At 49.7% G+C, this 57,671-nt stretch carries 43 protein-coding genes (1 of these 43 running past the window's edge); 26 read left to right on the top strand and 17 right to left on the bottom strand.

Annotation, left to right across the window (positions count from 1 at the left end; translation table 11 throughout):
- The 12 genes from B9Y77_RS14605 to B9Y77_RS14550 all read left to right on the top strand — a co-directional run.
- Positions 1–189, top strand: partial view of a hypothetical protein gene (locus B9Y77_RS14605; RefSeq protein WP_085492183.1) — the final stretch only. The gene continues 411 nt to the left of window position 1, outside the view; 189 of the gene's 600 nt are visible here — the last part of the coding sequence; the start codon falls outside the window, past its left edge; it ends in the stop codon at positions 187–189.
- Between the two features lie 78 nt (positions 190–267).
- A complete protein-coding gene (locus B9Y77_RS14600) occupies positions 268–732 on the top strand; it encodes a hypothetical protein (protein ID WP_085492182.1) in 465 nt (154 codons plus the stop codon).
- A 35-nt stretch (positions 733–767) separates the two neighbouring features.
- Positions 768–1,436 (top strand): (d)CMP kinase, encoded by a 669-nt coding sequence (gene cmk / locus B9Y77_RS14595; RefSeq protein ID WP_085492181.1) that lies wholly within the window; start codon positions 768–770, stop codon positions 1,434–1,436.
- Positions 1,437–1,472: 36 nt separating this feature from the next.
- Positions 1,473–3,245: a 30S ribosomal protein S1 gene (locus B9Y77_RS14590; RefSeq protein WP_085492180.1), complete on the top strand. Its 1,773-nt coding sequence runs from the start codon at positions 1,473–1,475 to the stop codon at positions 3,243–3,245.
- An 82-nt stretch (positions 3,246–3,327) separates the two neighbouring features.
- A complete protein-coding gene (locus B9Y77_RS14585) occupies positions 3,328–4,425 on the top strand; it encodes an acyltransferase family protein (RefSeq protein ID WP_085492179.1) in 1,098 nt (365 codons plus the stop codon).
- Between the two features lie 44 nt (positions 4,426–4,469).
- The gene (locus tag B9Y77_RS14580; protein ID WP_085492178.1) at positions 4,470–5,828 is read left to right on the top strand and encodes a bifunctional phosphopantothenoylcysteine decarboxylase/phosphopantothenate synthase; all 1,359 of its coding nucleotides are present in this window, start codon (positions 4,470–4,472) and stop codon (positions 5,826–5,828) included.
- Positions 5,829–5,837: 9 nt separating this feature from the next.
- The gene (locus B9Y77_RS14575; protein ID WP_085492177.1) at positions 5,838–6,794 is read left to right on the top strand and encodes a uracil-DNA glycosylase family protein; all 957 of its coding nucleotides are present in this window, start codon (positions 5,838–5,840) and stop codon (positions 6,792–6,794) included.
- Positions 6,795–6,951: 157 nt separating this feature from the next.
- On the top strand, positions 6,952–8,379 hold the full coding sequence (gene dnaB / locus B9Y77_RS14570) for a replicative DNA helicase (RefSeq protein WP_085492176.1): 1,428 nt from the start codon (positions 6,952–6,954) through the stop codon (positions 8,377–8,379).
- A 9-nt stretch (positions 8,380–8,388) separates the two neighbouring features.
- On the top strand, positions 8,389–9,171 hold the full coding sequence (locus B9Y77_RS14565) for an MlaE family ABC transporter permease (protein ID WP_085492175.1): 783 nt from the start codon (positions 8,389–8,391) through the stop codon (positions 9,169–9,171).
- A gap of 8 nt (positions 9,172–9,179) precedes the next feature.
- The gene (locus B9Y77_RS14560; RefSeq protein ID WP_014545511.1) at positions 9,180–9,974 is read left to right on the top strand and encodes an ABC transporter ATP-binding protein; all 795 of its coding nucleotides are present in this window, start codon (positions 9,180–9,182) and stop codon (positions 9,972–9,974) included.
- A 58-nt stretch (positions 9,975–10,032) separates the two neighbouring features.
- On the top strand, positions 10,033–11,238 hold the full coding sequence (locus tag B9Y77_RS14555) for a hypothetical protein (protein ID WP_254900062.1): 1,206 nt from the start codon (positions 10,033–10,035) through the stop codon (positions 11,236–11,238).
- A gap of 154 nt (positions 11,239–11,392) precedes the next feature.
- A complete protein-coding gene (locus B9Y77_RS14550; RefSeq protein WP_085492173.1) occupies positions 11,393–12,643 on the top strand; it encodes a hypothetical protein in 1,251 nt (416 codons plus the stop codon).
- Positions 12,644–12,790: 147 nt separating this feature from the next.
- On the opposite strand, the gene B9Y77_RS14545 is transcribed toward B9Y77_RS14550, so the two are convergent.
- Positions 12,791–14,227, bottom strand: coding sequence for an alanine/glycine:cation symporter family protein (locus B9Y77_RS14545; protein ID WP_085492172.1), 1,437 nt, complete (start codon positions 14,225–14,227; stop codon positions 12,791–12,793).
- A 43-nt stretch (positions 14,228–14,270) separates the two neighbouring features.
- A complete protein-coding gene (fabV, locus tag B9Y77_RS14540) occupies positions 14,271–15,488 on the bottom strand; it encodes an enoyl-ACP reductase FabV (protein WP_085492171.1) in 1,218 nt (405 codons plus the stop codon).
- A 245-nt stretch (positions 15,489–15,733) separates the two neighbouring features.
- Between fabV and gltX the strand changes: the two genes are divergently transcribed.
- From gltX to queA, 4 genes are read left to right on the top strand one after another with little or no spacing between them, the layout of a single operon-like run.
- Positions 15,734–17,194, top strand: coding sequence for a glutamate--tRNA ligase (gltX, locus tag B9Y77_RS14535; protein WP_085492170.1), 1,461 nt, complete (start codon positions 15,734–15,736; stop codon positions 17,192–17,194).
- A gap of 13 nt (positions 17,195–17,207) precedes the next feature.
- The gene (locus B9Y77_RS14530) at positions 17,208–18,455 is read left to right on the top strand and encodes a BON domain-containing protein (RefSeq protein ID WP_085492169.1); all 1,248 of its coding nucleotides are present in this window, start codon (positions 17,208–17,210) and stop codon (positions 18,453–18,455) included.
- A gap of 18 nt (positions 18,456–18,473) precedes the next feature.
- The gene (locus tag B9Y77_RS14525) at positions 18,474–19,457 is read left to right on the top strand and encodes a helix-turn-helix transcriptional regulator (protein WP_073443078.1); all 984 of its coding nucleotides are present in this window, start codon (positions 18,474–18,476) and stop codon (positions 19,455–19,457) included.
- A 2-nt stretch (positions 19,458–19,459) separates the two neighbouring features.
- Positions 19,460–20,506 carry a tRNA preQ1(34) S-adenosylmethionine ribosyltransferase-isomerase QueA gene (gene queA, locus B9Y77_RS14520; protein WP_085492168.1) on the top strand — a complete coding sequence of 349 codons (1,047 nt, stop codon included), beginning with the start codon at positions 19,460–19,462 and terminating at the stop codon, positions 20,504–20,506.
- A 4-nt stretch (positions 20,507–20,510) separates the two neighbouring features.
- Here queA and B9Y77_RS14515 read toward each other — a convergent pair whose 3' ends face one another.
- The 8 genes from B9Y77_RS14515 to B9Y77_RS14480 form a co-directional block, all read right to left on the bottom strand.
- Positions 20,511–21,038, bottom strand: a complete 528-nt coding sequence (locus B9Y77_RS14515; RefSeq protein WP_073443074.1) for a hypothetical protein — start codon at positions 21,036–21,038, stop codon at positions 20,511–20,513.
- Entirely contained in the window at positions 21,035–21,556 is a 522-nt protein-coding gene (hpt, locus tag B9Y77_RS14510) for a hypoxanthine phosphoribosyltransferase (protein WP_085492167.1), read from the bottom strand. Before hpt ends, B9Y77_RS14515 begins: the two co-directional genes overlap by 4 nt.
- The gene (locus B9Y77_RS14505; protein ID WP_085492166.1) at positions 21,556–23,976 is read right to left on the bottom strand and encodes a DUF3536 domain-containing protein; all 2,421 of its coding nucleotides are present in this window, start codon (positions 23,974–23,976) and stop codon (positions 21,556–21,558) included. The genes hpt and B9Y77_RS14505 overlap by 1 nt, the downstream gene beginning before the upstream one ends.
- A 65-nt stretch (positions 23,977–24,041) precedes the next feature.
- A complete protein-coding gene (locus tag B9Y77_RS14500; RefSeq protein ID WP_085492165.1) occupies positions 24,042–25,922 on the bottom strand; it encodes a glycosyl hydrolase in 1,881 nt (626 codons plus the stop codon).
- A 139-nt stretch (positions 25,923–26,061) separates the two neighbouring features.
- Positions 26,062–27,867, bottom strand: a complete 1,806-nt coding sequence (locus tag B9Y77_RS14495; protein WP_085492164.1) for a glycosyl hydrolase — start codon at positions 27,865–27,867, stop codon at positions 26,062–26,064.
- 252 nt (positions 27,868–28,119) lie between these two features.
- The gene (locus tag B9Y77_RS14490) at positions 28,120–30,006 is read right to left on the bottom strand and encodes a T9SS type A sorting domain-containing protein (protein ID WP_085492163.1); all 1,887 of its coding nucleotides are present in this window, start codon (positions 30,004–30,006) and stop codon (positions 28,120–28,122) included.
- Between the two features lie 314 nt (positions 30,007–30,320).
- Positions 30,321–32,642 (bottom strand): glycosyl hydrolase, encoded by a 2,322-nt coding sequence (locus B9Y77_RS14485; protein ID WP_085492162.1) that lies wholly within the window; start codon positions 32,640–32,642, stop codon positions 30,321–30,323.
- Between the two features lie 122 nt (positions 32,643–32,764).
- Positions 32,765–33,763 carry an aldose 1-epimerase gene (locus B9Y77_RS14480; protein ID WP_073443050.1) on the bottom strand — a complete coding sequence of 333 codons (999 nt, stop codon included), beginning with the start codon at positions 33,761–33,763 and terminating at the stop codon, positions 32,765–32,767.
- 176 nt (positions 33,764–33,939) lie between these two features.
- Here B9Y77_RS14480 and mnmE point away from each other — a divergent pair, with 176 nt between their 5' ends.
- The 4 genes from mnmE to B9Y77_RS14460 all read left to right on the top strand — a co-directional run bounded on the left by mnmE (position 33,940) and on the right by B9Y77_RS14460 (position 40,078).
- On the top strand, positions 33,940–35,316 hold the full coding sequence (gene mnmE / locus B9Y77_RS14475) for a tRNA uridine-5-carboxymethylaminomethyl(34) synthesis GTPase MnmE (RefSeq protein ID WP_085492161.1): 1,377 nt from the start codon (positions 33,940–33,942) through the stop codon (positions 35,314–35,316).
- Positions 35,306–36,160: a GRP family sugar transporter gene (locus B9Y77_RS14470; protein WP_244536678.1), complete on the top strand. Its 855-nt coding sequence runs from the start codon at positions 35,306–35,308 to the stop codon at positions 36,158–36,160. The genes mnmE and B9Y77_RS14470 overlap by 11 nt, the downstream gene beginning before the upstream one ends.
- 137 nt (positions 36,161–36,297) lie before the next feature.
- On the top strand, positions 36,298–38,496 hold the full coding sequence (locus B9Y77_RS14465) for a M6 family metalloprotease domain-containing protein (RefSeq protein ID WP_244536677.1): 2,199 nt from the start codon (positions 36,298–36,300) through the stop codon (positions 38,494–38,496).
- Positions 38,497–38,608: 112 nt separating this feature from the next.
- Positions 38,609–40,078 carry a M16 family metallopeptidase gene (locus B9Y77_RS14460; protein WP_085492160.1) on the top strand — a complete coding sequence of 490 codons (1,470 nt, stop codon included), beginning with the start codon at positions 38,609–38,611 and terminating at the stop codon, positions 40,076–40,078.
- Between the two features lie 91 nt (positions 40,079–40,169).
- On the opposite strand, the gene B9Y77_RS14455 is transcribed toward B9Y77_RS14460, so the two are convergent.
- The 4 genes from B9Y77_RS14455 to pelA all read right to left on the bottom strand — a co-directional run bounded on the left by B9Y77_RS14455 (position 40,170) and on the right by pelA (position 45,270).
- Positions 40,170–40,373, bottom strand: coding sequence for a hypothetical protein (locus B9Y77_RS14455; RefSeq protein WP_085492159.1), 204 nt, complete (start codon positions 40,371–40,373; stop codon positions 40,170–40,172).
- A gap of 140 nt (positions 40,374–40,513) precedes the next feature.
- Entirely contained in the window at positions 40,514–41,425 is a 912-nt protein-coding gene (locus B9Y77_RS14450) for a hypothetical protein (protein WP_085492158.1), read from the bottom strand.
- A 19-nt stretch (positions 41,426–41,444) separates the two neighbouring features.
- Positions 41,445–43,544 (bottom strand): pectinesterase family protein, encoded by a 2,100-nt coding sequence (locus tag B9Y77_RS14445; RefSeq protein ID WP_085492157.1) that lies wholly within the window; start codon positions 43,542–43,544, stop codon positions 41,445–41,447.
- Between the two features lies 1 nt (position 43,545).
- Entirely contained in the window at positions 43,546–45,270 is a 1,725-nt protein-coding gene (gene pelA / locus B9Y77_RS14440; protein WP_085492156.1) for a pectate lyase, read from the bottom strand.
- A 447-nt stretch (positions 45,271–45,717) separates the two neighbouring features.
- Between pelA and B9Y77_RS14435 the strand changes: the two genes are divergently transcribed.
- Genes B9Y77_RS14435 through B9Y77_RS14425 form a run of 3 tightly spaced genes read left to right on the top strand, consistent with a single transcriptional unit; the run spans position 45,718 to position 50,389 of the window.
- Entirely contained in the window at positions 45,718–46,539 is an 822-nt protein-coding gene (locus B9Y77_RS14435) for a TIGR02147 family protein (RefSeq protein ID WP_085492155.1), read from the top strand.
- A gap of 1 nt (position 46,540) precedes the next feature.
- A complete protein-coding gene (locus tag B9Y77_RS14430; protein ID WP_085492154.1) occupies positions 46,541–48,103 on the top strand; it encodes a hypothetical protein in 1,563 nt (520 codons plus the stop codon).
- Between the two features lie 57 nt (positions 48,104–48,160).
- Positions 48,161–50,389: an NADP-dependent isocitrate dehydrogenase gene (locus B9Y77_RS14425; protein ID WP_085492153.1), complete on the top strand. Its 2,229-nt coding sequence runs from the start codon at positions 48,161–48,163 to the stop codon at positions 50,387–50,389.
- 110 nt (positions 50,390–50,499) lie between these two features.
- Here the strand turns inward: B9Y77_RS14425 and B9Y77_RS14420 are convergent, their stop codons facing one another.
- Positions 50,500–52,278: an ATP-dependent nuclease gene (locus tag B9Y77_RS14420; RefSeq protein WP_085492152.1), complete on the bottom strand. Its 1,779-nt coding sequence runs from the start codon at positions 52,276–52,278 to the stop codon at positions 50,500–50,502.
- 372 nt (positions 52,279–52,650) lie between these two features.
- Between B9Y77_RS14420 and B9Y77_RS14415 the strand changes: the two genes are divergently transcribed.
- On the top strand, positions 52,651–53,673 hold the full coding sequence (locus B9Y77_RS14415; protein ID WP_254900061.1) for a hypothetical protein: 1,023 nt from the start codon (positions 52,651–52,653) through the stop codon (positions 53,671–53,673).
- Entirely contained in the window at positions 53,673–54,425 is a 753-nt protein-coding gene (gene truA / locus B9Y77_RS14410) for a tRNA pseudouridine(38-40) synthase TruA (RefSeq protein WP_085492150.1), read from the top strand. Before B9Y77_RS14415 ends, truA begins: the two co-directional genes overlap by 1 nt.
- A gap of 97 nt (positions 54,426–54,522) precedes the next feature.
- Here the strand turns inward: truA and B9Y77_RS14405 are convergent, their stop codons facing one another.
- Both B9Y77_RS14405 and B9Y77_RS14400 read right to left on the bottom strand, forming a co-directional pair.
- A complete protein-coding gene (locus B9Y77_RS14405; RefSeq protein ID WP_085492149.1) occupies positions 54,523–55,251 on the bottom strand; it encodes a pyridoxine 5'-phosphate synthase in 729 nt (242 codons plus the stop codon).
- 8 nt (positions 55,252–55,259) lie between these two features.
- Positions 55,260–56,378 carry a divergent polysaccharide deacetylase family protein gene (locus B9Y77_RS14400; RefSeq protein ID WP_085492148.1) on the bottom strand — a complete coding sequence of 373 codons (1,119 nt, stop codon included), beginning with the start codon at positions 56,376–56,378 and terminating at the stop codon, positions 55,260–55,262.
- A gap of 30 nt (positions 56,379–56,408) precedes the next feature.
- On the opposite strand from B9Y77_RS14400, the gene miaA reads away from it, so the two are divergent.
- Positions 56,409–57,308: a tRNA (adenosine(37)-N6)-dimethylallyltransferase MiaA gene (gene miaA / locus B9Y77_RS14395; protein ID WP_085492244.1), complete on the top strand. Its 900-nt coding sequence runs from the start codon at positions 56,409–56,411 to the stop codon at positions 57,306–57,308.
- Positions 57,309–57,671: the final 363 nt, after the last annotated feature.

The raw sequence follows: 57,671 nt of genomic DNA, 5'->3' as shown, positions 1-57,671 counted from the left end.
GAAGAAGGTCAGAAGATTCTTCAGGAAGAAGAAGCTACGGCTCACCAGGAACAGCAGGTTGAAGTTCTCACGAACCGCCTCACGGACGATGAAAAGCGCAAGTATGGCAGCACGGGTGAACTCCTTGCTCCGGAATCCACTCGTGAAGATGGTACTTCTGCTGAGTCCTATAACGGTGACTACAAGTAATTTTTCTTTTGGGTGATTCTTTTTTGTAGATTATATTCCCTCGACATCTTGTCGGGGGATTTTTTGTAGGAGCATGTGATGAATAGTCTTTTTGCTTTGATTCGGAATGTTGCTGGGCTGGGGCTTGCTGCTTTGGCTGTTTCTGCCTGCACCGATGGGTGGAGCGTTGGTCCCGATGACGGTGGTTCCTCTTTCAGCAGGCGATTCCACTATTATTATGAAGTGGACTGCCGTTATGATGCTTTTGATCAGCCATACGACTGCTCGGATACCTATTCCATGTCACCTTCCATGAGTGTTGACCTGCGGATTACACACGATGGCTATGCTACCCTTTGCGTCGATGATAATTGCTCCTACTATAACCCGCGCGATTACGATGTCGGTTACAATCATGGAACGCGCTATTACGATTTTGAGGGGAACTATACCCGCATGGTTGTCTATGCCGATGGCTCCGAAGTCGTCTTCATCAACTCTAACAAAAACGAAGCCTACTATTATTACTACGATAACCCGGACTATTACGATTATTACTATTGATTTATTGGCGCAATTTTCTATTTTTGTCCCCACTCATGAGTAATTCGGAAAATTTTGTTATCGCCCTTGATGGGGGCTCTGGCACAGGCAAGAGTACTACCGCAAAGATTATTGCAAAAAAATTGGGCATTACCTACCTCGACACTGGTGCGATGTACCGCGCCGTGACACTTGCCGCTCTCGATGCCGGTCTTTCCGCTGAAGAAGGCAAGGCTATGGACGAATTGCTCTCTAACCTCACACTCGGGTTTGATTCCGAAAACCGCATCCTCGTTAACGGTGTCTGCCGCGAATCTGAAATCCGTGGCATGCGCGTATCGAGCAACGTGAGCATCTACTGCGCCCTCCCGTCTGTCCGCGCCGCAATGACCAAGCAGCAGCGCGAAATTGGCAAGAAGCAGAGCTGCATTCTGGATGGTCGCGATATCGGAACGGTCGTTTTCCCCGATGCGAAGTACAAGTTTTTCATGGTGACGGACGTGAAGGTCCGCGCCGAACGCCGCTACAAGGAACTCCTTGAAAAAGGCGAAAAAGTTACCCTCGAAGAAGTCCTCAATAACTTGGTCGAACGCGACCGTCTGGACTCCTCTCGTGCGACCGCCCCGTTAAAGAAGGCGGACGATGCTATTGAAATTGACACTACACACATCTCAATCGAACAACAGGTTCAAAAGATTCTCGACTACGTAGGTGTAGTGGCGTAGCCTGAATCCTTTGTTACCACAACCCAATTAACTAATATGTCTCAAAATCTCAAATTCGGAACTCAAGAAGATCTCGAAGAAATTCTCGCCGCCCAGGGTGAATGCTCCCCGGACTTCCGCAAGGCTAACGCTGACGTCTATGCCGGCATGGGCTGCCTCGAACAGGGCAAGCTCGTCACGGGTAAGATCAGCCAGGTGAACGACCAGGAAGTTCTCGTCGACGTGAACTACAAGTCCGAAGGCGTTATTGATCGCGCCGAATTCAAGGATACTGATTCTCTCGAACTCGGTTCCGAAATCGAAGTGTTCGTCGAAAAGCTCGAAGACGAAGACGGTCGCCTCATCCTCTCCAAGCAGAAGGCTGACTTCGTTCGCGTGTGGGATCGCATCCACGCTGCATTCGAAAACAACGAAGTCGTACGCGGCACTCTCACGAAGCGCATCAAGGGCGGCGTTGTCGTCGACCTCTTTGGTATCGATGCCTTCCTCCCGGGCTCTCAGATCGACCTCCGTCAGATTCCGGACATCAACGCTCTTATCGGCCAGGAATTCGACCTCAAGGTTATCAAGGTCAACAAGGCTCGTCGCAACATCGTCGTTTCTCGCCGTGTTGTTCTCGAAGAAGAACGCAACAAGCAGCGTGGCGACGTTCTCGAAACTCTCGAGAAGAACCAGGTCCGCAAGGGTATCGTCAAGAACATCACCGACTTCGGTGCATTCATCGACCTTGGCGGCGTAGATGGCCTCCTCCACATCACCGACATGAGCTACAAGCGCATCAACCACCCGTCCGAAATGCTTCAGCTCGGTCAGGAAGTCGAAGTTATGGTTCTCGACTTCAACGACAAGAAGGAACGCATCTCTCTCGGCATGAAGCAGCTTAAGCCGCATCCGTGGAAGGATATCGCCGAACGTTATCCGGAAGGCGCTATCGTCAAGGGTAAGGTTGTTTCCATCACTGATTACGGTGCATTCGTCGAACTCGACAGCGGTGTTGAAGGTCTCATCCACGTTTCTGAAATGTCCTGGACCCAGCACGTCAAGCACCCGTCCAAAATCCTCACCGTCGGTCAGGAAGTCGAAGCTGTTGTTCTCAAGGTTGAAGAAGATGCAGAACGTATCTCTCTCGGCATGAAGCAGCTCGAATCTGATCCGTGGGATTCTATCGAAACCGAACTTCCGCCGGGCGCACGCGTCGTCGGTGAAATCCGCAACATCGCTTCCTTCGGCGCATTCGTCGAAATCAAGGAAGGTGTTGATGGCCTCATCCACGTCTCTGACATGTCCTGGACCAAGAAGATCACCCACCCGAACGAAATGGTCAAGAAGGGTGACAAGGTTGAATGCGTCGTGCTCGCCGTCGATAAGGAAAAGCGCCGCATTTCTCTCTCCATGAAGCACCTCACCGAAGACCCGTGGGATTCTATCGATTCCACCTACCCGGTTGACTCTGAAGTCAAGGGCAAGATCGTTCGCATGCTCGACCGCGGCGTCGTGGTTGAACTCGCTGACGGTATCGAAGGCTTTATCCCGGTCTCCAAGCTCACTGCTGAATACATCAAGGTTCCGGCCGATGCATTCAAGGTTGGCGACGAAGTTCCGGCTGTCGTGACCGAAATCGATCAGAACAACCGCAAGATCTACCTCTCCGTTGTTGACTACTTCAAGAACCGTGAATCCGCTGAACTCAAGGCTTGGATGGACTCCCACAAGCCGGGCGAAAACGGCACCACGATTGGCGACGCTGTTGCTCCGAAGAAGAAGGCTTCCAAGAAGAAGGCTGAAAAGTCCGAAGAAGCTGAAGCTTAATTTGGTTTTAAACTAAAGCTTAAAGGAATCCCGCAGGCAACTGTGGGGTTTCTTTTTTTAATTAGTTTGCTATTTTAACTTTATGCAAAAACGTATTCAAGAATTAGATGTTTTGCGTGTGTTGGCAATGTTGTTTGTGGTTACATACCATTTCGCATTGCAATATGTAGCAGAAGGTATCCCTTGCTTTAATTTGTTCTGCACAACAGTAAACTATGATTTTGGGAATATTGCTGTTACACTTTTTATAGCTCTTTCAGGAGGGCTACTTTATAAAAAGTATGGAACAATCGGTTTTTCTGAAAAAGGTGCTTTTAAAGAATTTTATATAAAGCGTTTCAAGACAATCTATCCGCCGTTTTGGATTTTGAGCCTTTATATTCCCTTGACGATGATCCGCCATTTTATGGCGGATGGCAACGTATTCTTTATGGGGCATCCGCTTAAGCTGTTGTTTACGATAGTGGGCTTTGATGGCTACGTTCGGCAGTATGGCGTTGATACTTATGTTTTTTGCGGTGATTGGTTTGTTGGGGCCATTGTACTTTTGTACTTATTGTTCCCGTTGCTTGCCAAGTGCTATCGTCATAGGCCTTATTTGACGTTGTCTACTCTTGCGGTGCTTTATTCTTGTCAATACTTGATTCCTGCAGAATATGATGATGTGTTTGGTGCCTTACCTGTGACTTTATCTTTGAAATTTTGCGTCGGTTTTATGCTGGTCGAAAACTTGGATCGTTTAAAAGATTTGCGACTCGTTTTGGTTTCGGCTGTAGTGTTTGTTGTGCTCACGTTTGTCGATATCCCCGGTCGAATCAATACAGATTGCTTGGGGACTATCGCCGCCCTTGCTCTGTTTGTGGTGGTATTATATATAGCCCCGTTCCTGTTGCGTTTTAGGACGCTTCGTCTTCCTGTTCAAAAACTCGCGAAACTTTCTTATTGCGTGTTTTTAGTGCAACATGTGGGCATTGTATGGGCACAAATGGCTTTTATCAAGATTTTCGAAAGAATGCACTGGAACTTTACGGAATGGAATGTTATGGTGCTGCTGTGCCTGACTTTTGCCGTCATATTTTTAGCATCATGGATATTAAAGCGGATTAGCGATACTATTGTGAAGTTCTTTACTTTCAGTAATGATTTTAATAAGAAATCTCTAATGACTATTGACCAATGACTATTAACTAAGCTATTTCTCTTTATTTTTCTATCTTGCATTTCATGAATCTTGCTGGAAAGAAAATCCTTCTTGGAGTCTCGGGCGGAATTGCCGCCTACAAGTCTTGTGAACTTTTGCGCCTGTTGCAAAAGAAAGGCGCCGAAGTGCGTGTCTGCATGACTGAAGCCGCCACACAGTTCGTTGCCCCGCTTACGTTTGCAAGCCTCTCCAAATGCCCGGTTTACTTGAAGAACGGCGCCGTCGAAGCGCGCCCTTTCCAACACATCGATTTCCCTCGTTGGGCGGATATGTACCTCGTCGTTCCAGCGACCGCAAATGTCATTGGAAAGTTTGTCTATGGTATTGCCGATGACCCTGTGAGCCTTTGCTTTATGAGCTGCACGGGTCCGCGTTTTATCGCCCCTGCGATGAATGTTGCGATGTTCAATTCTCCGGCAGTCAAGCGCAACCTTGAAACGCTCCGCAGTTTTGAAAATACGTTCGTGATGGATAGCCCGGCGGGCGAGCTTGCTTGTGGTGAAGTCGGCAAAGGCCGCCTCCTCGATCCTGCCGAAATCGTGGAATATCTGGAAGGTGCGAGTGTCATGCCGGACTCCGTTCCGGCATCGCCTATTTCATCTGCGTCAAATTCGTCATTGCGAGCGGAGTATAACAGAGCGAAGCAATCTCCTGCCGCGCAGTACCTTCAAGAAACCGCCTTGCAGGACCTTCCTGCATCCGGTGAACGCGTGCGCCGCGTCCTCATCACAGCGGGTCGCACGGAAGAAGCTATTGACCCGGTGCGCTACATTTCGAACCGTAGTAGTGGAAAGACTGCCGTTGCAATTGCTGCGACGTTCCTGGCGAATGGTTTTGATGTAAGCGTTGTCGCTGGTCCGATGGAAGCTGAATTCCCCGGCGCCGTCCATGTGACAAGAATCAAGAGTGCTTGTGACATGCACAAGGCGGTTCTTGAACAGATGAAAAATGCCGATGTGCTCGTGCATTGCGCCGCCGTGGCGGATTATCGCCCGAAGGTGACCGCTACCGAAAAAATCAAGGATAGCCGTAGCCAGCTCGTCTTGGAACTCGAACCGAATCCGAACATCTTGCGCGATAGCGTCGCTCAAAAGCGTGCTGACCAAATCATTGTCGGTTTTGCGCTAGAAACGGACCACTTTAAGGAACATGCGGCTGAAAAGCTTAAAAAGAGCGGTGCCGATGCACTTCTCCTCAACGCTCCCGTGGCAGCAAACAGCGGTTTCGGTTTTGACGAAGTCCGTTACACCTTGATCCGCGCGAACTCTCGCAATGCACAAAACGCTGCCGAGGTTGAAATTCCCGAGATGAAGATGGGCTCCAAAATCGATCTCGCTCAAGAAATTGTAGATTTTAGCCTTGATCAGTTAAAGAACGCTTAGAGGAACGGTATGCCCGAAGAATTTGATTTTAGCGAACTTCGCAAATATCTGCAAGGCCAAATGGACATGGGCGAGGAGGACTTGCTCCTTGATGAACCGTGGACATTGACTCGTAAAAAGTCCGCCGTTCCTGCTGGGGCTCCGCGCCCAGCTAATCCGATGCCGCAAATGCGCCCGGCAAATCCGGCTCCATTCCCGCAGCCGTCTCAAACGACCGCCCCGAAGAACCCCGCTCCGTTCCCATCTGCGGCGCAGTCTGCTTTCCAGGCTCCCGCGCAGCCCGCTTTTCAGCAGTCCGCGTTTCAACAGTCTGCATTTGGCGCTCCCGCACAACCTGCGCCTTCTCCGCGTCCGGCCCCGGCGCCAAAGCTCGATGCAGGCCTCACCATTGCCCCGCGCGCCGTCAAGAAGACGACTGCCGCGTACGAACTCGCCGATTCCATCGGCGCCTTCTACGATGCGCTCAAGACCGACGCACTTTACGCGCGTGCCGCGAATGTTGTTCGCTACGAAGGCCCGGAGCACCCGCGCCTTCTGATTCTCCTTGCCGCTCCGAAGCCCGGCGAATCTACAGACAAATTCTTCCAGTCTCCGACTGGCGAGATGCTTGTGCGTTTGTTCGGAAGCCTCGGTTACGCCCCGGAAACCCTTGGAGTTACGTATTTCTACAAAGATGCTCCGCGAGCACTATCTCCGATCCTGCTCGCCTCGCTCCGTCGAATGCTAACAAAGGAACTTTCCTTTATCGCCCCCGAAATCATGATTACCTTTAGCGAGCCGCTTTTCTACGATGTGTTCAGCAAGGGCAAGAACTTCAACGAACTCGCAGGAACAGCGCTTGATTTCAATGGCACAAAGACTGTATCGCTTGTCGATGCCTACGCGATGACGACGGACAAACAGCTCAAATGGCTCACGTGGAAGGTGCATATCCCGCGCAGCGGGCTTTTCACCGCCGCCAAGTAGCTTGCGCATTCCTTTCGCGCTTCCCGCGCACTCTCGCTTTGCGATGTCATGCCCGCCACCGAGCGGGCTTCTCCATTTTATCCCCTTTTTGCCTTATTTTGGGCATCTTCCCAAAAATCAATGTAAATTTTTATTGTATATTTAAATCGGTATAGTTATGTCTGAAGAAAATAATTCCAAGTCGTTTGAAGGTCGTCAAATGCCCGCCGATGTTGAGGCGGAGCGCTGCCTGTTGGGCGGTATTTTGCGTGATCCCGAAGTGATGGGCACCGCAGTTATGGCCATCAGTGACGATGACTTTTTCTACATGGAACGTCATCAGTTGATTTGGAACGCACTTTGCAGTTTGAACAAGGCGGTTACACCCATCGATCCCGTGACACTTTCGGCGGAACTCACGAAGATGGGGAAGCTCGACATTGTCGGTGGCCGTGAATACATTTTTGAATTGATGGAATCCGTCGCATCGTCGGCGAATGTTCCGTGGCAGTTGGAACACCTCCGTAGCAAGGCGGTGCTCCGCAAGCTCATCCGCACGTCTTCCGATATTATTCGCCAGGCGATGGATCCTGCTTCGACGCCGGATAACGTGCTTCAAGATGCCGAACGCGATATCTTTGCGATTGCCGATAACCAGGTGCGCAACACCTTAAAGTCTATCGACAACTTTGTGGCGCCTCTTCTGGAGCGCATCAACAACCGCAGGGAAGGCGGCATTACGGGCGTGCCTACAGGTATTACGGAACTGGATGAACTTACGAACGGTCTCCAGAATTCCGACTTGATTATTCTCGCTGCCCGTCCGGGTGTCGGCAAAACGTCTTTCGCTATGACCGTTGCTGCAAACGCAGCCATTCGCTACGGCAAGAACGTCGCGTTCTTCAGCTTGGAAATGGACGGCATCCAGCTTGCCCAACGTCTGCTCTGTTCGCAGGCGCAGGTCGACCAGAGTAGGCTCCGCAACGGTAAGCTCAACTCCGATGAAATCAAGAAGATTATCGCCGCCGTGACTCCGATTAACCAGGCTCCGCTGTTTGTCGATGACAACGCCGACCTCGGTATCATGGAACTCATGAGTAAGGCGCGTCAGCTCAAACACAAGGGCCACCTCGACCTCCTCATCATCGACTACTTGCAGTTGATGAAGACCGGCAAGGAAGAAAACCGCGCTGTCGCTATCGGTGCGATTTCCCGTGGCCTCAAGATCTTGGCAAAGGAACTGAGCATTCCGGTCATTGCACTCGCTCAGCTCAGCCGTAAAGTCGAAGAAAAGGGCCGTGAACGCCCGCAGCTTTCGGACTTGCGTGAATCCGGTTCTATCGAACAGGACGCCGACATGGTGTGGTTTGTGGAACGTCCGTTCGTGCAGACGCATAAGGACGAAGACCGCTACAAGGCAACGCTCATTGTGGCTAAGCACCGTAACGGTTCTGTGAAGGATATCGACATGAGCTTCGTGCCGGAATACACGACGTTCTACGATGCAACCGACCAGCAAGGCATGGAAGGTGGCGACGAAGATTATCAGTATGGTTCAGATGACGATGGTGGTGGACCGCAGGTTGCCGACTTTGGCAGTTTTTAAGGAAGTGCTATGACGTTGATTCTGAAACCGATAACTTGGATAGGACAAAAGATTGTCGATACAATCGCTGCTGTAGGCGAGTGTATTTGCATCCTGTTCATTACGATCAAGCAGTTCCGCTTTGTGCACAAGAATCCGTCACTCATCGTGAAGGAGATGATTTCTGTTGGCGTTTCCTCGCTCCCGCTTTTGTTTGTGACGTCCATCTTTACGGGCATGGTTGCAACTATCATGGCGGAATTCGAATTCCACAATCTCGTATCTGACAAGTTTGTGGGGACGGCCGCCTGCAAGATGGTGCTTATTGAACTTGGACCGCTCCTTACGGCTATTGTGCTTTCGGGGCGAGTGGGGAGTGCCGTCGCTGCTGAGCTTGGTTCCATGAAAGAGAAAGAAGAGCTTTCTGCATACGTGGTGCTCGGGCTCGACCCGTACCGCTACCTCGCGATGCCGCGCTTCTTTGCGTTCTTGACGATGATTCCGTGCCTGACCGCCATATCCAATGCGCTTGCGCTGATTGGTGGCTGGATTGTCTGTGTGCTTGCTTTGGATATCACGACCTACACCTATTCGACCGGTATGCAGTACCTGTTCAGCAATATGGACTTGTGGGCGGGGATTATTAAATCGATTGTGTTTGGTACAATCATCTTTGTATTGGCTTATTACCACGGGACGCACTCCAAGCCCGGGGCTCATGGCGTGGGACTTGCAACGATGAGTGTTGTTGTGGCGAGTTGCCTTATGATTTTGGTTTCTGACTTTATTCTTGATGCGTTCATGTTCTTCTAGAGGTTGTTATGCCGAATGTAAAAATCGATCCGAATGATATTGCGATTCGACTCAAGGGGCTCAAGAAGTCCTTTGGCCCTCAGACGGTTCTTGAAGACGTGAACCTCGACATCCGTCGTGGCGAGACGATGGTCATCATCGGTAAGTCTGGCGGAGGCAAGTCCGTGATTCTTAAGCACATGATTGGACTTTTGCAGCCGGATGGCGGTGAAGTGACTGTCGATGGCGTGACGATCAGTACGCCGCAGTTCTTCGATACGCGTACCATCCGCCGCAAGATGGGTATGTTGTTCCAAATGGGCGCCTTGTTTGACTCCATGGATACAGGCGAAAATATCGCCTTTGCTCTCCGTGAACATCATCCCGAACTCTCTGAAGCCGAGATCCAGAACGTGGTGACCGAAAAGCTCCAGATGATCAACCTCGTACCGTCTTTCCGTACAAAGATGCCTTCCGAACTTTCGGGTGGTATGCGTAAGCGTGTGGCGCTTGCGAGAGCTATTGCTCTGAATCCGGAAATTCTTTTGTACGATGAACCAACAACGGGCTTGGACCCGATTACGAGTGACGTGATTAACGACCTTATTCTCGATATGCAGAGCAAGCTCGGGGTTACGTCTGTCGTGGTGACGCACGACATGGTAAGTGCATTCAAGGTGGCTGACCGAATTGCCATGCTCTTGAATGGTCGAATCATCGAGGTGGGGACCGTCGATGAAATCAAGAATACAAGCAACCCGTATGTGCACCAGTTCATTACGGGCCAGCGCAAAATTTCGGTGGACGGGGAATCGCAAGAATAAAAGAGTGGGGAAAATTATGGATAGGAAAAAATTAATACCGTTATTTCTTTCATCAGCGATGTTGCTCCTTTGGGCTTGTGCCGAAGGCGATATCATGAAAGCCGATGATAGTGATGAAATGATTGCTTCTAAGAGCGATCAGAATTCTAAAAATGCTATAAGCGATGAAGAATTTTTGCAACCTTATTTGGACTACTGCAATAGCAAGGAAGGCAAGAAAAAGGGGTGCGAAGCAGAGATTATAAAAAGCAGTAGCTCGAAGAAGGATGAAAAGAGCAGTGCTTCGAAAGAGGAGTCTAGCTCTTCGAAGGTTAATTCTTCCAGCTCCGGCAAGGGCTCTAGCAGCTCTGCAAAATCTTCTAGCTCCGGTAAGGGCTCTAGCAGCTCTACAAAGTCTTCCAGTTCTGGCAAGAGCTCTTCTAGCAGTGAACCGGCTCCAGTTGTTTCGGGCAAGTGCGACTTGATCAAGCCCGATGTTGTTCATGTCGGTGACGAGATTATTTGGCGATATCTGCCCGATGATAATTCCATTGGTTCTGCCAAGTACGAATGGGATGTGAACTATGAAGTCGAAAAGAGCATTCTCGACGGTGAACTGACGGGTGTTGGTCTGCCTGAACTTATGGTCAAGTTTACGACGAAGGGGCTGAAGTATGGTCCGACGCTGACCTTCGATGGCATTGAATTTGATTGTGAAAACCTCACCGTGGTCGATATTGGTGACGATCCTGTTTCGTCGTCCTCTGTCGCTGAATCCTCCTCTTCTAAGAAAGAATCCTCTTCTTCTTCGGCACCGAGATCTTCTTCAAGCTCCACGCCTATGGGCTATTGTGCCGTAAGCAAGCACGAAATCTTTGTCGGTGAAACTGTTGATTGGTACATCGTCGATAGTGAAGGAAATGAACTTGAAGGAAGGTATAACTGGTTTGACTTAGGTATTTCCGGTGAACTTGTAGAAGGTGAAAAGTCTGGAAAGGGCTCGACTCGAATTACGGTGAGATATACCCAGCCAGGTACTTCTATCTATCCTATGGGGTATTGGAATGGTAAGTATCAGATAGATTGCTCTCGTAATGAGCTTGATGAGGGAAATCTTGATCCTTTACTTGTCATTAAAGCCAAGGTAGAAAGTTCATCCTCTTCTGAGGAGGAACTGGAAGAAAGCTCTTCTTCGACGACAACGCCTAGATCGTCTTCTAGCTCTAAAGCAACCACTTGTGCAGAAGATCCGACCCTCCCAGGTTGCGAGTCGATTGATTTCTAAAAGTGTTAAAATACACATTGCTGTATAATTAATTTTACAAACGTCTCGGAATCATAATCCGGGGCGTTTTTTTGTGAAAATCCTCAATAAAAAACACTTACAGTATTTGCATATTGGGGGATTTTAATTTATTTTTCGCCTAAGAGGTTTTTTTATGAATAAAAAGATTTATGGAATGATGGCTTTGGGTATTGCCACAGGTTTCTGGGCATGCGGAAGTGGTGATATTCTTCAGCTGAATGGCGGCGATGAAATTATGAACATTCCGATGGGCACTGAAAACGATGGTGCTGTTATCACGGACCGTATGACAGAAGCTAATTGCCCGGAATGCTTTGCTGGTGGCATGCCATCTAGTTCCTCGAAGAAAGTTGTGGTTACATCTAGCAGTTCTTCGCCTTCTGTTTCCCAGTCTTCTTCTTCTCAGAAGACGGTTAGATCTTCTTCTTCTAGGAATCCGGTTTTGAGTTCTTCTAGTGCTTATGTACCTCCTACCCCGGGTTCATCGACGAGTGTGTCTTCAAGTAGTGCAAAGTCTGGTGCCGGTCAAATTGGTACTTGCGCTCCGCTTAAGTCTACTTATGAAAAAGACGAAGCTGGTGGAAGTACTGGCGTCACATGGAAGTTTACTCGTGACCCGTCTGTTGCCGCAACTCAGTTGATTAGTGCTTCGTTCAACTGGAGCTTTGAAGGCGCAACACCTGATAAGGCTTCTGCAACAGGTGCTAACGGTCTTTCCCAGAGCGTTAAGTATTCGACCTCTGGTCCGCATACGGCAAAGGTTGCTATTAGCATTGGCGCTGCTGTATATCAGGTGGATTGCTCTCCGGTTCAGGTCAATGGCGAACCGATTACAGGTTGTAAGTGCGCTGTTGAAGCTGGGTCTGTTGACTATACCGCAGGCACTCCGGCAAAATGGTCTGTCACGGGCTGCACCACTGGTGCCGGTTTGAACCTCGCTTATGAATGGAATGGCGTTCCTGGTGAAACTACTTATGAACAGACTTTCGAAGCTGCAACTTTAGCCTATACTCCGGTACTCAGAGTCGCTAACGATGATAATACGATCATTGATGTGACTTGCCCGGCTGTGAAGGTTACTGAAGGTCCTGAATATAAAATTACTTCGACTCAGGATAAGGTTAATTTCGTCAAGGCTGGTAGCTATGCTGTCGTTGGTAATTTGCCTGCAACTTGGCACAATGCTGACAAGACTTGCACGCTCGTTTGCCAGAGCAAGCAGGAATTCGCATTGTCCTTCGATGAAATTGAAGTTGCTGGTTTCAACTACGTTTCGATTCCCTCCAAGCTGCAGGTGGAGCATACGATTAATGGTTATACAATCCCTGTAGTTGTGACTACGGTGGCTCCGGGTGATACCGTTTCTTGCGGTGTTAACTGGTAACTCTTAATAAATTCAATAAAAAAGACCTCCCATCCGGGAGGTCTTTTTGTATGCTTCGTTGCTTATAAAAAGGAAGCCCGCTTTCGCGGGCCATCATATTAGCGTCTAATAATCAATAACTATTGACTAAAGACCAAAGACCAATGACTACTCTTTATCTCCCTTGAACTTAGCAAGGAACGTCTTTGTTTCGTTTGCTACAATTCCAGAGAGAAGGATAAGTGCAATGAGGTTCGGGAATGCCATCAAGCCGTTGAAGATGTCTGCGCTAGTCCAGACCGCGCTTACCGTGAGGTACGGTCCAATGAAAATCGCGAAGATGTAGAGCCAGCGGTAGGTGAGTATTGCCTTCTTGTCCCTGCGGCCAATTAAGTACTGCAAGCACTTTTCAGAGTAGTAGGCCCATCCGAGAATCGTCGTGAAAGCGAAGAACACGAGAGCCGTGGCAAGGAAGTACGGTGCAATCACGGCGCCGCCCGGGATAATGGCAAGGCCGCGGGAGAACGCTTCCATCGTGATGTTCACGCCTTCGAGCCCGAGCTTCGGATCCCAAGCACCCGAGACCACAATGGCAAGGCCCGTCATCGTACAAATGATAATCGTATCGAAGAACGTGCCTGTCATGCAGACAAGGCCCTGACGCACAGGTTCCTTTGTCTTTGCTGCGGCCGCAGCAATAGGTGCAGAACCGAGGCCCGCTTCGTTACTGAAAATGCCACGAGCGATACCTTTTTGCATCGCAACAAAGATAGAACCGACAACGCCGCCAGTGACTGCAGACGGATTGAACGCTGCCTTCACAATCGTTTCGATGGCAGAAGAAATGTGCGAGAAGTTGAGGAGCAAAAGGAGAATGCAGGCAATGATGTAGATGATTGCCATGATGGGGACAATGTACATCGAGACTTTTGCAATGCGCTTGAGACCGCCGATGATGACGGTTGCCGCAAAGATCGTAACGAGGAGGCCTGCGATTGCTGTGGTGACGCTCACGGAGTTGCCGCCGATGTTGACAAATTCAGCGGCGTTCGGGGTGAGGCGAGCCATGGCGCTCGTGATGCCATTGACCTGCGTGATGGTGCCAATGCCGAGGAGGCCTGCGCACATACCGAAGATGGCAAAGATCACGGCGAGCCATTTCATGTTCCAGCCGAAGCGTTCCTTGATACCCGTTTCAATGTAATAGAACGGACCACCGAGAACCTTGCCTTCCTTATCGACTGTGCGGTACTTGACGGCGAGCAAGCCTTCGGCATACTTTGTTGCCATGCCGAGGAATGCGGCGACTTCCATCCAGAAGAGGGCGCCAGGGCCACCGGTGCCGATTGCGGTTGCCACACCGACGATGTTACCCGTACCGATTGTGGCGGCGAGAGCCGTGCAGAGCGCTCCGAAGCTGGATACTTCGCCTGCGCCGTCTTTTTCGCTGTGCGCCATGAAGCGGAGTGCGTTGTGCAAGTTCATGACCTGCAGACAGCCGAGACGGATGGTGAGGAGGATGCCTACAAAGAGGATGATGACAATGAGGGGAACGCCCCAGACGTACCCATCGATAGCATCGAGAATGGAATTGAGAGTTTCCATAAATAATCCTTGATGTTAAGGGGTTTTGCCCCAAAAATAGAAACTATATGCTAGTTAGCGTTTTGACATCCGCCTCGTAGTCCACTCCATCAATATCGAAACCGTTTGTCGCGAGAAAATCGTGGCGGTATCCTTCGAGGTCACCCACTTCGGCGAGGTTCTCTTGCGTGACTGTTGCCATGCGCTTGTCCACTTCTGTCTGGACTTTCGGATCCAATTCATAATCGTCGATGCGGATGAGGTGATTCTCGTCCGTCGGGACTTTGGAACCCGTATAAAGTCTTTCGGTCATCAAGCGTTCCATCTGTTCGATGCAGCCCTCGTGATTTCCCATTTCCTTCATGACCTTGAAGAGCACGGAAATGTACATCGGGATGATGGGAATGACGGCGCTAGAGCGCGTGACAAGTCCTTTGTTCACAGAGACATAGGCTTCGCCGTGGAGGTCGTTTTGCAATTCCTTGTGGAGTTCCTGTGCGGTTGCTTCGAGATGCTTCTTGGCGCCACCGATTGTACCGTCGCGGTAGATGGCGTGCGAAAGTTTCGGGCCGATATATGAATAAGCGACGGTCTTCACGCCTTCGGCGAGAACGCCTGCCTCCTTGAGCTTGCGTACCCAAAGCGCCCAGTCTTCACCGCCCATGACTTTGACTGTATTGGCGGCTTCTTCGGCGGTGGCGGGTTCTGCGCTGATGGTACTGATTTTTCCGCTGAGGCAGTCAATCGTGGCGCCTGTGAATACTTGACCAATCGGCTTCAAGACGCTGCGGTAGATTGTTCCGTTGTCTGGATCAACGCGCACGGAGCTTGCGACGCTGTATACGAGTAAATCGACTTTCTTGCCCATCTTCTTGAGTGTGTCGATAACGTTTTGGCGCATTTCGTGCGAGAACGCGTCACCGTTGAACGTCACGGCATCTAGGCCCGCTTCTTTTGCGAACTTGTCAAAAGCCATGTTGTTGTACCAACCCGGCGTACCTGTCTTTTCGCGGGATTCCCCGATTCCACCGTCGGAGCCTTCCTTTTCGAAAGAAACGCCGATAGTTGTGGCTTTGTAGCCAAATGCGGCAACAATGCGGCTTGCAAGTCCGTAACCGGTAGAGCAACCGAGGACGAGAACGGTCTTCGGTGCATCGGCAGGAATGCTGCGCGTAGTGAACTTCTTTTCGATAAATTCAATTTGGTGTTTGACGTCGGCAGCGCAGCCCTTCGGGTGGGCGTTAATGCACATGTTGCTGCGGATCAACGGTTTAATAATCATAATGACTCCTATTTTGACGCCCGCAACTTAGCAATTAACAGGAGACTCCGCTGGTTTCTTGATAAAAAAGAACTTCTAGAAAAGTAACTTTGTAATATCGCCGTAGTATTTTTGGAAGTAAATTGGGCCCGCGAACAGTTAAGCCATCCAATATGGAGCTTAATTGCAAAGATTCAATTTAATTTTATACGACTCAATTTGCTATTTTTTGTCATAAAAGAAAATATGGATTTAAAGAGGAATCTATGACTGAAAAAAGTCCTGTCCGTGTACGCTTTGCTCCGAGCCCCACGGGTTATTTGCATGTCGGTGGCGCACGTACGGCAATCTACAACTACTTCTTTGCAAAACACATGGGTGGCACGTTCTACCTGCGCATTGAAGATACTGACCGTAAGCGCTATAACGAAACCGCTCTCCACGACTTGATGCGCGACCTCAAGTGGCTTGGCCTCCAGTGGGATGAAGGTCCGGGTTGCGAAGGTAACTGCGGTCCGTACTTCCAGAGCGAACGTCTGGACATCTACCATCGCGAAATCAAGAAGCTCTTGGATGCCGGTTGCGCTTACTACTGCTTCTGCACGGAAGAGCGTCTGCAGGAAGTCCGTGCCGAACAGGAAAAGTCCCATGTGCCGGTGACCGGTTATGACCGCCACTGCCGTAACATTAGTCGCGAAGAAGCCGAGGCTCGCATTGCCGCCGGCGAAAAGGCTGTAATCCGCTTCAAGGTGCCCGAAACGGGCGTCACCGAATTCGATGACATGATTCGTGGTCACATCAGCTACCAGAACGAACTTCTGGATGACCTCGTGCTCATCAAGCGCGATGGTTACCCGACTTACCACTTCGCAAGCGTTGTCGATGACCACTACATGGGCACGACGCATGTGCTCCGCGGTGATGAATGGATCAGCTCCACGCCGAAGCACGAACTCTTGTACAAGGCCTTTGGCTGGCAGCCGCCTGTTTGGTGCCACCTGCCGGTGATTCTCGACAAGAACGGCGGTAAGCTTTCCAAGCGCAAGGGTGCCGCTTCTGTCGGTGACTTCCGCGACCTCGGCTACTTGCCGGAAACGCTCGTGAACTACCTCGCGCTCCTCGGCTGGAATCCGGGTGATGATCGCGAAGTGATGAGCGTCAAGGAAATGATTGATTGCTTCACGCTCGAACGCATTAACCCGAAGTCCGCAAGCTTCGACGAAAAGAAGCTCCAGTGGATGAACGGCCAGCACATCCACATGTGCGATGACGAATTCCTCAAGGGTATCATGGTCGAAGGTCTCAAGGCTATGGGCGTTGATACGAGTGCCGAACCGAACGAACGCTTGCTCGAAATCGTAAAGCAGCTCAAGCCGCGTGCGCATTTTGTGCAGGACCTCGCTACGATGGCTAAGTACTTCTTTGTCGCTCCGACGGAATACGACGAGAAGGGTGCGAAGAAGCATTTCGGCGAAGGCTCCAAGGAAATCGCAACGCTTGTGCGCAACATGCTCGCCTCCATCGAAGACTTCAAGACTCCGGTGATTGAGAAGGGCTTCTACGACCTCGCCGAACGCTGCGGTCACAAGGTAGGTGAACTGGTGGGCGCTCCGCGCCTTGCCGTGTCCGGCGTGACTGCTGGTCCTGGCCTCTGGGAACTTTTCGAAATTATCGGTAAGGAAGAAGTGCTCCGCCGCATCGACGTTGCACTCCCGCTGATGAAATAAGCTCGATTAAAAAATGCGTCAGTATTTCCCTTACAGATTGTACTCGCAGCTGCTGTACTGCCGGCAATGCCAGCAGGCAGTTCGCCATGACGTCTGCGCCATGGACGAGTACACGACGTATGGGGGAATGGAACGCGGTATCCCGTTGCTTTGTGTTTGTACTCATTGCGGAACGTATCATGTGGCTTTCTCGCAGGAATTTGCGTTTTGCCATAAGGATGATCCGCAATCCGAGTATGCAAAGGTCTACGGACACAATCGAATTTTCCCGGGCGATTGGCTCTACTTTGACGGGGCTGCACGCCCTTGTGTCGTCAAGAGTTTTTTCCAGACTAGGGATAAGGAAGTTGTCGTCTATAAAAAAGGACCTGAGGATGCAAAGTACGAGGGACCAAAAATTCCGATAGACCATGAGGTGTCGCCCGAAGGTTATCGGTTATTGCCTGCCCAGTGTGTGAACACGTTGCTGGGGGACCATGTCTACCATGTCATCCGCAAGCAGTTTGGTATTGCCATTGGAGTCGTCAAAGACGAAACCAAGGACAAGCTTGTGGTGAAGATGGATGACGGATTAATCGTCTTTATGAGCTATCCGCGTTATGCGGAAAATCCGCCGAATCAAGAAGTTGTTTCTGTTGTGCGTAAGCACCTGGAACTTTTGTCGGATGGGCTTAGTGAAGAGGTTTCCGTTGAAGCGGGGCAGGGAATTGTCTATTTGCGTGGCTTTGTAGAAAGCCTTGCGACAAAGCGAAAAATACAGACCAAAATTGGTGAAATTGCGGGACTGCGCGGTTGTGTGAACATGGTTCGCGTCCGCAAGAATTCCAAGGTTTCCGACGAGGACTTGGAACGACAAATTTGGGATGTTTTGGATGATATTGCTCATCCGATTTTCAAGTACAGTGTCAAGGTAAAATCTGGCGCTGCAAAGGTGACGTTCTATTACGAAGATGAAGTTTATCCCGATGAACTGAGGTCTCGTATTGAATGTATTCCTGGCATAGTCTCATTGAATATGCATGGAACTGCGATTCTAAAAAAGAATCTCGGTAAAAAGGACCTTTGCCAGAAAATTATGGATAAGCTTGCGTCATACCGCTTCTTGAAAAATTCGTTTGTTCATGTTACGTACGTGGGCAAGCGTTTCTTGGTCGAGGGGCGTGTGGGCAATATTGCTCAGAGAGAGTTTGCGCTATTGGCTGTTGCTGGTTTTGCGCGGTCGGTAGCGGTGGGTAACCGTCTAAGAATTTTAAAAACTTAGGAAAAAGAGGAGTGAAAAATGGCTACAGGATATGAAAAGATAAATAAGATTAAATGTAAGCTTCGTGTGCCGATGACGGTGTCGATGCTTGCACAGGCGATGGATTGCGGACCGAGAACTATTTTCCGCCATTTAAATGCACTAGAACAGGAAAACTGCGGTCTCCATAAGTTCAAAAAGGATGGCGAAACTTTTTACGTTATTCAAACCGAACAGAAGGTGGACTTTAACCAGAAAATCGTCAAGCAACTTGAGAAGTTGAAAAAGACGATGAACGATACAACGCCTTTGGACTTGAAAAACCGTAAGCTCATCGATAGCGTTATTTCGTCCATGCAGACAACGGACCCGGATGGATTCAAGGCTGAAGCGATTACGCTTGACCCGAACTACATTATGGATTACGGTCCGTTCTGCGACCATAAGGCTCAAGATACGATGGTATCAAAGCTTTTGTCTGCAATTCGCGAAGGCTTCAAGATTCGCATTGTGTACAGAAGCACAAACGAAGAAACGGAAAAGAAGACCATTGAAGTTTGCCCGATTAAGCTTGTGATGCGTATTGATACGCTTTATCTGATTGCTGCCGATGAAACGTATGCCGAAACGCATATCTTTAAAAATTATCTTGTCGAAAATATCATGAGTGTGGTCCAGACGAATAACTGCGCCATGACACTTCGCGAACCGTTCTGCGTTTATGAACACTACAAGTATGCTTTTGGAAAGTATGTTTCCAAGGAAGACCCGCAAACGGTGACACTCCTTATCAAGACGGGCTGGCTTAAGACTCAGTTTAATAAGTCCCGTTTCTCTCCGGCTGCCGAAATCACCGAAGATAAAGACGGCAATATGATTGTGACGCTGAAGCTCCGCTTGACTCCGGACTTTAAAACATGGCTGTTTGGCGTGCTTCCGGATGTGAAAATTCTGAAGCCGGAATCTCTGCGCACAGAAATGATTGAAAAATTGAAAAATACATTGAAGGACATGAAGGCGTAGTAATGGATTACCGTCTTTCTGATTACAACTTTGAATTCCCGAAAGAATTAATTGCCTCCCGTACAGCGGGCAAGGGCAAAACTCATATTCTGTACTGCCCCAAAAATGGCGGCGAACGCCGCATCATGAAGGCTCCTGAAATTGTCGACCTGTTCCGCCCAGGCGATTGCCTCGTGGTAAACAATACCAAAGTGATTCCTGCTCGCTTGTATGGCGAAACGCAATTTGGCGGTCAGGTCGAAGTCCTCTTGGTGCAGGCGTTAAATCCGTCCGAAGCAGGCGAGGCCCGCTTTGAAGCCAAGGTGCATCCGGGCAAGGCTTTCCAGGTTGGACGTGAACTCAAGCTTGCAGGTGTGCGCACGTTTGTGGAAGAAGTTCATGAAGAAGACGGCAACCGCGTTCTCCGTTTTGAAAAGACTCCCGCCGAGATGGAAGAGGTCATGAACAAGGAAGGGCACGTTCCGCTGCCGCCTTACATTGACCGCCCCGACGACGAAGACGATAAGAAAGCGTACCAGACCATTTTTGCAAAGTATGCTGGCGCTGTGGCGGCACCGACCGCAAGCCTCCACTTTAGCGAACAAATGCTCGAAGACTTGAAGGCAAAAGGCGTCTATGTTGCTGAAGTCACGCTCCATGTAGGACCGGGAACGTTCCAGAACATCTCTGTCGAAGATTTCACGCAGCACAAAATGCACGGCGAACATTACGAGCTCACTAAGGAAAATGCCGACATCATCAACAAGGCGAAGCGCGAAGGCGGCCGCATTGTAACGGTCGGTACGACGAGTACGCGCGTGATTGAAACGGTCGCCGATGCAAACGGGTTCTTGAAACCGCAAAAGGGCGTGACCTATGCGTTCTTCTACCCAGGATACAAGTACAAGATCGTGGATGGTCTCTTAACCAATTTCCATTGGCCCAAGAGCTCTCTCATCTTGCTCGTGTCGGCATTCTATGGTCGTGAAAACACGCTTGACGCATACAAAATGGCCGTAGAGAACAAGCTTAAATTGTTCAGCTACGGCGACGGAATGTTGATATTGTAAGGGGTTATTTTGCAGGCGTTTCGGATTCCATTTCGAGCGCTTGCGGAATCTTTTCGTCCTTGCAAAGGATTTCTTCGCGAATCTTAAATGTGAAGTCCTCCAGGTTGTTTTCAAACATCTTCTGGAAGGGCTTCTTTTTTTGTACGCGTTCCAAGGCGCAAGAGCAGTAATTGATGCGCTGGATTAGCTTCACGTCGTCTGTCGGCGTGTCGTGCGAGAAAACGCATTCGTGCATGATGGCGTATTCCATGGAACGGTCATAACGGAATTTGCACTTGTTCGGAAGGTCCGGCTGTGCTGCAATTTTTTCAATGATTTTTTCGGTCGGAATCTTGCTGCTAAACCAGTTGTTGGCCTGGTAGCCTAAGAAAAAGAACAGCAGGCATACGATGATGCGGATGGTGTTTCTTCTGCGGTAAGCCATTCTGTTGAAACTGCGTTCCAGAGCGGCAAACGTCATGGTCGCGTGTTTCTTGACTTCGTTCAAATCATCGTTATCGCTGTTGTTTACGTTATTGTTGTTTTCAATCATGCTTCTTCAAGTGCCCATACTTCTGGATAGGTGCGGTACGTATTTGCATAGTCGAGACCGTAACCTACCACAAATTTATCTTCAATTTCAAAACCAACGAAGTCGGCATGGTAATTCACCGTTCGTCTTGATTCCTTGTTCAACAGTACGCAAGTCGTGATGGAGGCGGGGGAGTAATCCGCGAGGGCTTTCACGAGGGAATACATCGTGTTGCCAGTGTCTAGAATGTCATCAATCAGCAAAACGCGTTTGCCCTTGATGTCGAGACCTTCAAGGCCCGAAATATGGACGTTTGCGTTTGGCTTGTCGGATTCGCCGTAGCTAGACGCCTTGATAAATGCGATGCGCAATTTCGGAGTCGCGATACGGCGAGACAAGTCGGCGGTAAACATGTAGCTGCCGGTAAGTGCAGATAAAATCACGTCGAAATCAAACGCCTTCAGTTCAGAGGCGAGTGAGTCCAGACGTGCATTTATCTCTTGCGCTGTAATGAGTGGGGCGCTCGGCAGCTTGTACATTAAACCACCTCAAAGTTTAACCATTGGAACATCGGCTTGAGGGCCGCAAACTTTCCGTCAGGTTCTGCCTTGTATTGCTTGTAGATGCCAAAGACGTGGTTTTCGAGAGAAGTCTTGTTGATGAAAATCTTCAGCCAATCGGCGACCGTGATGAGGTCGGTGATGTAGTTGAGGGTTTCTTCGTTGAACTTCTTGGAAACTTCATCGATGAGGAGCGTGAGCTTATGGAAGAACATGTGGCCAAGCCCGCCAAAGCTAAAGTGCGTGTTGAGCGCTGTTGCTTCGGTGATGAGCTCGTGAATTTCTTCGATGTTCGCCTTGTTGTGCTCGTTTAGCAACTGCAATGCGGCATGGTGAATTCGGGCGTTGATTTCCACAGTGAGGATCTTTCTCATTGTGTCCGGCAAGGTGTGGTCCGGGTCGGCAAGGCTGTCGATGGAAATGCCATGGTTCAGCGCAAAGCCGGAGAACGACTTTGTGATGTTCTCGAGGTGCATCTGCGTCGAAAGCTGGTTGATGCGCTTCAGAGAATCGCTCGCGAGATTGCTCATGCGGACAACGTATGCTGTCGGATAGAGCTCGTGGAGCTGTTCTGTCGTCATGTTCGTATTTTCAACAAACGTGAGACCGCTTTCCTTTTCTTCGCCCATGGCGACAACAATGTTTACGCGGCTGAGCTGGTCCGTGACGACTAAGTTCGTGGTCACGCAAGATTCGCCGAGATCGTTGTCCTCGTAAGATGTGCGCACGAGCGTCTGGCGACGGCGGGACGCAATCTTTGTAGCCGTGATGCGGGAATCCTTGTTGAGGTAGTCTTCTTCAAGTTCGAGGTGGTAAATCGCAGCGCGTTCTGCCATCTGCTTGATGACGGACGGGACGTTTTCTTCGGCGTACTTCGTGAAGACTTCGGCGCCGTTCCACTTGTGTTCGTTACTTGTGGCGCGGGCGAGGATGTACAGAATTTCGCTCTTGAGGTTGTCGCCCATCGGGAGGAACGGCTTTAAAAGCTGCATCGCGCGGAGAGCGTAACGCATGTTCTGCACCGGTTCCAGACCTTCGATATCGTTGAAGAACCATCCGCAGCTCGTGAAGCTGAACAGGCAGAACTTCTGGATTTCGAGGAGTCGGATGGCCTTGGCGCGGTCTTCCGGTTTTTCGTAATCCTTGAGTGTGTCCTTGAGGTACTGTTCCTTGCGGGATTCGTCTTCAGGGGCGACAATGACTTGGATGTAGTTGTTGCGTGCTTCCCACGGATCAATCTTCGAAATCTTTTCGAATTCGCGAACGAAAATGTTGTCGGCAACTTCCTTGAGATGGTTAAAGGCATCGCGGAGCGGGCCTCTCCATTTCTGGTTCCAGTCGGCGCCACCGCCGGTGGAGCAGCCGCAGTCTCTGTACCAGCGGCCTACGCCGTGAGCGCAGCTCCAGGCACAGCCTTCACCGTAGAAGTTCTTGAGTTCGACTTCGTGCTTGGGCGGGAACTTTTCGAGGAACCAACCGTAGTTCACCGGAACCATGTTGTTCTGCGGGGCGAACTTGTTGTAGAGCCATGCGGCGCACATGTCGCCAAACGGTTCGTGGTGGCCGTAAGATTCGCCGTCAGTGCCGATGCTTACGAGCTGCGGATCGCTGCGGTTTGCGTCCCAGGCGCTTTCAATGCGGTGGCCGAATGTTCCTGCATCGCGGAGCAAATGTTCAAAGCCGACGGCGCTCGAAAGCCACGGGTTGTAGAAGAACACGTCGAGGTAACCGTCACAGACGAGGTTGCCTTCCTTGTCGCGCGGGTAAATGCGGTACGGGCGCGTGGTATCGATATTCGTGTTGCTGCAATCGGTCCACTTCTTGTCGCCAAACTTGCGGAACTTGTCAGCCTGCGTGGGCGAAAGAATTGTGTACTTGATGCCTGCCTTGATGAGCTCGACAACAGTTTCAAAGTTGATGGCTGTTTCGGCAAGCCACATGGCTTCGGGCATGCGACCGAAATGGAACTTGAAATCTTCAATGCCCCAGCGGATTTGTGTACGCTTGTCTTGCGTGCTTGCAAGAGGCATGATGATGTGGTTGTAAACTTGAGCAATCGCGTTGCCGTGACCGTTCATGCGTTCCTGGCTGCGTTTGTCGGCGTCCTGAATGCGCTTGTAGGTGTCGGGCGTGTTGGTTCGGATCCAGCCCATGAGAGTCGGGCCGATGTTGAAGCTCATAAAATCGTAATTGTTTACGATATCGACAATTTTGCCTTTAGAATTTAAAATACGGCTTGCGGAGTTCGGGCTATAGCACTCACTGGCAATTCGTTCGTTCCAGTCGTGGAACGGGCGCGCACTCGGCTGGTTCTCGATAACACCAGTCCAAGGGTTTTCGCGAGGGGGCTGATAAAAATGTCCGTGAATGGTAAAGTAAAGGGGGTTCTTTTCGGTCATGGTTTAAAAATAGAAAAAAGGTTCAAAAGTGAACCTTTTTTTTAAAATACATGTTGCGACGCGCACTATTTTAAGCGTAAAACCTGCATGGTATTGTGATGTCCGACACTAGCCTTGACAATGTAGTTGCCGGCGGCGAGCGATTGGATGCTTAAGCTATGCGTTCCTGCCGAAATTTGACCTTGCAAAAGTGTAGCAACTCGGTGTCCGGTCAGGTCAAAAACAGTGACGGTGGCGTTGCCGTTTTGATTCGTGGATAGCGAAAGCGACTTGCCGTTTATAGTAACATTTATTTTATTTGTTATAATGCGTTTTGCTATGGGATTGCGGACAGAAATTTTGTCCCAACCTGGCATGTCATCAAGAGCGATGATGCGGTTGTCATCGAGATTCTTCTTCCACATTTCTGTGGTCGTCTTTTCCAAGAAGTTTCCGCTCCAGGTCTGGCTCCAGGTCATCCAGTAGCTCCAATAGGCCCTGTCTTCGGCAATGCTGTCGATGTCGGGAATGGCGCCGTTTTCGCTCAAGGCAATCATCTTGCTTGTGCCCACGTCGCTCACAATCTTGTTGTAGTAATTGGCTGCAGAGTTGTGGTCGTTCAGCGGGTCATAAATGTCGACTGCGACAATGTCTACGTATGCATCACCCGGGTACCATGCCGCATTCAGGGCGCTGTAATCGTAGCCGAATTTCGGGTCGGTATTGATGTTCCATACCCAGATGAGGTTCGTGAGTTTGTTTGTGTTCACCATACGGTCGAATACGAGTCGGTAAAGCTGCACGTAACATTCGGGGCTTGCGGTACCCCACCAGAACCAGCCACCGCTGGCCTCGTGCAGGGGGCGCCACACGACGGCGATTCCCTTTTCCTGCAGTTGCTTGAAGTAGCCCGAAACGATATCCACGTCGGCGACGATGTCCTTGTATTCCTGCGAGGTCTCGTCGATGTCCTGGCACTTGTCGCCCTTGAAGGCCTTGGTGTAGTTGAAGCAGGTGTTGGTTTCACTTGTTCCCATGACGTCTTCGGTGCAGCCGGGGTTGTTAAAGCCTGCGGGAGTGCCCTGCGTGTAGAACACGGTGTCTTCCCCGACCTTCCAGTGCCAGGTATAAGTCGGAATGCCGCCCATTTCCCACAGCTGCTCGGTCATCACCAGGTTGTTTTCGGTGTAGCCCTTGAACCAGCCTTCTTCGTGGTGACCGCCTGCCGCAAACAGCATGTCGAAGCCGCCAATGGCGGGGTAGTGCCCGCTACGCTTGTAGAATTCGGCGATGTCGGTCTGGCCCTTCCACGAGACTTCCTCGTCGCTGAACTTGCAGGAATCCGCGGGCGTGCAGCCGCCAGGCGGAATGAGCCGCATGTTGCCGTAATCGTAGTTGAAATTCTGGTCGCTGATCATCATGCCGCTAACGGTCTTCTTGCCGAAATTTTCGCGGAGGAAGGTGTAGACCTTGCGGGCCGATTCCGTCGCGTTCGGAGTTACCGGCAATTCGCTAATCTTGAATACCGCGTCGGGGTGGCGTTCGACGGTAATGTAGTCCACGCCAATCGCTTGGTTTCCGACGGTAATCTTGTTTTCGCCGGCCTTCATTTTGGCGGATGCCGAAACCACGTAGCTCGAATCGCAGTTGCGCGGGGTAGTCAGCATGGAGCCTACATCTACGCCGTTGACCGCGATTTTAGAGGTGGTCCAGTCGTATTGCTTGATCAGAACCTTGGTGGTAATGTCGTAGACGGCGGTTTCTTCGACCTTGACGGTGAATGTGATGCCGCTAGGGTCTGCTGTCTTTGCGTATTTTCCGCCCGAATAATCAGCATCTTCGACAACAGTTGCGCCAGCCAAATCTTCGGCTTCGTAAGTTGTCGGTGCGGCTAAAGCTGATGTTGCCGCGATAGCTGTGGCAAAAGCCATTGCGGAGCAAGCGCCCGCGATTGTTTTACATCCCATATCTACACTCCAATATTTTTTGTATTGTCATCCCTACGTCATCCTCGAAGCCTGTCATCCTCGAAGCGAAGCGTAGGGGATCCATTGTTTCTTGTATTTACACTGTCATTCCCGCGGAGGCGGGAATCACCATTCTCAATTACTTTACCAGAATCCTTCCGTTCTGCGCGAAACCTTTGCCTTGCACTTTCACGAGGTACTGCCCAACCGCAATTCCATTCAAGTTGATGCTAGCATTTGCACCATTGATAGTGCGGCTCATTACCTGATTGCCCTGCATGTCGAAAATTGCAACTCTTGCGTTGGCGTTTGCAGCAACGCTCGGAATGCTCACTTGCAAATTCTTGCCGATAACAGACAAACTTGCGGCAATGTTCTGCGAATGTAACGAATTCTTGATTCCTGTTGGCGGTGGCGTGACGATTTCGTACTTGTCCCATCCCGGCATATCTTCGAGCGTCAAGGTATATTCGTTGTTCATCACGATTTTCCAGCTTTCGGCATTGTTATCGTTTGCCCAGCCTTCCATTGCGTAGTCGCCATACCACGGCATAAACCAGCTCCAGTTGGCGCCATCGGCCTTCATCTCGTCAGGGTAGGGCACAGAACCGTTTTCGCTGAGCGCGACAATCTTTTTGCCGCCGAAAATTTCCTTGACCGTCTCAAAGCTGCCGATGAGGCTGGAGTGGTTGGATTCGCGCGGGTAGTAATAGTAGTCGCGACCGACAACATCCACGTATTCGTCGCCCGGATACCAGTCGAGTGCATCGTTTGCTTCGTCGGTGGTCCACACCCAAATCAAGTTGTGCAATCCTTTCTGATTCACGAAAATATCGAACATGAGCTTGTACAAAGCAACGCACGGCTTGGCGCCATCGGTGCCCCACCAGAACCACTTGCCGCTAGCTTCGTGGAGCGGGCGCCAAAGAACGGCAACGCCTTCTTTTTGCAAAGTCAAAAGCGAGTCGGCAATCATTTCCATATCGCGGACAATGGCCTTGTATTCGTCGCTGCTCGTTTTCCACTTGCCGGTGGATTCGTCGTAAGCCTTGTTGATGCTGAATTCGGTGTAGGGGTCGTTTCCGCTCGATTGCGTGTAGAACGCTTCGACTTCGTGCATCGGGTCTTTCCAATGCCAGTTGAATTGCGGAATGCCACCTGCTTTCCAGACCGTCTTTGCCATTTCGAGCGAAGCGTGCGTGTACCCCTGATACCACTGTTGGTCGGAATTCTTGCCCGAGGCATGTAAAAAGTCAAAGCCTACGAGAACCACGTTCTTGCCGCTAGCCTTATTGATGTAGCTGAGCTCGGTTTGCGTTTCGTAGGTTTGCGGAGTGTACTGACCGTTGTTTTCGAACGGGCGTTCCGTCATGACACCGCTAATCACGTGCTTGCCGAAATTGTTGAGCAAGAAGTTGTAGAGCTTCTGTGCGCTTTCGGTTGGCTCTGGCGTGACAGGATTCGGTGAAATGCTCCACGGGCTGGCTTCGTATTCTGTGAGTTCGATGTAATCGAGATTGACGTAACCCCAGCTGTGGACGATGCCTATTTTGTTTTCGCCTGCGGTGAGTTTGATTTTGCCCGCACCTTTGATGGTCGTGAATTCGTCAGAAATTCCAAAAGAAATCTGCCCTGCAGAAACTCCATTGACGGTCAAGTTCTGGATTTTGTTGGTCGATGTTGAGGGGATTAGGTATGTGGCCCAAAGTGTGTAATAGCCCGTTGCGGGGACTGTCACTTTGAACTCCAAATTGCCGTCTTTCATATCGACGGATTTTCCGCCCGAAGCTTTGGCATCTGTAATCACGACGACTTTGTGGTCATCGGCGAGGACGGCGTCTTCAGCTTCTAAACGGATGGGGGTGGCGGCAAAAGCGGTGCCTGCGAGTGCTGCGACAGTTGCCGTAGCGATAAAATTTGTGTAGTTAAAGTGTTTCATAAACATCCATATCTCCACCCCTAAATCTATATTCTTGCGCCCAAAATTCAAAGGATTTTCGTCACTGCTTTCGTCCAAAAAACAGCATTGTCATGCCCCACGTCATCCTGAGCAACGCAATTCGTCATCCTGAGCGAAGCGAAGGATCCAGTTACATTTAAAGAAAAAGTCCCACTTTTCGCGGAACTCTTTTGCTTTGTCATCCCCGGCGCTTGTCCTCGCTTGACGGGGATGACCGGGAATCTTCTTTTTAACTTTTTACTTCAAAACCACCGGCTGTGTCGTGGTGATTCCAGTACCCTTCATGCGGATGATGTACTGGCCCTTCGGCATATCAGCGAGGCTGAACACGTAATTGCCTGCGCCAAGCACTCCGTTAAAGAGCGTGGCAACGATTCTTCCGTTCATGCCGAACACGTCGACGCTGACCTGCCCCTTAGCCTTTGTGTTGAGCATAATCTTGTCGCCGTTGATGGAGAACTTGGATGTGGCGGCGAGCTTGCTCTTGGAAATCGAAGTCTTGCCGTAAACGTAGTTTTCATCGAAGACGATCTTGATTTCCGGAATCATTTCTTCGGTGTTTTCGTAACCGCGCTTGAAGGCGTCGTACTTGTCGGTGTTGAAGTCAAAGAGTGTCGTGGCGCCAGCCTTGATGTCATCGTAAATCACCGTGCCGGTGTAGCCTGCGGCGTAGTTCGCAAACGTGATGCTGAGCGTCTTGTTGCGGTCGGCAAAGCTAGAAATGTCGATAGAGCATGTAACTTTTTCGCCTGCCGGAACCTTGCAGCTGCCGTCCGTTTCTGTCCAGGTCCAGGAATCCGTGAGCTTGAAAATCAAGTAGATGTCTGCGTCGGTCTTGCCGTTGTTCTTGGCGGTCCACGTGAACGTGGTAGCCTTGGACAAGTCCCAACCGCCCTTGTTCTGGTATTCTACCTGGCCATTGTCGGCACCGTAGGTCACAGCCATCATGCCGTTTCCGCCATTGCCACCTTCAATGTTCACATCCTTAATCTTGATGCTTGCTTCTTCCGTTGCGGCGAGCTTCTTCATGGCATCGAGCGCAGGTTCAATCGTGTAGCTGTAACCGCCAAAGTTTGCTTCGGTCTTGTCGCCGATATACTGCCAAGCGAGAGCGCCTGCGTAACCGCCGTCAAAAGCCTTGCTGTAGCATTCTTCCGTTGTAATTTCTGTCTTTGCGGCGAAATTGGATCTGTAAGTATCGCCAGCCCAACCGCTTGCCGGGAATTCACCGATGATCATCGGCTTGCTGTCGTAGCTATACTTGGTAGCCATCTGGGCTGCTGTATTCACGAACGGGCTTACGGAATTGTCTTGCCAGTACGGGTAATAGTGCGTCTGGAAAAAGTCGAGCGTACCGTTGGCTTCGCCACCCGCTTCGATGAGGGCTGCGTCATTCCAATGCTTCTGATACTTGATGTTCACGCTACCGGTCGAAACGAGAAGATCCGGGTTTGTCGTGTGGATGGCTGCTGCAACCTTGTTCGTAAACTTCTGGATTTTGGCAAGTGCCATCTTCTTTGTAGTCCAGCCGCTGCATTCGCTAGTCATGCCCTCGGGTTCGTTAAAGACTTCCCAAGTCATGAGCGCTTTGTGGTTGCCAATGGCTTTCACGACCGGAATAAGAACGTTGTCTATAAATGCTTTGGTGCCAGCATCTTCGAAAAGCAATTCGTTAGCGGTAATGTCGAGCTTTTCGTTGTAAATGCCCCACTGGTTCGGTTCCATCAAGTTGTGGCTGAAAAGGCACATCGAGACCATTACGCCGTATTCTTCGGCAATGTCCAATGCCTTCTTCATGTTCGCGATGGTGTTTTCCTTTGGACCTGTAACCAAGTGCGTAGATTCGTCAATCGTAGGGCTCTGGCTCATGTTGTTGAAAAGCCACCAGCGGATTGCGTTACCGCCTGCGGCTCGCGTGCCTTCCACAGCCTTGCGCCATGCGTTTTCGTCGAGTGGGCTTGAACCCACGTCGGAGTTGTAGTCGCTCCAGGCGAGGTTTGTACCCGAGAAGAAAATCTTCTTGCCGTTGTATTGCAAATCGGTTCCGCTTACCGTGAGCCCCGGGGCTGCAAATGCGGCCGTTCCGAGGAGCGATGTTACGAGCAAAGTCTTGAAGTTGATCATTGGGTATCCCTTGATATGTTTTTGCTGAAACTAAATAAAAAAGTTAAAATAAGCTATTTTAGAATCGCGGGGGTGTTGACAAAACTGTCAAAAATGTCCACACTCCAGACATCCAAACAACTGTATTGAAAAATAGATTTGTAAAAAATGAAGTCAAGACGCACTGTGATAAAGTGCAATATTTTCACGGAAATGTAAGATAAATAAACGATTTATTCGGGCCGTTCGGGGCAAAAAGTGACGGAATGCACATTACAAGAAAAGGCGACCGCTTGTGCGGCCGCCTTTAGGTATTTGGCTTTTTGTGTTATAGTCTACTTGATGAGAACCTTCTGGGTGGCAGAGATTCCGGCGCCCTTGACGCGGATGATGTACTGACCCTTGTTGAGGTTCTGGAGGCTGAACGTGTGGCTGCCTGCGCTGAGGTTTCCGCGGTGGAGTGTAGCGATGCGCTTGCCGATCATGTTGAACACGTCGATGCTTGCGAAACCGGAAACGTTTGCGGTGAGCGAGAGGTTGCCGTTCTTGACGCTCATGCCAGCCTTCTTTGCGGCGGCAATCGGCTTAAGTGCGGAAGGAGTTACCGGCGTGCCGTCCTTGTTAAAGAGCTCGATACTTGCGATGTGACCCTTGCTCTGGTCTGCGGCGGTAAAGAGTTCAGTCTTCTTGTTGAATCCGTTGATGATGATTCCGTTATCCGTGACCATGTTGTCAAAGAGGACAGTGCCTTCGAATCCGTTTGCACCTGCCAAGATAAAGGTGACGGAGAAGAGGTTGTCGAGATCCATCGGGTGTTCAACGCCTGCGTTGTCGGTATAAGTCTCGATAGCGAATTCGCAAGTGGCCTTGGCGCCGTCATTGAGCCAGCAGCCGTCAGACGGAGACTGTTCCCAGGTCCATGCCTTATCGGCGGAACCATCGCGGACAAATGCCATGCCGATCCAGATGCCGTTCATTTCGCCACCGGAACCCTTGTTTTCGATTGTGACGGCGATGCTCTTTGCACCGGTCAGTTTCGGAACCTTCTTGAATTCGATGTTTGCACCGCTGTCGTTGATAGCCTTGTAGGTCACGCCCATGACGAGGTCAACATTTTCCGGATTGGCCTTGGCCGTGTCTGCTCCGAACTTGGCATTCTGTGTAGAAGTCGGGCAAACGTTTGTTGCTGCGGCAGCTTCGCTATAGTTGTCCCAGCCCGGCATTTTGTCGAGGGTGATGATGCGTTCGTCGGCGAGGTTCTTCTGCCATACGCTTGCGGCGGTCTGGCTCACGTAGCCGCCGTTCCAGCTCGGGGATTCGTACCACGGCATCCACCAGCTCCAAGTAGCACCGTCTTCGTACATCTTGTCAACGTCAGGAATCGGGCCGTTTTCGCTGAGGGAGATAATCTTGTTGGTGCCAGCCTTGTTCGTGAGGTCAATGAATGCGGAGCTGTTGCTCTGGTGGTCGTTGGCTGCATTGTAAATGTCGACGCTCAACACGTCATAGTAGGTTTCGCCCGGAGTCCAGGACATCGTAGCGGCGTCCTTCGGATTGAAGTCCCAAATGAGGTTGTTGACGCCATTCGTGAAGACCATGCGTTCGTAGAGCAACTGGTAGAGGGCTGCGAACTGCTTGCCTGTGTGGGTGCTCCACCAGAACCAGTTACCACCGGATTCATGGAGCGGACGGAAGATGGCGGCAACGCCTTCTTTCTGGAGGTCAAGGAAAATCTTAGAAACGAGATCGATGTCAGCGACGAGAGCCTTGTAAGCGGTCGAAACGGTATCCCAGTTGGTCGTGCCGGTCACGAAAGCTTCGGTGAAGTCGAATTCGGTGTAATTGTCGTTTGCGCCTTTCACATAGAAGTTCTCTTCGTCACCTGGACGCCAGTGCCATGTGAATGCCGGAATGCCGCCCTTCTTCCAAGTGCTCTTGGCGATATCGATGGCCTTTTCGGTGTATTCCTGGAACCAGCTGTTGTTTTTGCTTGCGCCGGTGGCGTTCATCAGGTCGACTCCGACGAGTGCCGGGTACTTGCCGCCGGCCTTGAATACAGCCTGAACGTCTTCGTGCTGGGTAGCGTCGCCCTTGGTGTAGGCGTCCATGTTACCGGTCATCACGCCGGAAATGGTCTTTTTGCCAAAGTTGTTGACGAGGAAGTTGTAAAGCTTGATGGCAGACGGGGTGGCGGTCTTTGTCACCGGGGCGTTGCAGAGGTTGAACGCTTTAGCTTCGTAACCCTTGACTTCGATGTAGTCGAGGTCAATCCAGCCCCAGCTATTGGTGATGGCGATAGTGTTCTCACCGGCAGCGAGGTTCATGACCGTTTCGATATCGGCGAATTTGCCTTTTTCGGTCACATCGAACGTCACGGCAGAGGAGGCTCCGCCGACTTCAACGTTGTTAATCTTGGATCCACCGTAATTGTTCATGTAGTGGAGAACGATGGTGTATTTGCCTGCTTTTTCGACCGTCACCTTGGAAAAAGTGATGTCGCCGCCGTTCATCTTGACATATTTACCGCCGGAAGCGGCTGTATTAGAGGCTACGGCTGCGTCTTTGGTGATGGTTGCGTCTTCGGCTTCATACGGGGCCGCGAAGGCGGTGCAGGCGACTGAAAGGCCACATGCGAGGAAAACTTTCTTAAAATCCATGTTCTCTCCTTAAGATACGTGTTCTCAAAATATATTGAAAAAAGCAAAAATGCAATAGCATTTTTGCTTGAAAGGAAAAAATATGTTTACGGGCGTTTTTAGGTGCCTTTTTAGCCCGTTTTTTAGCGTTTTTGGAACTTTGCTCCGAAAACAAATGTGCGGATTTCGCCCGGCTTGATGACGATTAAATCACGGTGATGGTTTAAAGTATCGGGTTCCGCGGTCATCGGCTCGATGGCGATGCTCATACGATCAGGCGGAGTGTAAATCTGGATGGCGTTATATTGTTCTTTGCCGGCCTTTTGCCAAATTTGGAGGGATTTGGTATCGCTTTTGAGTTCTACGGTGGCTAAGATGTTCTCAAAATTTTTCTTGTTTTTGAGAACGTAGGGGGCTTCGCCCTGGTTTAAGCAGAAACAATCGTTGATGAACTCGTCGTTGATGAGTCTGCCGCCCACGAAACGGGTATCCGGCTTGAATTCGCCCGTCGGGATGTCTGCCTTGTCGAGAATCGCGAGGTTCGATTCAGGGAGTGTCATCTGGAGTCCGTTGATTTTTTCACCGAGCGTGTAATAGGGGTGCCAACCTTCGGAATAGGGGAGGTCGCCCTTGCCGATGTTCGTGACGGTCGATTCGACGGTGTAGCTTTCGCCTGTGAACGTAACCTTGTTGACCGCGCGGAAGGGGAACGGGAAACCTGTAAATGCACCTGGCCAGTCGATACCGAATGTTGCGATGCACTTTTCACTATCGCTTTCGAAGCTCAGGAGGTTCCATTCTTTGTTCTGCAAAAAGCCGTGGAGGGCGTGCGGAGCCCAGCTCACGTTGTTGACGAGCTGGTAATCGTTGCCGTTCCAGTTGAATTTGGCGTAGGCTACGCGTCCCGGGAACGGGGCGAGTCTGCAACCCGCGTTTGTGTCGGGACCCATTTTGAAAATGTCGTCGCCTTCGCGGTAACCGAAAAGGAGGTCCTGGAGCTTGCCGTTATTGTCGGGAATGCGCCAAGCGTTGAGGCCTGCGCCGTAGCCGCTCAAAATTTCAAATTCAGCGCCGTCGTCACGCTGCAAAACAAAGCACTGCACAGTGCCCAAAGGACGGGAAATAAGTTTGAAGTTGCTCATATCGTAGTTGCTAGTTAATAGTTATTAGTTGTTAGAGAATTTAGTAATTAGATGAGAGACCGCTCGCAGGCTCGCTACAGACGAGAGACGAAAGAATGTGGGTGAGGGAGCGATTATTATCTAACGACCAAAGACTAATGACCAATGACTAACTGCTAATTACTATCTTTTTCTTCATGGATTCTCAGACGATTGTTGCTCCGATGACGCCTGCGGGCGTGAGTGCCGTTGCCGCTATCCGCGTGAGTGGCTCGAAGGTGCGCGAAGTGGTGCGCCTTCTGTTCGGTGAATCGGTAATAAAGAATTTGAAGCCTCGCGAAGCAAAGCTTGCGACGGCTCGCGACTATCGTACAATGGTCGGCGATGACCGCGCGACAGCACTCGTTATCGATAGCCTCCTCTACATTTTTTTTGAAGGTCCGAATTCCTATACCGGCGAAGACGTGCTGGAACTTTACCCGCACGGAAACCCGATTATCGTCCGTGAACTGATTCAGGTTATCAAGAGCGTCGATGGCGTGCGCTTGGCAGAACCGGGCGAATACACGCGTCGTGCTTTCTTGAACGGTCGCATGGACTTGGTGCAGGCGGAATCCGTTGCCGATGTGATCCACAGTGCTAACCGTGACGAACTCAAGAACGCCCATCGCTTGCTCGGCGGTGCGCTCTCGAAAAAAGTCAAGACGCTCACGGAACAGGTCATGGATATCTCGGCTCGCCTCGAATTGGATGTTGATTTCTCCGAAGAAGAAGCCGACCCGGATTATGCGACCTGGGGCGTGAAAATTTCTGCGATTCGCGAAAGCGTAGAATCCATTTTGAAAAGTTTTAAGGGCAAGGCGGCGGTCAGCCGTTTGCCGCTTGCTGTTTTGTACGGTGCTCCGAATGCGGGCAAGTCGAGCCTCGTGAATGCGCTCCTCGGTGAAGACCGAATCCTCGTGAGTAACATCCCTGGCACGACCCGTGACTTTGTTGAAGTCCGCTTGTTCCTGGACGGGGGTGAAATCCGCCTGGTCGATACCGCTGGTATCGCGGACAAGGCGACCGATGCTCTCGATGCGCTTAGCATGGAAAAGAGCAAGGAAATCCTCGCCGAAGCCGACATGAAGATTCTGGTCCTCGATGGATCAGATGAGCGCGGCGCATCTTGTTATTCAGAGAATATAAAACCGGATTTTGTCGTCATTTCAAAAAGCGATATTGCAACTTGTCATCCTGAGCGAAGCGAAGGATCCAGTGAAAGTTCCCTCCGCATTTCCTCCAAGACGGGTGAGGGGCTCGTTGATCTCAAGCGCGCCATGAACGCCACCCTTTTCAAAAAAACAGAAAATTCCGAAGACCTCTGGATTACGAGCGAGCGCGAAAAGACTTGCCTCGAAGAAGCTCTTGCGGGTATCGACCGTGCGCTGAACCTTATCCGCACGAATCCGGCGGTGGAACTTTTGGCTTTCGAAATGCAACTGGTGCGCCGTTCGCTCCAGAGTATAACGGGCGAAATCTCGTCCGAAGACGTTTTACAACAAATATTTGCGGGGTTCTGCATTGGGAAATAGTTACGTTGGTCTCGTCCTTGCCGTCTTTGCGTTCGGCACTTACATGGTCCCTCTCAAGGCTTGGTCCAAGTTCTCGTCGTGGGCTTACCTCTCCTGCATGGCGTTGGGCATGTTCCTCGGACAGCTTTGCATTTCTTTTGCAACGGACTCGTTCCGCTTTTTGCCGGTGGGTATCCTTTGCGGGTTCCTTTGGGTTTGCGCTGGCGCATTTTGCTTCTGGGCGGTCAAGGCGGAACAGGACTTGACGGGTGCCGGTGTGCGCTCGATGGGCGTAAGCATCCTTGCCTCGTTTGTGACGGGTGTGCTCATTTTCTCGGAATCGACCTTGCTTTATTTCTCGATCCCGGCAATCCTTCTTTTGCTTTTTGGTCTCAGTAAGCTTGCTCCTCCTCAGGGAAATGTCTTTAGAAATTGGCGCTCGCTTTTGGGCGGTCTCATCTTTGGGCTGTTCCTTATCCCGTACAAGTTTGCCGAAGTCCCCATACTCGAATTCATGGGCTCGTTTGCCTTGGGCATTTTTGTATCCGCTGAACTTTTGGTTGCAATTTTGAGTATAAAGCGCCGTGCTCTTTTTGAATATGGCCTTGCTCCGTCTGTGACGTCCATGCTTATGGGTGTCCTCTGGGTTATTGGGCAACATGGCTGCTTCTGGGCAATCGATTCGAATGGCGCTTTGGGCTATGCCGTTGGTTACCCGCTCACGCAATTGAACTTGCTGGTGAACTTGCTTTGGGGAGTGGTGGTTTTTCACGAATACCCGACAAAACCGGAGCGAATTAAGCTTGCCATTGCAGTTTCTGTCATTCTTTGTGGTGGTGCCTTGCTTGCATTGTCGAAAATGTAGGGTACTGTAACTTTTTGTCGCGGTTATTGCGGCCTGTTGGCGTTCTGTCAACGGAAAACATGTAAAAAACACATTGCTTTTTTGCACATCCCCGATTCTGAATATATGTTTATAGTATGAGTTGGTGGAAGTGCATATTGATTGGGTCTTTAGTCGGCTCCGCATCCGTGTGGGCCGTTAAAGCTGCACCGTTTTTAATCAATTCAACGCAGCCCGATGGCTCTGTTGTGCAGATTAGAAAGGTTGGAAACGAGCATTTTAACTATACGCTGACAGGCGAAGATAGTGTGCTCGTTGTCCGTGATTCCGCTGGTTATTGGAATTATGCCGACGAACATGGCCAAAAGACGGGCATGAGGGTTCATGCAAAGTCCAAACGTGGTGCAAAAGAGAAAAACTTCCTCAAAAAACGCGATTCTCGCCAAATTTTGGAAAAATTCCGCGAAAAGCGGTTGAAACAGCTCCAAGAACAGCAGGCGGACTCTTCTTTGGGGCCCATGATGCTTCAGTCTTCTACAGATGATCCGCAAAAGGCTAATGAATGGGGCGGCTGGGGTTGGGGTGGTTGGACTCAGCCCGAAGACCCTGTGCAAAATACCAACTGGCCAAAGCAGCCTACTTTGAATACCGTTCAAAAGGAAGGTGATGTTCGCGGGCTTGTCATTCTGGTGCAGTTTAGCGATGTCAAGTTCAATCGCAGTAATGCCCAGGAAGAATACCTGAATTTTCTTAATCAGGAAGGCTATTCCAACTACAACATGAGCGGAAGCGTCAGGGATTTCTTCATTGGAAATTCAAACGGCAAGTATAGGCCGACTTTTGATGTTGCTGGACCGATTACGCTGAAGGGAACTCGCGATTCTTATGGTGCTCTAGTTGATTCTAGGAATATGGCTACGGGTGCTGTCAAGGCTGTTAGCGAGGCGATGGATTCGCTTGTCGCTAGGAATGTTGATTTTACCCCTTATGATAGCGATGGCGACCGTGTTGTTGACTTTGTCTATATGATTTATGCCGGTGTCGGCTCGGCCGATACGGATGTCCAGTCGGCAATCTGGCCGCACTCGTATAACGTTTCAAAACGACTTACGCGTAATATGTCCATGAATCGCTATGCTTGTTCTCCGGAAATCGACGGACAGGCTTATATGTACCGTAAAAGTACAGATGCGCTGAATGGTATTGGAACTTTTTGCCATGAGTTTAGCCATGTGCTTGGCCTTATGGATCATTATGATGTGAACGTTAATAATTCAAAGACTCGAGCTCGCTACACTCCAGGGCCGTGGGATTTGATGGATGCCGGTTCGTACAACTGTCCGCAGAACAGATTCTATACAACGTCTTGTTCTCCTGCAAATATGTCTGCGTTTGAAAAATTTAGCTTGGGCTGGCTTGTGCCGCGTCGGCTAGAAGTATCGGACACGACTGTTGTCTTGAAGGCTGTTCAGGAAAATGATGGACTTGTGCTGACATCCGACAATGACAATGAATATTACTTTGTTGAATTCCGTCAGAATACTGGTTTTGATAAAGGTCTGCCGAATAAGGGTATGCTCGTTTGGCATATAAATTATGACCGGTATTCTTGGATGTATAATGAAATCAATGTGTCTGACCCGATGCACGTTGATCTGATTGAAGCCGATGGCAGAGCCGATGCCTACACGGTAGCGGCAGATGCTTTCCCGACGAGCCGAGTCAATAGCTTTAACGGATTTAAAACATGGGCAGGCGATAGCCTTGGACTTGAAATCTATGATATCAAAATTGTAGATGACCATGCGGAATTTAAGACTCGTGGAAACCGAGTCTCGCCGGTGTCTTCGTCAAGTTCTGCAAAGTCCTCGTCCAGCTCCGCTAAGTCTTCATCGAGTTCGTTGAAAACCTCATCGAGTTCTGCGAAATCGTCGTCCAGCTCAGCTAAGTCTTCTTCGAGTGTTGAAGTATCATCGTCTAGCGTGCGTTCTGCAGTGAAGGAGTCTAGTAGCTCTGCGAATCGCTCTAGTTCTTCTGTAGTGGCAAGCTCGTCCAGCAGAATGGAAGTTTCTGAATGGAGCTCGTCTTCTGAAGGTTCCGTGAATGCTCATAAGATGCGCGTTGCGTCTGTCGTTAGATTCTCGGTGTCGGAAAACGTTTTAATGGTAAATGCGAAGATGGCTGGGTTTAAGACCGTCAATCTCTTTGATGCCAACGGAACGCTCCTTATGACAAAGTCATTTACCGGTGAAACTTGTGAAATTCACATGGATGCGTTGCGAGGAAAGGCATTTATCATTGCTACGCTCGAATCTGAAGGACGATTGATAAAATCATATAAAGTTCGAATGAAATAGAAACTGGGGCGAAAGCCCCTTATTTGCAATATGTCATCTCCGCTATGGCAAAATGTCATCCCCGCCTCGAGCGGGGATCTCCTTTTTATAGAAAATATCTAAATTGTTCAACATGAGAAAACTTTTCGCTAAAATTGCTATGAGCTGCGCTTTGGTGCCTGCGCTGTTGGCTGGAACGTCCGAGGCTGCAGTAAATTTGCCAGTGCACAAGGAAGTCCTTGATAACGGACTGACCGTTCTTTTGTACCCGAACAAGCAAGCTCCGACAGTGAGTTTCCGTTTGTTTTACGTGACGGGTTCCGTCCATGAAGTCCCCGGCAAATCGGGGCTTGCTCACATCTTGGAACACGAACTTTTCAAGGGCACAAAGAAGGTCGGCATCTCCGATAGCATTGCTGATGTCAAGTTCATGGCAACGCAGGATTCCTTGCAGGCTCTGATCCGCTCGGCAAGACTTGCTGACGATACCGCTCGTGTGAAAAAGCTGACGGCTGAACACGATTCCGTGCTGAACGAACACCGCAAGATTTTTATCAAGGATGAACTGTGGGGCGCCTACCAGGCTGCTGGCGGAACAGGTCTCAACGCCTTTACGAGTGATTTGGTCACTGCGTATACTGTAACGCTCCCCAAGAATAAAACAGAACTCTTTATGTGGCTTGAATCTGACCGCATGCAGAATGCCGTGTTGCGTGAGTTCTATTCGGAACGCTCTGTCGTTCGTGAAGAACGCCGCATGCGTTATGATGACCGCCCGACGGGTCGCTATTACGAAACGCTCAATTCCATGATTTACGAGGCGTTCCCGTACCGCGTGCCGACCATTGGCTGGCCGAGTGATATCGAAAACTTGACCCGCGAGCAAGCTGAAGAGCACTATCGCAAGTATTACAAACCACGCAATGCAATCCTCGTGATGGCTGGCGATTTGGACACGCTTGAAACGATGAAACTTGTCAAGAAGTATTTCGCACCGATCCCGGCTGGCGAAGCATTCCCTCCGCTTACCGTGCGCGACCCTGAACAGGCTGGCGAAAAGCGATTGACCGTCAAGCGCAAGGATGCTCCGAACCTTTACACGCTCGTCTTCAAGACTCCTGCCGTGGGCGATAGCACGCTCTATGCGCTCGACATTGCCGAAGGTGTTTTGAACGGACGTTCTGGCCGCCTTTACAAGCGCCTCGTCGAAGAAGAAAAACTCGCTGTCGGCGTGAGTGCGAGCAACAGCCCGAATAAGTACATCTCCGAATTTTCCGTCCGCGTAAACCTCCGTCCCGATGCCAACCGCGAAAAGGTCGAAAAAATTGTCTGGGAAGAACTTGAAAAATTGAAGTCTCAGCAAGTCAGCGAACGCGAATTCCAGAAAGTCAAGAACCGCGCATACGCAGGACTAGTCCGCAGCTTGACCGACATGGAAAATGTTGCGACCATGCTTGGCTGGTACGAAGTCTATGGCGATTACCGCATCTTCCTTAACTGGGCTGATAACTTGGACAAGGTAAATGTCGCTGACGTGCAGAATGTCGCGAAAAAAACATTTGTCCGTGAAAAGTCCATCGCCGGCTTCCTCGTGAAAGAATAAAACGAGACGTGAAGGGAAACCATTATAAAACGAGCGACGCTAATGCGTCGCTTTTTTGATGTTGTCACCCCGGATTTATTCCGGGGTCGCCTTACAAGGATTCGATTTCTTCTTTGGTGAGATTGAACGTATCTGCAATGACGTCTATTGGAACGCCCATATTTTTTTGCAACTTTGCTGTTGTTTTTCTGTCGTCCTTTCGAACTTTCTCGTCATGCTTTTTGAACGCATCTGAATCGTGCTGTTCAATGTAGTCCAGCACAACTTCGTTATCCCATCTAGCGTTCTTCATCATAAGATACTCCCTGAGCTTGTCTCCTTTTAAACTAGATAATGGTAAAACAGTAGTCAAGAGCTTGAACTTTTGAGTTTAGAATACAAAAAAGTGCAGCAAAACTGCTGCACTCTATATGATTCTGAATTGCGGTTGATCCCTTACACCCCTTCGATGGCTTCGATCTGCTTGCCGAGTTCGCTTGCTTGTTGAGAATCTTCGTTGTAGATGGCGTTGATTCGCTTGCAGCTGAGCTCGAGCAGGTTGCGGGCTTCGATGGAGTCGCTTTGCTTGCGGAGTTCGCGCAGAGCTCTGTCGATTCTCTCGATGTCCTTTTGGTCGGGGTAACCCTTCATGAAGGCGTAGAAAAGCTGAATTTGTGAGTCGTATTCGCTGTCGGATTCGCAGGCGAGCAAGAACGGGATGACGCGTACGTTGAGGAGCTTCGAGAGGTCGCCCATGAACGTGTTGAGCGTGAGACCCTTCGGGAAGAGTTCTTCCGTGTCTTTTTGGATGTCTTCGGTGTTCACGAAATCGCCCTCTTCGAACTGCAAGAGCATTTCGTTGAGCATGTCCATTTCGTTGCGTTTAGCTTGTTCGCGATACTTTGCCTGGTAGTAAATCGGGAGCGTCGTTAGGCAATAGTGCGCCTGGTTTGCACCGATAAATTCACCAATGTAGTAGATGTCGGCGTCTTCCTTGAGAATGTCTTCTTCGTTGTTGAAGTTCCCGATGCGGGCTGGAATGGGAATCACTTCCATGTTCGAAAGTTCATGGAGGCGTTCGCGCATGGCGTCAACGTCCAAATTTTCGGGGAGTTCCACGCCGTTTTCTTCCATCGTCTTGAGAAAGTTGTTGAACTTTGCATCGACGGCGCGGTTGACTTCTCTTCTGCTTGGCTTGTGTTCGAACTGACGAAAATCGCCTTCTAACGTCAAAAGCCCGTTTTTGATCATGTCGTCAAACGGCGTTTCGTTGGGTTCGGCGTCGGGGGAGGGCAAAATGCGCGCATAGGCAATCATTCTGCCGCACAGTTGTTCGTCATTTCCTTTTTTCTGTTCGATTCCAAGCATGATTTAAAATTAACAAAATCTAGCGGACTTGGACCATTTTTTGTTTGCTGTAACCTTGCGCAGAGGTCTTTACGACGTAGATTCCGGGGGTAAGCCCGGTCAAATTGGTGTTCCCTTTCGCATAGCGTACGAGTTTTCCGTTCGTATCGTAGATGCGTGATTCGGTGACTGCTGTGTTTATGCGGTTGATTTTCGCGATGGCGACGCTTCCTTTATCGACGTCTTTTTCGGTCAGCTTGATTTGGTCGAGGTTCGGGCCGTCATTGCCGTCAACGATGGAGAACGTGATGTAGCTTGCGCCTTTGGGGAGCGTTATGGTAGATTCTTTTGTCTGGTATGTGGTCCACTTGTCGGTGGCTTCGAACGAAATGACTTCGGCGCCTTTGCATCCGTCAACGCCTGCGGTGCATGTGCCGGGGGCGGCGAAGGCGAGGCTGCGTGCTTTGCCGCTGCCATTTGCATATGTCATTTCCATCGTGTATTCGCCGGGGTATTCTACGTAGACAGGGACTTGAACGGTTGATTTCCCTGTGCCAAAGTTGATATAGCCTGTGCCTGCAAAGCCTGCGTTTGTGCTTTCGTTGATGGCGTTATCGATGATGCCGTCTTCTGCTTGGAAGGTGGTTGTGCCCTTGGCTTCGAAGATCGCGCCGAGTTCGATGTCCTTGGTCATCGTGGTTTTCCAAGTGCTTTCGCTGCCGGCGTCGCTCGCGCTTTTGCCTGTCCAACCTGCGAATTTCCAACCGCTAGCGGGTTCTGCGATGAACGAGACTGCTGTGCCTTCGGCGATTTTTTCGCGATTCGGGGAGGCGATAACGGAGCCGCCAATAGAAGAGTTGATTGTTAAGTTGTAGTAGGTGACATTTGCTTCGAGGACGGTGATTTCGTTGGAGCTTGCACCGAGACCGCCCATGGAATTTGCAGCACGTACCGTAACTTTGGAGCCTGCAGCAATGCCTCCGACATCAATTGAATTTGTGGTGGTATTGCTGTGGTATTTGCCGTTCACGAATACTGCCCAACAAATAGCATTGTCGTCATCGTTCCAGATGATGTTTGCGCCTTCCTGAGAAATCTTAGGAGCGGAGACTTGCGCTGTGAGTTTGTTCGGTTCCCAGTTATCGCTACCGCCCAAGACGTTTTTCAATGTATATTTCGCGGCATCGTTTGCATTCCACACGGTCTTGAGTGTTGTTGCTGTCGATGCGTCTTTGCCTCCGTTAAAATACGTTTTGCGTTGGCTTGTGTTGATAGCGCCACCGCTTCCGTTTTTGCTGTTGTATTCACCGAAAACAACGGGGGCGGAATTCATGTCGGGGCCCCAGCCTTCGGCTTTGGGCTCTGCGCGCATGATGGTGTTCAACCAGACGACTTTTGCGCGGCCCCAGGAACGTCCGAGATAGAATGTCTTGTTGAAACTGGAATTGCTGACTTCGATGATGGCGTTGCTGAAAACGTAACCCCAGGTATCTGGATTTTGCGATGCTGTGATGTAGCCACCGTTTCGTGTCATCACGAGTTTGGTGCCTTCGAAGAATACATCGCCGCCACCACAGATAAAGTCTACAGTACCGTCAATTTCGCCACCTTCCCAGTAGGTGCGCCCTTTCTTGGTGTAGTAGGTGTCTTGACCGCTCAAGAGGCGTACGTTTTTGTAGATGAACTTGTCGCCTGCGTTTTGTTGCAATGCCACTTGGCGGGCGGCATTTGATGAGCTGAAGGAACTTCTGTTTTGCAGGGTTATGTCCTGCATATACATATTTTTGTTGCTGGGGAAGTACAGCGTTGCTGTGGTGCTGATGCCTTCGGTATCGGTTGTATTCCAGATAATCGTCTTGTCGACGGACTCGCCGATAATGGATATGTTCGAGCCGCTGAATGTCGATTTACCGTGTTCGTCACCGGTAACCTTGGTGATGTTATATTCACCATTCGGCACAAAGAGAATGAATCGCTTGGATTCGGTGGCGCCCGAAGAAGACGCCTTGGCAATAGCAGCCTTGAAATCTCCATCGACGCCCAAGACAAAGTCAAATCCGTGCTTCGTAATTGCGGAAGCGCTCACCGCTATTGCAAGCGGCATACAAACTGCAAACCTGTAAACCCAACTATTCAACATATTACCTCAATTTCCCATTCAAGCGGTACGTGTTGTTTCCTCTCGTAAAGTAAGCTCCTGCGCTATTATTGTTGCGACCAAAGTCTACAAAATAGCGATTATCCTGTTGCTCTTTGCGTACAGTGCGCATTGCCTCAATGGATGTCGGCGGAATCTCGACTTCGCCAACTTTCAAATCATCACTCATCCAGCCAATGTAATCGATGTTTGCCATGCCATCTTTCGAAAGGCTTGTGAACTTGAGTTCGCTATAGCCTTGTGGCAATTCGATTTCGATGGATTGCATTTCCCATGTCGTCCACGCAGCGGTGGATTCCATGCTGCCGTCTGCAAGTAACGTCTTGTCGCCAACAGAAACACTGTAACCGCGTGCAGAACCTCCGCCGTTTGCAAAGCTGATGAACAAGGTGTATTTGCCTTCTTTCAATGCGGTAACGCCGTAGGTCACGTAGCTTCCGGTGGAATTGTCAACGTTGGCATAGCCTTCGCCAACGAATCCCGTGTTGGTTGTTTCCTTGACACCTTGAATGTCGATAAAGTCTACACCGTCAATGTTCGTTTTGCATGTGTCGTTTCCGCACATAGCTGGTGCTGGCGGAGGAGGAACGTAATTGTCGTCCATCTTGGCGAGTGCTTCAAGGTATGCATTTTCGGTGCCTAGAATTGCAGAGCCGTAATCGCCTGCCCACTGGTAGCCCTTGCGACGTTCTTCGCTGATTTTCATGAAGTCCTGCGTCTTGGTGCTAGCACCATCGCGGTCGCAAAAGAAGTAGTTGTCGTTGTTGACTTCGTAAAAGCGGAACCACAGCGATGAACCCGCCTTGTCCACAACGCCTGCGGTCTTGCTAAACGCCTTGTCTTTTAGTTTATTCTTTTTGTACCAAGCGATTGCGCCTTTGACCGCCTTCTGGATTGCTTCGTTTTGGTCTGGCCAGTTCATCAAAAACCACACAACGCCCATGGATTCGTTGCCGGATTTGCTCGGGAGTTCATAGGCTCGTGCGCCAACTGGGGCAAAGCTGTTGGTGTCATGCTGGGCGCACCAGACCGTGACCTTTCCGTCGTTCACAATTTGCGCCTTGAGCAAGTAATCGACCGCTTTGTCAAGAGCCGATTTCATCTTGCTGCGGGTGGCGTCGTCGATGATGTCGCTGTCGAATGGACTTGTCTTGTTGGCGATATCCATCATCGTGACCATGGCGCGGATCATAGCGTTGTCATTCAGCGTGATTTGGTCGGAATAGTTGCCGCGCTTGGGCCAAACTTGCGGAAGCCCGCCTTTGGAGCGCTGCATGGTCAAAAGAAAATTGACGGCTTTATTGAAACTTGTCTTAAATGCGGATTTGTAATTGTTGTTCGTCGTTTCTTTGTAACGCACGGCGAGCAAACGCATTTCTTGAACGGTGGCGTTGTTGTCGATAGTGCCGAGGTCGGCCCCGCCCTGTGCACGCCATTCGGATTTTTGACCGCCGCCATACGCGCTTTTATACTTGTCGGCCATGGCTTTGTAAAAACCGCCGTTTGCGATTTGCCAAGTGGTCATGTTGTAGGTGTACTGGTCGATATCCATGCCGGATGCCGCCGAGGTCAGCTCCGAATAGCCTCGATAGCTGTTGATTTTCGAAACTGCTGTTGACGGGGGAGCATAGGTTGCCGCAAACGAAAAAGACGCGACAGACATTGCCGCTACAAAAAACTTGTAGTTTCCAAACCCAAAATTCTTCATAAAAAACCTATAGAAGAGTTTTTAAACCCACACCACCTCTATAATCTACATTATAATAGGCCGATTTTTGTTAAGAATTTCTTTTAAGTGTTGTCTTTGGACAATGGGACCGGTCGCGTTGTCACCCCGGTCTCTGCTTTTTGTCATGCCGGACTCCGTTCTCTTTGACCACTTAGAGCTTTGACGCTTTGCGTCAGCATCTTCGGCTCAATCATGACAGTCTGCAAGCAGCCTGTCGCGACACTCGCCTTGAATGCAACTAGCTCTTACGTGGTCATGATCCGCGTATGGGGACTGCATCGCCATCTTGAATTTATAATACACTCTGTATAATATTTTTATAAAAATTTTTATAAAATCTAAAAATTGCTGAAATCTCTTTAAAAATCTTGATTTTGTATAATAAAATCTATTGCAAGACTATACCGCAAAATCTAATTTATAGGTATGAAACCAATAACCGAATATCAAGACTACCGAGAATTCATGCGGGACTTCTACGAAGAACGCAAACGCAGTTCTTTGTTCTCGTGGCGTGAATTCTCCAAATTGGCGGGGTTCACCTCGCCAAACTACGTCCAGCTTGTTTGTGAAGGCAAAAGCCGCTTGAGCAAGACTGGCGTTGAAAAAGTGGCCGAAGCCATGGGGCTTGCAGGCGCAGACCGCGATTATTTCCTAGCGATGGAGCGTTTTGGCGATGCCAAGAACGATGCGAAGAAAATCCAGGCGTTTAACGAAATGCAGAAAATTGCAAAAGAAAACCGCTTGCGAGTCGTCGATGCCGAGGCGTTCAAGTATTTCGAATCGTGGGTAAACCCGGTGCTGCGCGAACTCGCCCCGATTATGCCGGGCGCAAAACCGCTGGAACTGGCGCGTAAGTGTTATCCAGTTGTGAGTGCTGCCGAAGTTCGCCATTCGCTTGACTTTATGTGCCACGCGGAATTCCTAAAGAAGGTCGGCGAAGATACCTATGAGCAGACTGAGAAGGTCGTGACGGGCTCTTCCGAGGCGATTCCGTTGGCGCTGCGTTCCATGAACCGTCAAATGTCAAAGTTTGCAACAGAAGCAATTGACGAAGTTCCGCCCGAAAAACGCCACATCGCAGGCGTAACGCTTGGAATGTCCGAATCGACATACCAATGGCTTGTGCAAAAGCTTGAAACACTCAGGCAGCAGGTGGTTGCCATGGCTGCTAAGGAAAAAGAATACGATAAAGTTTATCGATTGAATTTACAACTATTCCCGCTTACAAAAGGGAAGGAGGAATGAGATGAGAAAAATGTATAAAGTAATTCTGTCTGGAGTGGCTGCTTTTTTGGCTGCATGTTCCAATGATGTAAGCGTTGATTCGGGTTTCTCCGGAGCGACGACAGAACCGAGCACATCACCGATTGCAAATTTAACTGAAGAACAGAGAGCGATTTTGGCAAGGTCGTTCGAAATTTTGGTGGATTCGACGAAGCTTGATTCGTTAAAGGCTATTTTGGGTACTGAAGTTACCGCAGATAACCAGAGCTATTTAAATGCTAGTCCTATAAGTGTAAAGAACGATCAAGTTTTTAGTTATCCGAGTAAGGACGGACGTAAGGTTTGTGATGTTGTGACTTTTTCACAAGAATCAAAACCAAGGATTGATCGAAAAGGAGTGTTGCGTGCAATGTCTTACGATACCCATGGTAGCACATGTTTTATGAAAAAAGCCAAATTTAATGAAGATCATTGGGCTGAAGTTTGCTCTGCAGAAGAAGATTATGTATTTGCCCACTCTTTAGAAACATACCGCACAACAAAAATTATTGATGTTGATGGGGTGCCAGTTGTTATGAATACGGTTGGATCTTATGGGGACAGTCATTTTTGGGGGTATGGCGTCTCTTGTGGTGAATACTTGAATGAATTCAAACAGTCTTGCAGTGCATCGAATGGTCTTTTCTGGGATTTGGGAGATGCTTGTAATATGAATCGTTTGAGTTTGGCTTGTGCGTCTTTTGTCCCTGAAGGAAAAACTCCTGATGAAGTTTTGAATTCATATACCGAGGAGTATAAAATTCAGTGCCTTAAGGATTCTATAAAATACGCTCCTTACGATGATGAGAATTATGTCTATCATGATCCTTATTCTGATAGTTTGTATAGAGATAGTGTGTATAGGACTAGTAATTTAGCCTATGAATGGAGTAGGGCTCAAAAGCATTCTATGTATGCTTATAGATGGCAATTTTCTATAGTCGATAGTACAGTAGGGGTAGAAGGTGAGTGGAATCAATATTATTATCAAGAAAGAGAAGATGACGAACTTGAACTCAAGCATGCGAATAGTCTAGGCTTCGCTTATAACACTTTGCCAGATACTAAAATTGCGGATGCATACCGCAAAGAAGGTGTTTATGTGTTGCCTGATTCTTTAGTGGCTGAATTTTTCCCGACATTCGCGACTTATCCGGTTGGAATAGAGAGCTTCAAGTGGTATCCTCCGGAAGTTTTCTACATCATCGTCTTGAAAGATGTTGGGGCAAAGGGGCACTTGGTGACGAATTATGATGCAAATGGAATTTACGTGACGGATATCGTGAAAAGTGGAAATTGCCCTGAAGATACAACGGTACACTATTCGATGATATTGTTGGCGGATTCTCCCGACTGGAATGTCTTAGATCGCTCCATTGTTAAAACGACTTATGTGAGCGACAACTGGAATTGTGACAAGCCGGAAACTCTTGAAAAAGTAGAACCGTATGGAGAATGGGTTTTCTCGAGTGAGCCTCACTATTATAACGATTGGCTTGAGTTGTTTGAACCAGATAGATATGCAGAACTCTTTGGTAAAGACTAGCCTATTTCTAGGATTTAGAACTTAACTCCCATGAGCTATTTTCTATCTTAGGGGCGTATGAATACTAAAATCTATTACACCCTTACGGACGAGTCGCCGTTCTTGGCGACTCAGTCTTTGCTTCCTATCGTATCTGCTTTCGCAAAGACCGCAGATATCGATGTCGAAACCAAGAACATCTCCTTACCAGGCCGCATTCTTGCCGCTTTCGCGGACACGCTCCCGGCAGGTACGACGTTTGCTGGTAAGCCGGTGACGGATGACCTCGCATTCCTCGGCAAGCTCACGCTTGAACCGGATGCAAACATCATCAAGCTCCCGAACATTTCTGCTTCCGTGCCGCAGCTCAAGGCCGCTATTGCCGAACTCCAGAAGAACGGCTACGCACTCCCGGACTATCCGGATGCTCCTGCCAACGACGAAGAAAAAGCTATCCGCGCTCGCTACGACAAAGTGAAGGGCTCCGCTGTGAACCCGGTGCTTCGTCAGGGCAACTCCGACCGCCGCGCTCCTAACGCTGTCAAGAACTATGCCCGCAATAATCCGCATAGCAACGGCGTGTGGAACGAATCTGTGAAGACTTATGTCGCGAGCATGCAGGCCGATGACTTCTACGGCAACGAAAAGTCCATCACGATGGCCGAAGCCGATTCCTTCAAGATTGAGTTTGTCGATGAAGCTGGTGCTGTGACGGAACTCCGTGCCGCAAAGCCGCTCCTCAAGGGCGAAATCATTGATGCGACCGTCATGCGCATGGCGTCTCTCGAAAAGTTCATTGCCAATGCAATGGCCGAAGCCAAGGCCAAGGGCCTCCTCTTCTCCGTGCACCTCAAGGCCACGATGATGAAGGTCTCTGACCCGGTGCTGTTCGGTGCATTTGTCCGCGTGTTCTTCAAGGATGTGTTCGCGAAGTACGCCGACCTCTTCAAGGAACTCGGAATCGACGCCAACAACGGTCTCGGTGACTTGTTCAAGCGCCTCGAAGGAAATGCCAAGGAAGCCGAAGTCAAGGCTGCCATCGACGCCGCACTCGCCGCAGGCCCGGATCTCGCTATGGTCGATTCTGCCAAGGGCGTTACGAATTTGCATGTGCCGAGCGACGTGATTATCGACGCTTCTATGCCGGCTATGATTCGCAATTCCGGCTGCATGTGGAACAAGGAAGGCAAGTTGCAAGAAGTTGTCGCCTGCATCCCGGACCGCTGCTATGCTGGTATCTACGACGAAACGATTGAATTCTGCAAGCAGAACGGCGCATTCGACCCGAAGACGATGGGTACAGTGCCGAACGTGGGCCTCATGGCTCAGGGTGCCGAAGAATACGGCAGCCACGACAAGACATTTGTCGCTAAGGGCAAGGGCGTTATCCGCGCTGTGAACGGCAAGGGCGAAGTTCTCTTGCAACAGAATGTGGAAGCTGGTGATATTTTCCGCATGTGCCAGGCCAAGGACGCTCCTGTGCGTGACTGGGTGAAACTCGCCGTGACGCGCGCTCGCCTCAGCAACACGCCGGCGATTTTCTGGCTCGATCCGGAACGTGCTCACGACCGTGAAATCCAGAAGAAGGTCGAAGCTTACTTGCCGGAACATGACCTCAACGGTCTCGACATCAAGATTATGAGCCCGCGCAAGGCTATCGTCGAAACGATGAAGCGTGCCAAGGCTGGCCTCGATACCATCGGTGTGACGGGTAACGTGATGCGTGACTACCTCACGGACCTCTTCCCGATTCTTGAAGTCGGTACTTCTGCAAAGATGCTCTCCATCGTGCCGCTTATGGCTGGTGGTGGCCTTTATGAAACGGGTGCAGGTGGATCTGCTCCGAAGCAGGTGCAACAGTTCCTCGCCGAAAACTACCTCCGCTGGGATTCTCTCGGTGAATACTTCGCACTCGTGCCTGCATTCGAACAGGTCGCGCTGAAGGACGGCAACAAGAAGGCTAAGGTCTTGGCCGATACGCTCGATGCTGCCAACGGCAAGATTCTCGAATTCAACCGCACGCCGGCTCGTAAAATCGGTGAACTCGACAACCGTGGTTCCCACTTCTACCTCGCTCTCTACTGGGCTCAGGCTCTCGCCGCCCAGAAGGACGATGCAGAACTCGCCGGCAAGTTCGCTCCGATCGCTGCTGCTCTCTCCGCGAAGGAATCTGAGATTGTCGCCGCACTCGCTGCTGAACAGGGTAAGCCTGCCGATATCGGTGGTTACTATGTCCCGAAGGCAGAACTTCTCAAGAAGTGGATGCGCCCCGTCGAAGCGTTCAACGCGATTATCGACAACATCTAGAATGTCACCCCGGACTTTGTCATCCTGGAGCGTAGCGATAGGATCCAAGACATTAAAAAAGGAGTGTCGCAGAAATGCGCACTCCCTTTTTTTTGCTTCGCTGTGAAAATTTAAATCTGCCCGCGGCTCCCGTTGATAATCCATTGGCACAAGGCTTCAATGCCATCGTAGTCGGGGAGCGTCTGTACAAAGTTCTTGGACTTGCTGCGTTCAATAAAATTGCGCCACACCATTTCGTTTTTGCCGTTCAGTCCGAGGTGTTCTTCAATTGCGCCTCTCGTCCAGACCCAAATGCCTTGCTCGCAGAGTTTGTTGTGAATGTTGCGGATGGGGCGTTCGGCTTCTGGCATAGATGCCATCATCGCGTACGCTGTAGAAGCGCTGATATTGCTGTGCTTGTTGACAGGGAGACCGTTTACCAAACGCAAATGGTTGTGGCAAGCGAGTTCGCGGAACAAGTTGCGGCATTCTGTAATGTCCGGGTCATTGGCGCTTAAAAATCCGTCGCGTGTTGCTGTGGTAAATGCGTAGTCCAAATCGACAATGGCGCGCACGGGAATGTCCATGGCGCTCAAAACCTGCATACTCTTGCGGGTGTTGCTTACGCCGCCTTGACGCACGAGCGCACATTTAATAAGTGCAAAAGATTGCCCGGTAATGCGCTCGAAAAGGGCGGGTAGCACACGCCATTCCGTTTTACCTTCGGTGAGCAGCACGTAGTCGGCAAACAAAAGTTCATTGCTGTTAGACAAACTAAACAGCATTTGCAGCTGGCTCGGTGCATCTTTCACGACTTGGCGAACGGCATCTTCCATTCGCTTGCGCATGAATGTGCCGCGTTCTCTGTTCTTGCGAATCAAGAGAGACGTGCTCACGTCTTCGCTTGTGACCATCTGTGCGGAATGCGTTGCAAAGACGACTTGATAGCCTTCGTTCGAAAGGTTCTTCAAAGCCACGCGCACGAGCTCAACTGCTTGCGGGTGCAAAAAAAGTTCCGGCGAATCAATCAATAAAAGTTTGCGGCTCAGGTAATGATTGTTATGGTGCTTCTTGATTTCAGCAAGGTAGCGGACAAGCGCCATCTGGATGGCTCGTTGCGAACCGGCACCCATGCGCGAAATATCGCGTTCAAAACCATCATCTTCATCAACGACTTTAATCGTTGCGCTTTTGAGGAATGTCTCGAGAGTCGGCACGGGAATGTCGAGCTCCACGCGAACACTTGGGAAAAGCGGACGGAGTGCCGAGTTGACTTCTTTATCGAAAGCCTTGATTTCTTCGGCCTGGCAGTCGCTTCCGGGGGAGAGCAGTTCCGTAAATTGCTCGATGACCTGGCTCAATTCGCCACCAAACCTGCGTTCCAGTGGCTTGAAAATCTCGTGCATGAGCTTGGTGTAGGCTTGGTTCCCCTCAAAATCCCAAATAGCGATGGATTCCGGGAACATGCGATTAAAGGCTGCGGTAAACTTGTCATTGACGCGTACCCAGTCTTTGCCTTTGCGCTTGCCGTTTGGCGGGCAGAATGCCCAAAATTCAATATTGCCGGGGAGTTCACCCGGGATTCGCTGCACTTTCTTGACGCGGAGCGTTGTTCCCGAGAGGAACGGCTCTACTTCGGCTGCTTTTTCTTCTCCAAGACGGTTCAAAACCTGCTCGGTTATGCCCTCAAAAAGCCCTTCCGCTTCTACGGGGTGGTTCGGGTCATCAAAATACGAGATGTCCAGCGAGAAATTGGCAAGCAACCAGCGGATTCCCATCAAGATATTCGTTTTTCCGGCGTTGTTGTAGCCGATAAGGGCGGTAAAATCACTAAGCGGAAAAGTCTCGCGCTGGATAGAGCGGAGATTCGAAATCGTAATGCGGGACAATCTAAGTGCTTGTGGTTGCATAGCTTGAAACTATAAAAACTTTTCGCAAAAAGTCGTGTTTGGTGCAATTGCAAGCGAAAAAGTGCAATTATTGACCGTATAAATTGGAATGATAGGGGGCTCAAAGGTGATAAAAACGAAAAAACACTTTAGCTGTTGGGGCTAAAGTGTTTCTTTTGGGGTTAGGAGGAGAACAAAGAGTTCTTGAACATAAAGGTATTTAAAGTTTGGCTCTATAATGTGTTTTTTGTCATATTCGTGTTGAAAAGTGTTGTGAAGTTCTCAATGCTGTGTTGTAAATTTGCTACAATTAATATTAGGTATGTAAAAAAGAGGTTTTGTTCAGTGTCAAACTTTGATAACGAAAAGGGTTTTATTGCTAAATTTTCGGGCATGAAGAAATACGCTGCTCCAGTTGTTCTTTTTGTCTTGGCTTGCGCCTTAATTGTATACATCAAGGTTGATTTTTCTGGCTCGTCCTCCTCTTTTGACGTTAGCCGGTACATGCAGACGCGCGCAAAAATTGATTCCTTGGAGGTGGCGCTGTGGAATTCTCAGGGCAATGTCGATGCCCAGGTGAAAATCCGCGACGAACTTTCTAACGCATGGGAAGACCTTTCGGCGATGCGCACCAATACGGCTGATGAAGCTGAAGCTCCGGAAGAAAATGTGGGCGGCTTCTCTGGCGGCGTTTGGCTCTGGATTATCGGTGGAACTCTTGCCGTGCTCCTTTGCTCCGTGATTCTCGTGCTTGTGCTTATCCACCGCAAGAAAATTGTTGAAACTCGCATGATGGAAGCTCTTGCAAAATCGAGAGAGACTGGGGAGATGCCTTCTGTGGATGATACAGAAACGGTCCTTACTCCGCGTGTCCATGCCCCTAAAAAGTCAATTATTGATGAAGCCGAAGAATTTGCCGCAAAGCGTCGTGAAACGATGGCTCTTCAGACAAAGGCTGCCGCAGGTGCAAATCCTGTCGATCAGAGTGCAACGAACTTGAATGCGTCCAACGCAAATGCTTCGAACGTGAACGCCACGAAGGCTGCTTTCGAAGATGAACATGGCGTTCCTGAAAATCGAATTTTAACGTCTCCGTTTAACGGTAGAACGGTTCTCCGTCCGACGGCTAGAGAACGCATTACCTCTGCAATGCAATCGCTTTCTGATGTGCTGCATCATGACCGCACGAGGGTAAAGCCTGCAGCTCCGGCAGCTGCGCCAAAGCCCGAAGTTGTTGCAACAGCTGTGGCTCATCCGCTTGAGATGAACCGCTTTGATCGCGAATCTTCGGTAAACAGCAAGATTTTGCAGATGTCTCGCAGAGGTTTCCCGGCTTCGGCTATTGCTTCGAAGTTGAAGATTCCTCAGGCTAAGGTCGAGGCTGTTATCAAGGAAGCTGTAGAAGCAGGTAACTAATGCGTTACCGCTTTCGTTGCGAATATTTAGGCAGCGCCTTTTACGGCTGGCAAGAACAAAATTGTGGCGGCAAGCTCCGCTTTGTAACTGTGCAGTCAACGCTCGAAGAGGCGTTGTCTACGGCGTTACGTGCGCCCATCCGCGTGGTGGGGGCGGGTCGAACGGATACGGGGGTTCATGCCCGCGGCCAGTGTGTCCACTTTGATTTTGATGGTGAACTAGACCCGCAGAAGGTTGTCCGTTCTGTGAACGGACTTACCAAACGCTTGATTCGCATTCGCGATTTAGAGCCTTGTGCACCGGACTTCAATGCCCGCTATGATGCTGTTTTACGTTATTACCAGTACACGATATTTACGCGCCCGGTGGCGCTGATGCGTGACTTTGGCTGGGAGTGCGGTTCGCTGAATCTGGATATCGATGCGATGGGTCGCGAGGCTCAGTCATTCCTTGGCGAACACGACTTTATTGATTTTTGCATCCCGCGTAATGATGGAAAATCGACGCTTTGCACGTTGAGCGAATTCCGCCTGGAACGCTTGAATGACTGGAGCTGTATGTTCCACATCAAAGGGAACCGCTTCTTGCACCGCCAGGTACGTGCGATGGTCGGGACGCTTTTTGATATTGGTCGAGGCCGTTATCCTGAAGGAACGGTCAACCAGATTTTCGAGAAAAAGTTCAAAGGCGAACGCACGTGGGCGCCCCCGCAGGGGCTTGTCCTCGAAAACGTGGAATATAGGGATTATTGATTTTAGTTGTTGGTCATTGGCTCTTGGTCTTTAGTTTTAAAGTTTGGCGCCTTTGGCGCGATGATATGACTAATAACCAATGACTAGCTGCTAGTGACTAACTTCTGATTGCTTCGATCATTTCTTTTACAGCGCGTTCCATGCCAACGAGTGCGGCGCGGCTCACGATGCTGTGACCGATGATGATTTCGTCAATGCCGTCAATCTGTGCAACCGCTTCTACGTTTCTGTAGTTGAGTCCACGACCGGCGAGTACGTTTAAGCCATACTTGTGGGCGAGAACCGTCATATCCTGCAGTGCAGAAATTTCACGGTCGACTTCTTCGCGGCTGCCGAGTTCAAATGCTGTTGCGTATTTGCCGGTGTTGAATTCCACATAGTTTGCGCCGACCTTCTTGGCTGCCTTGACCTGTTCCGTTTCGGCATCGATGAACACGCTCACCTGGATATCGTTGTTTCTAAGCGTCATGATGCACTTTGCAAGTTCATCAATCTTTGCAGAAACGTTCAAACCGTCTTCGGTGGAAAGTTCCGTGTGGACTTCCGGCACGAGCGTTACCATGTCAGGTTGGCGGTTGATGGCGAACTGCACCATTGCCTGTGTCGGTGCCATTTCCAAATTCAACTTAGTGGTCACTGTTCCGCGGAGGAGCCTGATGTCGCGGTCCTGGATGTGGCGCTTGTCTTCACGGAGATGTGCTGTAATCCCATTGCAACCGGCGAGTTCTGCAATCATGGCTGCTGCAACCGGGTCAGGTTCCTTGCCTTTACGGGCTTCACGGATTGTTGCAATATGGTCCACGTTTACACCGAGTTTGATAGACATAGGCTCTCCTATTTAGAATTGAATAAAGTTGAAAGGTCTACGAGGGTAGTTCCTTGCTTGGCTGCTTTCTTGGAAATATCCTCAATTTTAGACAAATTTTGTTCTGTCAGCGGGATGATCATTACAGATGTTCCGCTTTTGGGCGCTTCCCTGAGTTTCTGGTGGACGTAGTCCTCGATAGAGCTGTTGTCCGGATTGTAAGGGAATGCAATTTTACATGTGATATTGAGGTCTTTGCAGGTTTGTGGAACGACGGTTCTGTCTTCCATCGATAAGTCCATAAACCACAAGTTCTGCCTTTTTGTCGGCTTTAGAATCGCCTGCATAAGTTGTTTGTGTTTGACCGCCTGTTCGCCATAACGTGTTGCGATACCGGTGGCGCTTGGAAGATTCTTTTTTGCGGCGTTGATAATCTCTTCGATTTGCTCTGCTGTATGATGGATGCGGAGAGGGCGTAACTTGTTATGACGCTTGTCTAGTTTGGTCGATTCCATGACAAGCCACAAGACGATTTCTTTGTTGTGGATTTTGTCTAAACTTTTGTAGAACTCTTCGTTTAGACCAAATGGGGGGATCAACAAATCAAATGGATAATCGAGATTGTTTAGCTTGGCGATGATTTCAGGTGTTAAGTTTGTTGAGTTTATAGCTTGAAACGCAACGTTCATAAGCGATGCGTTGTTCATAAAGATATTGTCCGATATTTGGAGAATCAAGTGGAGGGAATCGCCTTTGGGTGTCAACATGTCTACCTTTGCAGATTGGTAGGCGTTCGGGTTCTCGGTGATTTCTTCCATCAAAAGAATTTTTCCGCCACGCTTTTGTACAAATTTTTGCGCTTGCAGAAGGTACACGACAATCGTCTTTCCACGGGCGAGAGTCCAGACATCACGTTTGCTGCGTTTCGAGTAACTAGACGAGATGACTTTAATCTCATCTTTCAATCTCTGTTCGAAAGGTAAGGTGTCGTTTTCGACAAGAGTTTCTTCGTCTTCATGCACGTTTGCGGATTCTTCGAGCTTTTCGAGAATCTGGAATGCCCTATCCTGGTTGTTTAGGTAATATGACAAACCGGCGAAAATCCCCAATGCGAAAAAAAGAGCGACAATGTGTTTAAGTTTTATCATTTCACCTATAAATATAACTACATTGAGCGCATGCCTATTCTATTTGCACTTGTTGGAGCTACCGGTGTTGGCAAGTCTCGCCTTTCACTGGAACTGGCGGAACGTTTTAATGCCGAAATCATCGGCGTAGATTCCCGTCAGATATACAAGGGCTTTGCTATTGGAACGGCTCAGCCGTCTCATGCTGACTTGGCTAGGGTTAAGCACCACTTGGTGGATTTTCTGGATCCGCGCAAGGTGTTTTCGGCGGGCGACTTTTGCGCAAATGTGAAAAGTCTAATGGCTGGTAATCCGAACCAAAACTATATCTTGGTGGGCGGTACTGGACTTTATCTTCAATCCCTGATGCTTGGACTTCCGCAGATACCCAAAATCGATGAATCTGTGCGTAAGTCTTTTGAAGACGATGCTGCTAAGTTTGGGAGTAAGACTTTATACGAAAAAGCAAAGCTGGCGGACCCCGAAGCGATGGAAAAAGTTGAACTGAACAACGTTCAACGCATTATCCGCATATTGGAAGTATTCCAACTGACGGGGCGCAAGCTCTCGGATTGGCAAAAGGAACGAGAAGGCGGGATAGGGGCGTTGCCTGTGTTCTGGCTGAACCGCAGTCGCGAAAATCTCTATGCTCGAATTGATGCTCGTGTGGACCAGATGATGGCGGATGGCTGGCTTGACGAAATCCATGAACTTGCCAAAACAGTTCCGTTAGATGCTCCAGCTTGGCAGGGGCTTGGCTATAAAGAACTTTTGTGTGCAAATGACGGCAATCAAGTCGAATGGATTCTCGAAGATGTCAAGCGAAAAACACGAAATTATGCCAAAAGGCAATTGACGTGGTTCCGTTGGCAGGTTAAATCGACGGAATTGGACTTGGATACCTGTGAGAACCCTTTGGAATATATTCAAAATAGAGTGGTTATCCCCTAAAAGGGCTGTTTTTAGAGCTCCTCAAAAAAATTTTTTCCAAAAAATGGACTTCAAAAGGGCAAATAGCCCTTTTTCTTTTGGAGCGCTCCTAAAAAATTAGTGAATAGAATGTGAATATCATGATATAGAACCTGAATACAACCCGTTTTTATCAAAAAAAGTGAAAAAAAGTGAATTTTTTTTACGCTGACCCCTTGCTTTTATTCCTCAAAATTCTATAATTGGTCTCACCCTCGAACGGGTTGCCCAAAACGACCTGAACGAGAGACGAAAGCCCGCGAGACTTTCGGGAAGATTGAAGGAATCGGAGATGTGCTTAGTGACGGCCCAAGAAAATTTCTTGGAAGTCAATTAATCAAAAGA

Origin of the sequence: Fibrobacter sp. UWB13 (genome assembly GCF_900177805.1) — a bacterium.
Lineage (GTDB): Bacteria > Fibrobacterota > Fibrobacteria > Fibrobacterales > Fibrobacteraceae > Fibrobacter.
This window is presented reverse-complemented; position numbering and strand designations above follow the sequence as displayed.

What these genes read in the sequence shown, in the direction of transcription:
- B9Y77_RS14555 (WP_254900062.1), top strand. Translation starts at nt 10,033, where the DNA reads ATGTTGCTCCTTTGGGCTTGTGCCGAAGGCGATATCATGAAAGCCGAT.
- B9Y77_RS14460 (WP_085492160.1), top strand. Translation starts at nt 38,609, where the DNA reads ATGAGAAAACTTTTCGCTAAAATTGCTATGAGCTGCGCTTTGGTGCCT.
- dnaB (WP_085492176.1), top strand. Translation starts at nt 6,952, where the DNA reads ATGTCTGAAGAAAATAATTCCAAGTCGTTTGAAGGTCGTCAAATGCCC.
- B9Y77_RS14560 (WP_014545511.1), top strand. Translation starts at nt 9,180, where the DNA reads ATGCCGAATGTAAAAATCGATCCGAATGATATTGCGATTCGACTCAAG.
- B9Y77_RS14445 (WP_085492157.1), bottom strand. Translation starts at nt 43,544, where the DNA reads ATGTTGAATAGTTGGGTTTACAGGTTTGCAGTTTGTATGCCGCTTGCA.
- B9Y77_RS14580 (WP_085492178.1), top strand. Translation starts at nt 4,470, where the DNA reads ATGAATCTTGCTGGAAAGAAAATCCTTCTTGGAGTCTCGGGCGGAATT.
- B9Y77_RS14575 (WP_085492177.1), top strand. Translation starts at nt 5,838, where the DNA reads ATGCCCGAAGAATTTGATTTTAGCGAACTTCGCAAATATCTGCAAGGC.
- mnmE (WP_085492161.1), top strand. Translation starts at nt 33,940, where the DNA reads ATGGATTCTCAGACGATTGTTGCTCCGATGACGCCTGCGGGCGTGAGT.
- B9Y77_RS14530 (WP_085492169.1), top strand. Translation starts at nt 17,208, where the DNA reads ATGCGTCAGTATTTCCCTTACAGATTGTACTCGCAGCTGCTGTACTGC.
- B9Y77_RS14450 (WP_085492158.1), bottom strand. Translation starts at nt 41,425, where the DNA reads ATGCTTGGAATCGAACAGAAAAAAGGAAATGACGAACAACTGTGCGGC.
- B9Y77_RS14420 (WP_085492152.1), bottom strand. Translation starts at nt 52,278, where the DNA reads ATGCAACCACAAGCACTTAGATTGTCCCGCATTACGATTTCGAATCTC.
- B9Y77_RS14430 (WP_085492154.1), top strand. Translation starts at nt 46,541, where the DNA reads ATGAGAAAAATGTATAAAGTAATTCTGTCTGGAGTGGCTGCTTTTTTG.
- B9Y77_RS14455 (WP_085492159.1), bottom strand. Translation starts at nt 40,373, where the DNA reads ATGATGAAGAACGCTAGATGGGATAACGAAGTTGTGCTGGACTACATT.
- B9Y77_RS14525 (WP_073443078.1), top strand. Translation starts at nt 18,474, where the DNA reads ATGGCTACAGGATATGAAAAGATAAATAAGATTAAATGTAAGCTTCGT.
- gltX (WP_085492170.1), top strand. Translation starts at nt 15,734, where the DNA reads ATGACTGAAAAAAGTCCTGTCCGTGTACGCTTTGCTCCGAGCCCCACG.
- B9Y77_RS14490 (WP_085492163.1), bottom strand. Translation starts at nt 30,006, where the DNA reads ATGATCAACTTCAAGACTTTGCTCGTAACATCGCTCCTCGGAACGGCC.
- B9Y77_RS14565 (WP_085492175.1), top strand. Translation starts at nt 8,389, where the DNA reads ATGACGTTGATTCTGAAACCGATAACTTGGATAGGACAAAAGATTGTC.
- B9Y77_RS14415 (WP_254900061.1), top strand. Translation starts at nt 52,651, where the DNA reads ATGAAGAAATACGCTGCTCCAGTTGTTCTTTTTGTCTTGGCTTGCGCC.
- B9Y77_RS14515 (WP_073443074.1), bottom strand. Translation starts at nt 21,038, where the DNA reads ATGATTGAAAACAACAATAACGTAAACAACAGCGATAACGATGATTTG.
- B9Y77_RS14480 (WP_073443050.1), bottom strand. Translation starts at nt 33,763, where the DNA reads ATGAGCAACTTCAAACTTATTTCCCGTCCTTTGGGCACTGTGCAGTGC.
- B9Y77_RS14425 (WP_085492153.1), top strand. Translation starts at nt 48,161, where the DNA reads ATGAATACTAAAATCTATTACACCCTTACGGACGAGTCGCCGTTCTTG.
- B9Y77_RS14435 (WP_085492155.1), top strand. Translation starts at nt 45,718, where the DNA reads ATGAAACCAATAACCGAATATCAAGACTACCGAGAATTCATGCGGGAC.
- B9Y77_RS14405 (WP_085492149.1), bottom strand. Translation starts at nt 55,251, where the DNA reads ATGTCTATCAAACTCGGTGTAAACGTGGACCATATTGCAACAATCCGT.
- B9Y77_RS14485 (WP_085492162.1), bottom strand. Translation starts at nt 32,642, where the DNA reads ATGGATTTTAAGAAAGTTTTCCTCGCATGTGGCCTTTCAGTCGCCTGC.
- B9Y77_RS14500 (WP_085492165.1), bottom strand. Translation starts at nt 25,922, where the DNA reads ATGGGATGTAAAACAATCGCGGGCGCTTGCTCCGCAATGGCTTTTGCC.
- pelA (WP_085492156.1), bottom strand. Translation starts at nt 45,270, where the DNA reads ATGAAGAATTTTGGGTTTGGAAACTACAAGTTTTTTGTAGCGGCAATG.
- B9Y77_RS14600 (WP_085492182.1), top strand. Translation starts at nt 268, where the DNA reads ATGAATAGTCTTTTTGCTTTGATTCGGAATGTTGCTGGGCTGGGGCTT.
- miaA (WP_085492244.1), top strand. Translation starts at nt 56,409, where the DNA reads ATGCCTATTCTATTTGCACTTGTTGGAGCTACCGGTGTTGGCAAGTCT.
- B9Y77_RS14505 (WP_085492166.1), bottom strand. Translation starts at nt 23,976, where the DNA reads ATGACCGAAAAGAACCCCCTTTACTTTACCATTCACGGACATTTTTAT.
- B9Y77_RS14590 (WP_085492180.1), top strand. Translation starts at nt 1,473, where the DNA reads ATGTCTCAAAATCTCAAATTCGGAACTCAAGAAGATCTCGAAGAAATT.
- B9Y77_RS14545 (WP_085492172.1), bottom strand. Translation starts at nt 14,227, where the DNA reads ATGGAAACTCTCAATTCCATTCTCGATGCTATCGATGGGTACGTCTGG.
- truA (WP_085492150.1), top strand. Translation starts at nt 53,673, where the DNA reads ATGCGTTACCGCTTTCGTTGCGAATATTTAGGCAGCGCCTTTTACGGC.
- B9Y77_RS14585 (WP_085492179.1), top strand. Translation starts at nt 3,328, where the DNA reads ATGCAAAAACGTATTCAAGAATTAGATGTTTTGCGTGTGTTGGCAATG.
- B9Y77_RS14550 (WP_085492173.1), top strand. Translation starts at nt 11,393, where the DNA reads ATGAATAAAAAGATTTATGGAATGATGGCTTTGGGTATTGCCACAGGT.
- B9Y77_RS14400 (WP_085492148.1), bottom strand. Translation starts at nt 56,378, where the DNA reads ATGATAAAACTTAAACACATTGTCGCTCTTTTTTTCGCATTGGGGATT.
- fabV (WP_085492171.1), bottom strand. Translation starts at nt 15,488, where the DNA reads ATGATTATTAAACCGTTGATCCGCAGCAACATGTGCATTAACGCCCAC.
- hpt (WP_085492167.1), bottom strand. Translation starts at nt 21,556, where the DNA reads ATGTACAAGCTGCCGAGCGCCCCACTCATTACAGCGCAAGAGATAAAT.
- queA (WP_085492168.1), top strand. Translation starts at nt 19,460, where the DNA reads ATGGATTACCGTCTTTCTGATTACAACTTTGAATTCCCGAAAGAATTA.
- B9Y77_RS14495 (WP_085492164.1), bottom strand. Translation starts at nt 27,867, where the DNA reads ATGTTTATGAAACACTTTAACTACACAAATTTTATCGCTACGGCAACT.
- cmk (WP_085492181.1), top strand. Translation starts at nt 768, where the DNA reads ATGAGTAATTCGGAAAATTTTGTTATCGCCCTTGATGGGGGCTCTGGC.